Source organism: Citricoccus sp. CH26A, assembly GCF_000224415.1.
Taxonomy (GTDB): domain Bacteria; phylum Actinomycetota; class Actinomycetes; order Actinomycetales; family Micrococcaceae; genus Citricoccus.
Genome location: NZ_AFXQ01000013.1, coordinates 1 through 57,671, shown reverse-complemented (window position 1 = coordinate 57,671; position 57,671 = coordinate 1). Strand labels below are relative to the sequence as shown.

The window sequence follows — 57,671 nt, the reverse complement described above, 5'->3', positions numbered from 1 at the left end:
CCGCCCGGCCGTAGAGGGGCACCGCCACCCGTTCGGCGGCCAGGGACAGCTCCGCCGGTGACAATCCCTGGGCCTCGTTCCCGAACAGCCAGGCGGTGGGCCGCGCCAGCAGGCCCGGCGGAGGCCGGTCCAGGCCCACGGCGCCGTACCCGTCCGCGGCCAGCAGCTGGAGCCCGCGGCCGGACAGCAGCGCACCGGCCGCAGGCAGGTCCGCCCCGGTCACGACGGGCAGGTGGAACAGCGATCCGGCGGTAGAACGCACCACCTTGGGGTTGAACAGGTCCACCGAGCCGGCCGTCAACACCACGACGTCGGCGCCGGCGGCATCCGCCGCGCGCAGGATGGTCCCCGCATTGCCCGGATCCTGGACCCGGCACAGGACGGCCGCCAGGCGCGGCTGGCCGGGAAGACCGGCGAGCACCGACTCCGCCGACGACTCGGGGACCCGGCACACGGCCAGGACGTCCTGCCCGGTGACCGCGTCGGTCATGGCCGTCAGCACCTCGTCACTGGCCTGCCGCACCGGGACCCCCGCCCGGGCGGCCTCCGCTGCCAGGGCGGCCAGGTCCGGATGCCGATCGGCCAGCCTCGTCGAGACGTACACCGCCTCCACGACGTCACCCGGTGTCCATTGGGGGGATCCGAGCTGGCCCAGGTGTGCGCGCAGCGCCTCGCGGGCCGGCTGGGGCCCCTCGGCGAGGAACAGCCCCTCCCGCTGACGCGACGAGCGCCCCGCCAGCCGTGCGACCCTGCGCACCCGGTCAGCCCGGGGGTTGGTCATCACGTCCTGGTCAGGGCGCTCGTTCATGGTGTCCTGTCGCGACGGCGCGGGCGATGCCTCGCCCGGTGGACGGAGTCCGGAATGCCTACTTGGCGGCAACCGGGGCGTTGACGTCCGCGGGCAGTGCCGCACGGGCCGCGGTCACCAGGGTGGCGAAGGCGGCGGCGTCGGACACGGCCAGCTCGGCGAGCATGCGGCGGTCCACCTCGATGCCGGCCAGCTTCAGGCCCTGCATGAAGCGGTTGTAGGTCATGCCGTTGGCGCGGGAGGCGGCGTTGATGCGGGTGATCCACAGCCGGCGGAAGTCGCCCTTGCGCTTCTTGCGGTGCTGGTAGTTGTAGACATACGAGTGCAGCAGCTGTTCCTTGGCCTTGCGGTAAAGGCGGGAACGCTGACCGCGGTAACCGGAGGCGCGGTCAAGGACCACCCGGCGCTTCTTGTGGGCATTGACTGCCCGCTTCACACGTGCCACGTGCGTACTCCTTCGAAATCGATGCCGTCCGCGGGACGCTCCGCGCGGCGGCTGGCTGGATTGCGGCCCTCAGGCCACGGGGATTCTCAGATGCCGAGCATCCGCTTGATGGTCTTGACGCTGGACTTGGAGACCAGCTGGTCGCTGGCCAGACGGCGCGTCAGCGTGGAGGGCTTGTGCTCCAGGTAGTGGCGGCGGTTGGCCTGCTGACGCATCAGCTTGCCGGAACCGGTCACGCGGAAGCGCTTCTTGGCTCCGCTGTGGGTCTTCATCTTCGGCATGGCTGCCGTTCTCCTTCGTGTTGGCTGCCCGCCGGGGCGGGACAGTGCTGCATGGGCCCCGCCGTACACGGGGCCGATCTGGACGGTCCGGGGATGCCGGACCGAAGGTGTGATGCCGGCCTTACTTCCTGCCGCCCGGCTTGGGACCGGGCTTCGGGGCCGCACCGGGCTTGGGGGCCGGCTTCGGCATCGACGGCTTGGGTGCCGGCTTGGCCGCAGCCGGAGTCGCCGCCGGCTTGGTTGCCGGAGCCGCTGCTGGCTTGGCCGCCGCCGGCTTGGTCTCTGCCGGAGCCGTCGCGGGCTTGGCCGCAGCCGGCTTGGTCTCCGCCGGAGCCGTCGCGGGCTTGGCCGCAGCCGGCTTGGTCTCCGCCGGAGCAGAGGCGGGCTTGGCCTCCTCCGTCACAGCAGGAGCTGACACCGGAGCGTCCTCCGCCGGCGCGGCCGCCGGTGCCGCAGCAGCCGAGCCGGCCTGGGCCAACTTCTTCAGCTGCTCGGGCATCGCGTCCGACATCGAGCTGGACAGCGGGGCGGACGAGGTGTCCTCCGCGACCTTGGACTTGGCCTCCCGGGCCGCGACGTCACGGCGCGAACCGACACGCTCGGGCTTGGGGATGTCCTGCTGGCTCTTCCGGGCCTCGGCGCGGGCCTCGGCCTTGTTCTTCACCGGCCCGACCACCATGACCATGTTGCGGCCGTCCTGACGGGGGGTCGACTCGACGCTGCCGACATCGGCGACGTCGGACGCGAACTTCTCGAGCAGGCGGATGCCCAGCTCCGGACGCTGCTGCTCGCGTCCGCGGAACTGGATCATGGCCTTGACCTTGTCCCCCGCGGTGAGGAACTTCCGGGCGTGGCCGACCTTGGTCTCGTAGTCGTGGGTGTCGATCTTCAGGCGGAAGCGGACTTCCTTCAACACCGTGTTCGTCTGGTTCTTCCGCGCCTCACGGGCCTTGACGGCGGCCTCGTACTTCCACTTGCCGAAGTCCATGAGCTTGCAGACCGGCGGCTTCGCCGTCGGGGCCACCTCAACGAGGTCCAGATCGGCCTCAGTGGCAAGTCGCAGCGCATCCTCGATGCGCACAATTCCGACCTGCTCGCCCTGGGGGCCGACCAGGCGCACCTCGGGCACGCGGATCCGTTCGTTGATTCTCGGCTCGCTAATCTTGCAACTCCTGTGGTCTGGGTTCTTCGGGTTCGGGGCCGCCGTCCCGGGTGCGGTCCCCTGCGCCGGGCCCGGAGACGACTAAGGCCTCCGTGCTCAACGCAGACGGAGGCCGAGGTCGGCGAAGCATTCCGCCGACCGAACGGTGCGACACCCCTCGCGGGACTGCCGGACCGGTAACCCGGCAACTCGGCCCGGAATCCGGACTTCCTGCTGACGCGGGTGGGAGATGGCCTCCACTTTCGATGGCTGGTGACCGTGGGCCATTCCATGGGGGAATGGCCAGCGGACCAGCTGGTCTGTGACAAGCTTACCAGCATGAACGATGCACAGCAGAATCCCTCCCCGTCCGGCGAGCCGGTGGCCGACCGGGTCCGGGAGATCCACGAGGTCCCGGCGGTGGAGATCATCAACACCACGGCCGTCCACTTCATGACCGCGGCGGCCGTGAAGGTCGGCCTGGCCGACCGTGAGGACGCCCAGGAGCTCATCGACCTGGACGAGGCCCGCAAGCTCATCACCGCCCTGGCCGGCCTCGTCACCGCCGCCGCCCCGGAGATCGGCAGCCAGCACGCCGGCCCGTTGCGCGACGGCCTGCGCTCCCTGCAGCTGGCCTTCCGCGAGGCCTCGCCGTTCCCGGACGCGCCGGGCAAGGGCCCGGGCGAGAAGTACACCGGCGCGGTGAACTGACCGCCGGTCCGTCCACGCCCTCCAGCCCCCCGTCACACCACCGGGCCCGGCGCCTCCAGATGAGGACGCCGGGCCCGCCCCGTTCCGGTCCCGAGGCCCCGGCGGGGCCCAGGGCACCCCGGGCACGACCGGACGGTCAGGAGGGCAGTCCGGCCAGGTAGGAGGCCACCTGCCGGGAGAACATGAGCACCAGGGCCACCGCGGCCGGCAGCAGGAACAGGGCGCCCATGAGCACGTTCCCGGCCGAGAAGAAGCTGATGGACAGGATGACGGCGAACATCTCGATGACCACGGTGGCCGCACGGACCCACGGCCTGCCGCGCCACAGGCCCAGGCCCACGGCTCCGATCCAGAACCCGGCGGCGACCATGAGGACGACGAGGAACACCTGGGCGCCCAGGTTCAGGGACCCCGTCCCGACCTGCACCCCGAACCCGGCAGCCGCCACCAGCACTCCGAGGGCCTGCAGCAGCAGCACCAGGGCCACCGCCACCACGGCCGGGGGCCTGGGACCCTGCCGACTCTGCGTACTCACGTGCTCGTGCCGTCCTTCCGACGTTGTCCTGTCCTCGACCTGGTTCGCCCGCTGCCCCTCCCCGCTCCGGCGGCGCTGGGCGCTGCCGTGGAGGGAAGGCCGACCCCGCCCCCACCGGACCGGATCCCGTCACCCTTGACAGTGCCGCGCCGGGGCCGGAATAGTCGGCCCCGTCGGGACCCGGCTTGTGATCAACACCTCAGGATATCCGCAGTCCAATCCGCCGTACCCCTTGTTTACGTGCAATGTACATGAAAAGATATTTCACGAGTTCAGCGGGGGTCGTTGCTACGGCCCTTTTTTCTTTGCCGTCGTACCGATGGCGACGACCAGCCCCGCCGACGGACGATCGTCCGTTTCGACAGACGTAGGACGCGCCGGGTCGCAGTGTGCCCGGCAGAAGAGGAGTATCGATCAGCATGGATTGGCGTAGCCGGGCAGCGTGCCTGGACAAGGACCCGGAACTGTTCTTCCCCGTGGGGAACACTGGACCGGCACTGCTCCAGATCGAGGAAGCCAAGGCGGTCTGCCGTACCTGCGAAGTAGTCGACACCTGCCTGCAGTGGGCCATCGAGTCCGGCCAGGACTCCGGGGTCTGGGGCGGCATGAGCGAGGACGAGCGCCGGGCGCTGAAGCGTCGCGCCGCCCGCGCCCGTCGGGCCTCCTGAGACCCCGACCCCCCGTGTGGGGCCTCCGGCCCCGCCCCAACGCCTGGAACCCCGGCCTGCCCAGCAGGCCGGGGTTTCAGCGTTCCGGGACCGGGGCCAGGATCACGACCTCCATGCCCCCGTCCGGACGCCGGCGCCAGTCGATCGTCCCCCGGAGGTCCCCGGCCACCAGCGTCCGCACGATCTGCAGCCCCAGGCCGGCATCCCGTCCCGGTTCCGGCACGACGCCGGCCCCGGCCGGGGCCGGGGCCGGGTGAGGCTCCGGGCCGGCGTCGGGCCCGGTTGGCGGATCCGACGCGCCACTGTCCCACAGCCGGACCTCCAGCCGCTCCCCCGCGGGTACGTGCGAGCGCCGAGCGGACAGGCCCACGTGCCCGCCCTCTGGACGGGTGCCGTGCTCCACGGCGTTCGTGGCCAGCTCGTTGATGACCAGGGCCAGGGGCGTGGCCAGGTCACTGGGCAGGTGGCCGAACCCGCCGGAGTACTCGGTGGTGACGGGCCGGCCGTCGCCGGCGACCTCCACGGCCAGGCGGAACTGGCGGCCCAGCAGGGCATCCATGTCCACCTGCCCGTCCAGGCCGTGGGAAAGGGTCTCATGCACCAGCGCGATCGTGTCCACCCGGCGCATCGCCTGTTCCAGCCCGCGCTTGGCCTCGGGCGAGGTCATCCTGCGGGACTGCATGCGCAATAGTGAGCCGACGGTCTGCAGGTTGTTCTTCACCCGGTGGTGGATCTCCCGGATCGTGGCGTCCTTGCCCACCAGCTGCTGCTCCCGGCGGCGCAGTTCCGTGACATCGCGCAGCAGGACCAGCGCCCCGATACGCTCGTCCTGTTCCCTCAGCGGCACCGTCCTCAGGGTCAGGCTCACCGCCCGGACCTGCAACTCCGCGCGGGCGGTCGCCTTGCCCGTGAGGACCAGGGGCAGGGACTCGTCCACGGGGCGGCGCTCGTCCTGCAGGTCGGTGACGACCCGGGCCAGGGACCTACCCTCCAGGGGGTCGGTCTCCCCCAGCCGCCGGAAGGCCGAGACGGCGTTGGGCGTGGCGAAGTCCACCCGGCCGTCCGCGGTCAGCAGCAGGAGGCCGTCGCCCACGCGCGGCGAGCCGCGGTGCGGCCCGCCGACCGGGTCGTCCGGATCCGGCCACTGGCCCCGGGACACCATCTCCAACAGTCGGTGGGCGCTCTCGCGGTAGACGAGCTCGAGCCGGGAGGGGGTGCGCTGCCCGGTCAGGTTCTGGTGCACGGTCAGCACGCCGATGGTCCTCCCCTCACGCACCACGGGCCACACCGTGACCCGCATCGAACTGTCCGGGGCGTAGACCGAGGGCGCCGTGACCGTGGGCTCCCCGGTCCGCCACGCGTGGTCCACGAGGGACCTCAGGTCCGCGCGCACCCTGCTGCCCACGATGTCCCGGTGCAGCGCGGTCTGCGAGGTGAAGGGCCGGGCCTGGGCCAGGGCGACGAAACCGCGGTCGGGCTCCTCCGGCCCGGTGACCGGGTACCAGAGCACCAGGTCGCCGAAGGACAGGTCCGCCAGCAACTGCCAGTCGGCGACCACGGCCTGCAGCCAGTCGACGTCGCCGTCCCGGAGGTCCGGATCGTCCTCGAGCGGTGCGGTCAGCAGGGGCATCGGAACCCTACTGGGCCGTCACCGCGCGCAACTGGCGCAGCGCCACGGACAGCGAGGCCAGGTCATCGGTCCCGGCCTCGCGGATCTCGTCCAGGAACCCCTCCGCCCGCGTGAGGCTGGTCGAGCGGTCCTCGGCCCACTGGGCCACGAGTTCGTCGACGGTGTCTCCCCTGCCGTCCAGGATGTCGGAGCAGAAGCTGACCAGCAGGCCGTACAGGTCATCGCGCAGCGCGGCCCGAGCCAGCGCGCGCCACCGCCCGTCACGCGGCAGGCCGGTGATGCGGTTGAGCACCGGATCCACGTCGAACCAGTCGTAGAGGCGGTAGTAGACCTCGGCCACGGAGCGCGGGTCGCGCCCCGTCTTCCGCGCCAGGCGCACCACGTCCAGCAGCCCGTAGGACTCGAACTGGTAGGCCCGTCGGCTGGACAGGTCCTCCGGGAGGCCCATCTCCAGGGCCTCGTCACGCCACTGCTCGTAGCGCTCGGCGTCCTGGCCCTGGAGGATCTGCGGCAGGTCCTCCGCCAGCGTCTGGACGTCGTCCCGGAAGTACTCCACCCCCGAGCTGATGCTGGCGCCGGTGCGCGTGCGGTGGTTGACGAACCAGCGCACGGCGCGGTCCAGCACGCGTCGGGCGTCGAGGTAGACGCGGCCCTTGGCCTCCCCGGACACGGACGCCGGCAGCGCCGAGATCGCATCGAGGAACGGGCCGAAGCCGTAGATCTCCTTGATCGCGACGTAGGCGTGCACCACCGCGGGGGCGTCCGCCCCGGTCTCCTCCATGGCGCGGAAGACGAACGTGGTGCCACCGGTATTGACGACGTCGTTGGCGACCACGGTGGCGATGATCTCCCGGCGCAGCGGGTGCTGCTGGATCTGGTCGGCGAACCGCTCCCGGAGCTGCGCCGGGAAGTAGGCGTCCAGCGTGCGGTCGAACCAGGGGTCGTCCGGCAGTGCCGAGTCCAGCAGGACGGCCGAGAGGTTCGTCTTGGCGTAGGCGGCGAGCACGGCCAGTTCCGGGGTCGTCAGGGACGCCCCGTCCTGCTGGCGACGCTCGAGCTCCGCGTCGTCGGGCAGGAACTCCAGCGCCCGGTCCAGGTCCCCGTGCGCTTCCAGCCAGTGGATGTGCCGCTCGAAGCTGGGCAGCCATTCGGAGACCTTCTGGGAGTCGTTGCGCAACAGCCTGTTCTGGTCGACGTTGGTCTGCAGCACCAGGCGGGCGACCTCGTCCGTCATCGACTCGAGCAGCGCGGCACGCTCCTGCGCCTCCAGCGCTCCGGCGGAGACCAGCTGGTCCACGAGGATCTTGATGTTCACCTCGTGGTCGGAGCAGTCCACGCCGGCGGAGTTGTCGATCGCGTCGGTGTTGATCTGCACCCCCGCCAGGGCCGCCTCGATCCGGCCCCGTTGGGTGAAGCCCAGGTTCCCGCCCTCACCCACCACGCGGACCCGGAGGTCCGCGCCGTTGATGCGGATCGCGTTGTTGGCCCGGTCCCCGACCTCCGCGTGGTCCTCGTCCGCGGCCTTGACGTACGTGCCGATGCCGCCGTTGTACAACAGGTCCACCGGTGCCTTCAGGATGGCCTGGATCAGTTCCGCCGGCGTCAACTCGGTGGTGTCCGCGGGAAGGCCCAGCCGGGCCCGCACCTGCTCGGAGACGGGGATGGACTTGGCGGAGCGGTCGAAGACGCCGCCCCCCTCACTGATCAAGGATCGGTCGTAGTCGGACCAGGAGGAGCGGGGCAGCTCGAAGAGCCGGCGGCGTTCGGCGAAGGAGGCCGCCGCGTCCGGGTCCGGGTCGAGGAAGACGTGCAGGTGGTTGAACGCGGCCACGAGCCGGATGTGCTCGGACAGCAGCATGCCGTTGCCGAACACGTCACCGGACATGTCCCCGATGCCGATCACCGTGAAGTCCTGGGCCTGGGTGTCATGGCCGATCGAGGCGAAGTGGCTCTTGACCGACTCCCAGGCACCGCGGGCCGTGATGCCCATGGCCTTGTGGTCGTAGCCCACGGATCCGCCCGAGGCGAAGGCGTCACCGAGCCAGTGCCCGTAGTCGGCGGAGATCTCGTTGGCGGTGTCGGAGAAGGACGCCGTGCCCTTGTCCGCGGCCACCACCAGGTAGGCGTCGTCACCGTCGTAGCGGACGATGTCCCCGCGCACCGAGAACACCGTGCCCTCGCCGGAGCGCTCCTGCTGGTCGGTGATGTCGAGCAGGGCGCGGATGAAGGTGCGGTAGGCGTCCTTCCCGGCCTCCATCCAGGCGCCGCGGTCGGCGGCGGGATCGGGCAGCCTCTTGGCGTAGAACCCTCCCTTGGCACCGGTGGGGACGATCACGGCGTTCTTGACCTGCTGGGCCTTCACGAGTCCGAGCACCTCGGTGCGGAAGTCCTCCCGGCGATCGGACCAGCGCAGCCCGCCACGCGCGATCGGTCCGAAGCGCAGGTGGACGCCCTCGACGTCGGGTGCGTACACCCAGATCTCCCGGGCCGGCCGCGGCTGGGGCGCGAACGGGATCTGCTCGGTGGCGATCTTGAAGCTCAACCGGCGATGCCCCTGGAAGAAACTGGTCCGCTGGGTCGCCTGCATGACGGTGAGGAAGCCCTGCAGGACGCGTTCGGCGTCGAGCGTCGAGACCGCATCCAGGGCGTTCTCGGCGCGTTCGCGGACGTCCTCCATGGCCTGGCGCCGGGCCGGACCGGCGGTGGCGCCGTCGTCGTCCGTGGCCGCGGGCAGCGAGGGATCGAAGCGGGTGTAGAAGTACTCCACCAGCAGGGACGTCATCTCGGGGTGGGTCAGGAGGGAGTCGGCCATGAAGGTCAGGGAGTACTGGACGCCGAGCTGGCGCAGGTACTTGGCGTACGCCCGGAGCATGGTGACGGTGCGGCTGGGCAGCTCCTGGAACAGGACCAGCCGGTCCAGCGCATCGGACTCGGCGGATCCCGTCGCCGTGGCCACCACCGCGTCCTCGAGCAGTCGGGCGGAGACCTCGTTCTCCGTGCCCTCGGGGTAGCCCAGTCCGAAGTCGTAGAGGTAGAACTTGCGCCCGTCGGCCGGCTCGACCTCGAAGGGGCGCTCATCGATCACGGACAGACCGAGGTTCTGCAGCACCGGCAGCACCTCCGTGAGCGTCCGGGGCCGGTCGGAGTAGAGCTTCATCCGGCCCACGGTGATGCCCTCGACCTCCTCCTCCGCCTTGCGTGACCTCTCGTCGCGGTCCTCCGGCACCACGTGCACCACCGGTTCACCGTCCCCCGGCAGGGCCGAGAACCGGCCGATGTCCTCCAGGGCGTCGTCGATCTCGTAGGCCACCCGGTAGGCGGGCGGGAACGCCTCGTCCCAGAGCCGGGCGGTGTCCACGCCGCTGTCCTCGCCGAAGGCCTCGATCGCCTTCTCGTCCACTCCCTCCTTCCAGGAGCGCACCGCGTCGACCAGGAGCTGCTCCAGTTCCTTGGCATCCACCGGTTCACTGCGCTCGCGCTCGCGCGGCAGCCGGACGCGGAAGTAGAGCCGGGCCAGCACGGACTCGGTCAGCCGCACCTGGAAGTCGAGGGACTCCCCTCCGAGCGCCTCCAGCAGCACGTCCTGGATCCGGCCGCGCACGGCGGTGTTGTACCGGTCACGGGGCAGGAACACGAGGGCGTTCATGAACCGCCCGTAGGTGTCCGGGCGCAGGAACAACCGGGTCCGGCGCCGTTCCTGCAGCTGCAGGATCTGCCGGCAGGTCTCCCACAGTTCCTCCACGTCCACCTGGAACAGCTCGTCGCGCGGGTGGGTCTCCAGGATCTGCTGGAGCTCGGCACCCGAGTGGGAGTCCCGGGGGAACCCGGACAGGGCCAGCACCGCGGCCACCTTGTCCCGGATGAGCGGGATGTCCTCCACCGAGGTCGTGTACGCCTTGGGGTCCCAGAGGCCGATGAAGCGCCGCTCGCCGGTGACCCGGCCGTCCGCGCCGTACGTCTTCACGGCCACGTAGTCCATGTAGGCGGCCCGCTGCACGCGGGATCGGGAGTTGGCCTTGGTGATGATCAGCGGGTTGGGGCGCTCGATCTGGTTGCGGCCGGCGATGGACAGCGGTGCCGGGGGCGCGCTGGGCCGGTGGCGCAGGATCCCCAGGCCGGTGTCCTCCAGCGCGACCAGCACCTGCCCGTTGTCCCCGCTCTGCAGCAGGTACTCGCGGTAGCCGGTGAAGGTGAAGTGGCCGTCCTCCATCCAGTTCAGCAGCTCGGTGCTCTGGCGCACGCCCTGGACGCTCGGCGGGGCGTCATGGGCCAGGGCCCGGGCCGCCGTGAAGGCCGCCGAGCGCATGCGGTCGGTGTCGGCGATGGCCGCCCGGACGTCCGCGAGCACCTCCTCGAGACCGTGCTCGAGGTCCGCCGCCTGGTCCTCCGTCAGCGGTCCCACGGTCTGGATCCCGATCCAGGACTCGACGACGGCCCGGGCGCCCTCACCGGCCATGAGCGGGCCGAGGTCGGCGAGCGCCGCCGTCGTGTCACCGCTGGCGGTGCCGGACTGGGTGGGGACGCGGTGCACCGCGAGCAGTCGTCCGCTCTCCTGGTCCCGGTGGGTGATGACCGTGGGATGGGCCACGATGCGGATGGCGTGCCCCTGCCGGGTCAGCTCCGAGGTGACGGAATCGACCAGGTAGGACATGTCATCGTGGACGATCTGCACGAGCGCGTACTGACGCATGGGCGTCACCTTCACGACCGCGTCCTGCAGTCCCTTGCCGGCAGCCAGGTCCACGTGCGTGGTCACCAGCGCCTGGCGGGTCCTCGGGTCCAGTTCGGCCTGGTCCGCCTCGGAGACGTGTTCGAAGTAGGCATCGAACAGCGGGGCGGGGTCGATCTGGCGCTCCGGGGTGGTGGAGTCGTGCTGATCGGTCCACAGGGGAGTCGACGATGACATGTGGTGGTGTCCTCTTCCATCGCTTCAACGGCTCCGGGCACCGGGGCGTCCGGAGGCAGTGGAACGTCCTTGGTCCACTGGCTCCGAGCCTAGTGGCCCACGTCTCAAAGCGTTAACGGGCCGCGCCCAGCAGTCGCCGGGGAACCGGCAGGCGCCGTGCACGGTCATCGGCCGGTTCCTGCGGCGTTCCCGCGAGCGCGGACAGGGCCCGCCGCAGCGCCGACTTCGGCGCGGCCTCCGCGAGCACCTGTCCGCCCAGCAGTGCCCGGTCCAGGGCCTTGCGGTCCCACGGGAGGAAGGCGGACACCGTCCTGTCCCCGGCGAAGTGCTCGAGGACGCTGCGGACCTGGGACCTCGGCGCCACGCCGGAGGCCTCGGCCCGCACCTGGTTGACCACGATCTCCACCACGGCGCCGGACGCCGTCTCGGCCTGGTCGAGCTCGTCGAGGGCCCGGACCAGGCGCGGCAGTCCCACCGGGTCACCGGCGCCCACGGCCAGGATCCGGTCAGCGGCGGCGAGGCCCGCGAGGGTGGCGGCATTGCGCTGCGGCGCGGGGATGTCGAAGCTGAGCTCCTCGTCCTGTTCCAGGCTGAAGCCACAGTCGATCACGACCTCCTCCCACCCCTCGGCTGCCGCGGCCAGGACGGCGTCGAGGGCGGACCGGCGCAGTTCGGGCCATCGGTCGGAGCGGGTCAGTCCCGTCAGGACCTGGAGCGTGGCCCCGGCCACGCGCGCACGGAGGGCGCAGCGGGCGACCCCCTCGGCGGTGATATCGCCCTGGTCCGCCAGTCGGCAGGCCTGGGCGATGCCGGCCGATTCGTCCAGCAGGCCCAGATGCACGCCGGCGGACGCGGCGTAGGTGTCCAGGTCGACCAGCAGGGTGCGGCGTCCGGCCAGCGCCAGTTCGACGGCGAGGTTCACGGCCACCGTCGTCCGGCCCGGGCTGCCCGCAGGTCCCCAGACGGCCGTCGTCCGGGTGGGGCGGGCCCCGGCCTCGGCATCCGCCAGGACATCCACCGGCGGGGCCGAGACCGCGACCGGTGCGGCCGGTCGGGCCCCGGACCGGTCGCCGTCGTCATCGTCCTGGCCGTCGGCCGGGATCCACTCCCCCGGTGACACCGGGGCCGCAGCACTGCCCTGGCCAGCGCCGGGGTCGACGGCCCCGCCGCCGGCCTCCGCGGGCCGGGCACCCGGTGTGGCGGACCCGGACGCACCGGTCCGCACGATGGCCCCACCCGCCCGGTGGCCGGGTCGCTCCATCGGACCGGGCGGTGGGTCGTCAGGCTCGGAGGAACCGACGGGCAGCGGGTGACGCGCCGTCGCCACCGCCTCCTGGAGCAGTGCGGCCAGGTCGGAGGGCGGTGTCTCCGGGGGCACGGCGACGACGCCGAGAGACCCGAGGCGTTCGCGTTCCGCGGCGACGTCGCTGAGTGCCACCACCGCCACACGGCGTCCGCGGGCGTCGGCGGCGAGGGAGTCCAGGAAGGTCAGCGTGAGCTGTCCGGTGTCCCCGGCCACGAGCAGGACGTCCGCGAGTCCGGATCGTGCCACGGAGATCAGTTCCGCCAGGCTCTCGCAGCGCCGGATGACCGTGACCGGCCCGCGCAGCCGTTCCAGCCCGGAGACGTGGTCGTGCCCCGGCATGATGGTGGTGGCGACCGAGACCTTGCGCATCCGGTGCCCCTACCGCCCGCCGAGGGAGGGAACGACGCTGATGCGCGCGCCGTTGCCCTTGGCGTCCAGGACCCGCGGCAGTTCCTCGGGGCCGAGCAGGACCTGCAGCGAGGTCTCACCCGTGGTGCCGAAGGATCCCGAGGCCTCGGAGATCCCGGCGAGTTCGGCGCGCGGGGCCACCAGCTCGGGTTCGCCGAACCCCTGCCGGCCGTCGGCGGCGGCGATCCAGACGTCCACGCGGGCCCCCGGGCCGGTGCCCTCCGGGAGGGGATCCTCCAGCGTGAGGGCGACGGCCTGGCGGGACTCCGGGTCCACGCCCGCCACCGCGCCCACCGGGATCAGCTCCCCCTGACGGACCGTCCCCACCACCGAGGCGTCCGCCGGCAGCGGTCGGTCCGCCGGCAGGTAGTCGTCGGCCGCCTCGCCCAGACGTGCCTGCACCACGGTCAGTTGTTCGGGCTCGACGACCGCTCCGGGCACCAGGTCCTGCCCTGCAGCCCAGTACCCCTCCGACCGGTCCAGCGACTGGACCAGGGCCACGGTCCCCGCCACGGACAGCAGGACCAGCAGGATCCCCACCAGCAGTCGGGGGTCCTTCCATCCCGGTCGCCTAAGGCGCGGGGCCTCCGCGCTGTTCGTCCCCTCCACGAGCGCCCTCCCTGTTCGGCCCGGCGGTCCCGTCCACCACCGGATGCGTCAATCAGCCTAGTCACATCCGGAAAGGACCGCCCAGGCGACGGTCCGTCACTGTGGACACCGGTTCCTGGACACCGGCGCTGGGGACAACCGCGGCCGGGATCCGCGGACGTGGGAGAATGGGCGGCAGTACGCCCGTCCCGACCACCCGGAGGACCGATGCCGCGATTCCTCACCCTGACCGACGTCGCCGAGGAGCTGCAGATCTCGATGGCCCAGGCCCGGGCGATCGTGCGCAGCGGTGAGCTCCCGGCCATCCAGATCGGGGGACGGGGCCAGTGGCGGGTGGAGCAGGTCAAGCTCGACCAGTACATCGAGGACCTGTACGCACAGCAGGCCGCCAAGACCGAGGCCCGTCGCGCCGGCGCGCCTCAGACCGAGGACGCGTGAGCTGACCGGACCACCTGCACCGCGCTGAACGGGATCACCCGCAGTCCGCGGACGTTACGTCCACGGCGGTGCTCGTCCCGCGGATGGACGGCCAGGTCGAAGTGGTCCCTCCCGACCCTGTCGATGGTCCCCTCCCCGAGTGAGCGACCGTCTCGTCCGTAGACCACGACGCCGGCCCGTGTGCGGGAGAGCATGCGGTAGGCCGCGGAGATCCCCAGTCTCCGACGGCCGGGAGAGTCCTCCGGCGTCGCCAGGGCCAGTGGAGCATCCACCGCGAGGACCCCCTCCAGGTGGACGAGCAGGCTCCCACCCCGGTCACTGCCCCCGAGCCACTCCTCACCCACGGTGGACACGGTCATCTGCAGTCGCTCCCCCTCGGCCAGCTGGATCCGGAGGGTCGCACCGAGCGCCCCGCGGATCCTGTCCGCCAGCGTGATGCCCGCATGCTCACCGCGGGTCATCTCCGCGGCCTCGGCCTCGGTGTCCTGCCACTGGCCCTGGGCCAGCTGCGCCTCGAGGTCGGCGAAGAGCCGTTCCCATCTCATGGGCCCAGCCTAGGGGGGGTGGCCCCTCGGCAGGAGCGCCAGCGATCTGTGGGTCCGCGGTCCGAGGAGACGCGATCGCACCACCACGCTTTCTTGATGATCGAATGACATCAAACAGCATCAAAAGGAACGTACATGGGTCTAGAGAGCCTATCGGGCATCTATTGACATCATCAGGCGGCCAGGGTTGGCTGAGGGCATCGAGAAGGTTCACCGGCCGTTGAACGAGTCGGCGCAGGCCACACCACCGAAGGGAAGCCCCGTGGACGCCTCATCACCGCACCATCGAATCGCCCCGCGGGGCGACGACGTCGCCCTGACCGCATTGGCGACGGCGACCGGCCCGTTGTTGTGGTGGTTCGGGTCCACCGGACTCTCTGCCGAGGCCGTCTCCGGACTGCAGGCGGTCGAGGTCCTGGTGGCCTCGGCCTGCGCGGGGACGGGCGCACTGCTGGCCGCCTGGTGGTTCGTGGCGCTGATCGGCACGGCCCTGACGGCACTCGGTCAACGGTCGCGCTCGGTCCGGCTGGTCCGGTACGGACAGGCCCTGTCACCGCGGTTCCTGCGCAGGGTGGCCGCGTCGGTCCTGGGCCTCAACCTGCTGGTCGCCCCCGGCTCCTGGGCGGCGACCGACGACCTCTCCGGGGTCGGCACAGCCCCGGGGCAGCACCTCTCCGTGGCCCGGCAGCAGTCCGCCGCCCTGACCGTACCCGTCCCCCGGCCCGGTTGGATGGCCGCGTCGCGCGAGACACCGTCCGGGACGCCGTCTCCCTCCGCCGGCGTCCCGTCGCCGACCTGGCGACCGTCCGCTCCGGCCCCCTCGGTCCCCGGGGCCGGGCACCAGGGCCGCAGCACGGCGCCCAGGTCGGTCACCGTGCGCGCCGGTGACTGCCTCTGGGACATCGCCGCCGAGGAACTCGGTCCGTACGCCACCGAGCTGGAGATCGACCGCAGGTGGCGGCAGTGGTATCAGCTCAATCGGCCGGTCATCGGAGCCGACGCGGACGTCCTGGCCCCCGGAACGGTCCTCCAGGCACCCCCGGTGTCCTGAACGGGCCGGTTCGGGCACGCGCGCTGGGCACGTCCCGCGCGCCCTGGATCCCCCACACCTGACCCCCAGCACGGTTCGACCGACCCATCGGAGGAACGATGTCCACCACCCACTCGACCGCGACCCACCGCACCCCCGGTCCGCTCACCGTGTCCACGGTGCCACCGGCCCTGCCGCCCCGGTCCGCCCACGGAGGAGCCCACGCCGTCGGGCGCCCCGGCTCCGGTACCTCACGTCCAGCGTGGTCCCCCGGGCCTCAGGCCGCCCCGGTCTCGACGCCCTCCGAACGGGCCCTCGCCGAACGGCGTCGAGAAGAGGACCGGCACATCAGGTCCCTGGCCCGGATCGTCGCCCTGGCCTGCGTCGAGGCCGAGCTCGGTCTCCGGCCGGCGCGCCAGCTCTCGGCATGGCTGGACCTGCCGACCTACGGCAAGATGACCCGACGGGCGGAACTGGCCCGCCGGATCCGGCCTGACCGCGGCGCTGCGGGCGCGCCACAGGCCCTGGGATCCCGCTGCTGTCCCGCAGGAGACGGGGTCTACGAGGCCAGCGCCACCATCCAGTTGCCGGATCGCGTCCGGGCCATGGCCCTGCGGATCGAGCGCCACCGCGACCGGTGGAAGGTCACCGCGCTCGAACTCGGCTGAGCGTGCTCGGACGCCGGGTCGGCCTCGGTTCGGTGCCAGGTCAGCGCCGGCGCTTGCGGCCCTTCTTCGAGGACGCGGCGCCCCGTCCTCCGGCGCCGGCCGTCTCGCCCTCACCGCGCCGGCCATCCGCGTCGGTGGTCCCGGTGCGGCGTACCTCGGTGGTGACCTCGCCGGAGTCGGAGGGAGCAGAGAAGCGCAGGGTTGCCGGCTGCTGCGGCGCCTCGAGGCCCTTGACGTTCAGTACCGGGGTCATCGTGGCACCGCGCGCGTCCTTCACGCCGGGCAGGGAGGTCGGGGCCGGGGCCGTCTGCACCTCGAGGTTGAACAGGTAGCCCACGGACTCCTCGCGGATGGCCTCCATCATGGACTGGAACATGATGTACCCCTCGCGCTGGTACTCGACCAGGGGGTCACGCTGGGCCATCGAGCGCAGCCCGATGCCCTCCTTGAGGTAGTCCATCTCGTACAGGTGGTCCTGCCACTTCCGGCCGATCACGGAGAGCACCACCCGGCGCTCCAGTTCGCGCATGGTCTCCGCGCCGATCGCCTTCTCCCGGTCCTCGTAGGCCAGCTTGGCATCCGAGGTCAGTTCCCGCTTGAGGTCGGCCGCCTTGAGCTTGGTCAGCCCGCCGACCTCCTCGAGGACCTCCTCGATGGTGACCCCCACCGGGTACATCTGCCGCAGGTCGGTCCACAGCTGCTCCAGGTCCCATTCCCCTGCGTGGCCCACGGCGGTGCTCTCGTCCACCATGGTCGAGACCGCGTCCTCGAGGAAGTGCTGGACCTTCTCGTGCAGGTCCTCCCCCTCGAGGATCTGCCGCCGGTCGGTGTAGATGGCCTGGCGCTGGCGGTTCATCACGTCGTCGTACTTCAGCACGTTCTTGCGCTGCTCGGTGTTGCGGGACTCCACCTGCTGCTGCGCGTTGGCGATGGCGGAGGAGACCATCTTCGACTCCAGGGCCATGTCGTCCGGCACCGAGGCGGAGTTCATGATCCGGGAGGCGGCGGCCGGGTTGAACAGGCGCATCAGGTCATCGGTCAGGGACAGGTAGAACCGGGACTCGCCGGGGTCGCCCTGTCGCCCGGAGCGGCCGCGCAGCTGGTTGTCGATGCGCCGCGACTCGTGGCGCTCCGTGCCCAGCACGTAGAGCCCCCCGAGTGCGAGCACCTCCTCGTGCTCCTTCTGCACGCCCTCCTTGGCGGCCGCGAGGACCTCGTCCCAGAGGCGCTCGTACTCCTCCGCGTTCTCCTCCGGGTCCAGCCCTCGCCTCTGCATCTCCGCCACGGCGTTGAACTCGGCGTTGCCACCGAGCATGATGTCCGTTCCGCGCCCGGCCATGTTGGTGGCCACGGTCACCGCGCCCTTACGGCCGGCCTGGGCGACGATCGCGGCCTCACGGGCGTGGTTCTTGGCGTTGAGCACCTCGTGCCGGATACCCGCCTTGGCCAGCAGCTTGGACAGGTACTCGGACTTCTCCACCGAGGTGGTGCCCACCAGTACGGGCTGGCCGGCCTCGTGGCGCTCGGCGATGTCCTGGACCACCGCGTCGAACTTCGCGACCTCGTTCTTGTAGATCAGGTCCGTCTTGTCCTGGCGCTGGATCGGCCGGTTGGACGGGATGGGCACCACGCCCAGCTTGTAGGTGGACATGAACTCGCCGGCCTCGGTCTCGGCCGTGCCGGTCATGCCGGAGAGCTTCTCGTAGAGCCGGAAGTAGTTCTGCAGGGTGACGGTGGCCAGGGTCTGGTTCTCCGCCTTGATCTGCACGCCCTCCTTGGCCTCGATGGCCTGGTGCATGCCCTCGTTGTACCGGCGTCCGGACAGGACACGGCCGGTGTGCTCGTCCACGATATTGACCTCGCCGCCCATGACGACGTAGTCCTTGTCCTTCTTGAACAGTTCCTTGGCCTTGATGGCGTTGTTCAGGTACTGGATCAGCGGGGTGTTCGCGGACTCGTACAGGTTGGTGATCCCCAGCCAGTCCTCGACCTTCTCGATACCGGGCTCGAGCACGCCGACGGTCTTCTTCTTCTCGTCGACCTCGTAGTCCTCGTCCAGGGTCAGCCTCTTCACCAGCTTGGCGAACTCGGTGTACCAGCGGCTGGCGTCCCCCTGGGCCGGGCCGGAGATGATCAGCGGGGTGCGGGCCTCGTCGATGAGGATGGAGTCGACCTCGTCAACGATCGCGAAGTGGTGGCCGCGCTGGACCAGTTCGTCCTTGGACCAGGCCATGTTGTCGCGCAGGTAGTCGAAGCCGAACTCGTTGTTCGTGCCGTAGGTGATGTCCGCGGCGTACTGTGCGCGCCGGGTCGCCGGGTCCTGGTTGGCCACGATGCAGCCGGTCTCCATGCCCAGGAAACGGAACACGCGCCCCATCAGCTCGGACTGATAGGAGGCCAGGTAGTCGTTGACGGTGATGACATGCACGCCCTTGCCGGTCAGCGCGTTCAGGTAGGCCGGCAGCGTGGCGACGAGGGTCTTGCCCTCACCGGTCTTCATCTCGGCGATGTTGCCCAGGTGCAGGGCGGCCCCACCCATCAGCTGCACGTCGTAGTGGCGCTGGCCCAGGGTCCGGCTGGCGGCCTCCCGCACGGCGGCGAAGGCCTCGGGCAGCAGGGAGTCGAGCGTCTCGCCCGCGGCGAGCCGCTCCCGGAACGCCTCGGTCTCGGCGCGCAGGTCGGCGTCGGTCATCTCACGGAACTCGTCCTCGAGGACGTTGATGGCGTCCGCGAATCCCCTCAGGCGCTTGAGGACTTTCTTGTCCCCGGTCTTGAGGATCCGTTCGATGAAAGATGCCACGTGCCTGGACTCCCTGTTCCCCGGTGTCCCGGGTGCGTCGATATGGGTTGCGCTCTGGGTACCCCGGGCGATCCGGCGCACCGGTCCGGGATACCAGCACAGTCTACGATCAAAACCCTTGGAGCTTCCTCAACGCCCACGCCACGTCCCGGGTCAGGTCCCCGTCCGCGTCCGGTTCGACGACCACGTCCCCCAGGGCCAGCCACGCAGCCAGCTCGTTCAGTTCGGCGGCCAGCTCCCCGGCCACGTGCCCGACGTCGGCCGTCCGGTCGCGCGCAACGGTCCCGCCGGGCAGCCCGGCGGGGTCCTCCCACCAGGCCCCGCGCACCAGCAGCACCCCTGACGGGCGATCAGCCTTGAGGTCGACCTGGGCGGCCAGCCGCTCCCCCAGCAGGAACAGCAGGGAGTAGTAACCGCGGGTGCGCCTGGCCGCGGGAGTGTAGATCCCCAGGCGGTACCGGACCCCGAACAGGTCCTCCACCCGCGGACGATGGAACACCAGGGGGTCGAAGGGGCTCACCAGGGCGCGGCCGGTGGCCCACCGGGGCGTGACCGCCGCCACGTGGCGCCAGGCGGGCACGGTCCGCCCGCCGGTGCCCGGCAGTCCGACCGGTTCCAGGACGCCCTCGCGGTGCAGCTCGCGGGCGGCGGCGCGGGCGGCCGTGACGTGGATGCGGTAGTAGTCGGCCAGTGAGGCGTCGGTGGCCACGCCCAGGGCCCGCGAGGCGGCCCGGACGAGCTCGACGGCGGCCGCGTGGGCGTCCGGCTCCCCGACGTCCGGGGTGAGCCGTGAGGCAGGGAAGAACCGGCGCTCGAACTGAGCGTTCCGTCCGGCGCTGGCGACGCGTCCGGAGGCGAAGAGATCCTCGAGGACGCGCTTGACCACGGTCCAGTTCCAGCCCCAGTGCCCCTCATGCCGACCGTGGTCTCCCAGTCGGTCCTGGACCTGCCGGGCCGTCAGGGGCCGGGAGGTCTCCAGCAGCGCCAGGATCCGATCGGACAGGTCCTCCCGCAGTGCGGCGTCCAGCTCCGTGGCGGACATCCACGTGCGGCGCTGGACGGCCATGAGCGCGGGCCGCAACCGGGTCGGCACGAGGGAGGCCTCGTGGGCCCAGTACTCGGTCCAGTCACGCGGGGCCCGGTGCCAGACGCGGTCCAGCCCCGCCGTCTCGTACGGTCCGAGCCTGCTGTAGAGGGGCACGTAGTGCGCCCGGGCCAGCACGTTCACGGAGTCGATCTGCACCACGTTCAGCCGGTCCAGCACCGTCCTGATCCGGCGGCCGGTCACCGGCCCGGGGCGGCGCGGGCGGTCCAGCAGCTGAGCGGCCAGGACGGTGCGCCGGGCCTCGGAGGCGCTCAGGGCGGGTGGGGTGGACGTCATGGGCGGTCGGGCCTCGTGGTCGGACTGGTCCGGACAGGGGCAGTGCCCGCCCCTGCCGGGACGGGCACTGCGCTCAGGGGTTCGCGGGGTCTCAGACGGCGGCCGCCCGGTAGCCGATCTCCTCCTCGCGGGGTTCGGCGTCCGGATGCTCCGCGTCGAGGGCGATGACGCCGTACGACCAGCCCTTGCGCCGGTAGATCGCCGAGGGCCGTCCGGACTCCTCGTCGACGAACAGGTAGAAATCGTGGCCGACCATCTCCATCGCGTCCACGGCGTCATGGACGGTCATGGGCTGGGCGGGGAAGACCTTCTTGCGGATCGTCACCGGCGCCTCGCCGTTCTTCTCGCCCTGGACGCCCTCCTGCGCTGCCTGCTCCGCCTTGACCTGGTCCACGAGCGACCGCTCCGCATCGATCACGGGCAGCGCCGCCGTCGCGTCGGCGACGGACACGCGCTGGTGCTGACGGTCCTTCTGCCGGTCGCGGAGCCTCCGCAGGCGCTCCAGGAGCTTGCCGAACGCCAGGTCGAAGGCCGCGAACTTGTCGTCGGACTGGGCCTCGGCCCGGATGACCTTGCCCTTGCCCTGCACCGTCAGCTCCACGGTCAGGTTCTGGCCCGAATGGCGGTGGTTGGACTGCTTGGTGACCTTGATCTCCAGCCGTTGAGCACGCTGCGCGAGCTGCTCGATCTTGCTGAACTTCTCCTGGGCGTAGTCCCGGAACCGGTCCGGGATCGACACGTTGCGGGCAACGTAGCTGACGTCCATGGTCATGATGTCCTCCTAGGGCCTCGCGGCCATCCGAACAGTGGTGTTGCACCGGGGGCCGGGGTACCGACCGGCCCCTTAATGCACATCGGCGGCGGGAAGAACTCCTCCTTCCTGCCGCCTCTGACGGTTCCCTCCCGGGTTCCGCACACTCAGCCTAGTCGGTTCTTCACCCGGAGTTAAGTCCCTCAGCGGGTCCGGATCCGGGGGCCGTGACAGCCGCGAGGACCACCGCCGCGGCGGGCCTCAAGCCCAGCCCGTCCAGGGCGTGCCAGGCGGCGGCGAGGGTGGACCCGGTGGTCATCACGTCGTCGAACAGCACCACGGGGCGCCCCTGGGCCCGATGGGCCCGGCCGGTCGCGCGGAACCGCCCGGCGTTACGGTGGCGGCGCAGGGTGGAGGCCGTCCCGGCATGACTGGCGGTCCGCCCCGGTCGTCCGCGCGCCCGTGCTCCCGTGCGCCCACGGGCATGGCGCAACAGCCCGGGAGCCAGTTCCCAGCCGGCGGGGAGTGGTCCGGTCAGCAGTTCGGCCACCGGGTCGTATCCCCGCCGCCGGAAACCGACCGCACTCCCCGGGACCGGGACCAGTAGGGCCGGTGCCGTCCAGGTGACCCCGGACCCGCACGGTGCCTGATCACCCAGCAGCGAGGGGACGGCGGCCAGCGCCCGGTGCACCGCCGGGCGCAGGTGCCGGCCGACCGGCGTGCGGCCGTGGTCCTTGAACCCCAGCAACGCCCGCGCCAGGGGGCCGCCGTACCGGCCCGCGGCCACCACCGCCAGCGGAACCATTCCGGCGTCGGGATCCACGGACACCAGCGGTAGCGCGGCGGCGTCCCGTTCGGCCCGGAACGGGTGCAGCACCGAGCCGGCGAGCTGATCGGCGCACGCGGGGCAGACCGCACCGTCCTGGACACCGCACACGGCGCACTCCACCGGCAGCAGCAGTCCGGCCAGTTCCCTCGCGGCGCACCCGACCGTCCGGACGGCCGGCATCCGGACGAGCCGGTCCAGTGCGGGGGCGAGGGAACGGGGCCACGGGTTCATGGCGCCATCCTGTCTTCCCCGTCCACCCGGCCGGCGCGCGCGGACGCCGGTGGTGGACCACGCCCACCGGCCGGGCACGTGTGGAGTGGGGCGGACCGCCCCGGAGGATCAGCCCGGGAAGGCCAGGTCCTCGGCCACTCCCGCCTGGGACCGCCACGTGGACCCCGCGAGGGCGTGGACGGCCTCTGCGGTCTCGGCGTAGATCGGGTTGTCCGCAGGCCCGGTCGAGAGGCCGGTCATGCCGAGCAGGGGCTTGAGGGTCCGCAGGGACCCGTCGAAGCCGACCACCTGTGCCTCCACCGGCTCGTTGGGACTGGTGGAGGCCACCACGAGTTCCTGGTCGGAGAGCCAGGTGACCTCGGTGATCGGGACGGTCGGCTCGAGCCGTACCGGCGCACCCAGTCCGCGCGGCACGCCCTCGGAGTCGCGGATGACCCCGGCGAGGTAGAGGTGGTTGGACTCCCCCTCGCCGGCCACGATGGCCGCACGCGTGCCGTCCCGCGAGATCCTCAGCGCCGAGACCTGCCGGTCTCCGATCCACTCGGCGCTGATCTCACGCGTGGCCTCGTCTCCGGCGCCCCCCGTGCCGGCGTCGATGGCCATCACGCGGGTGCCCTGGGCGTGGTCAACGGTCCAGACCCAGCCGGAGAGGTCGAAGCTGGGCCGGGTGAGGTCGCGCCCCTGCAGGACCAGTCGCTGGGAACCGTCCGTGTCCGCGGTGCGCATCTGGTCGCGGTCGGGGTTGAGGAACGCGAACCGGGTGCCGTCCAGGCTCATGGCCGGCAGCGCGGGCGGCTCGCCGGCGTCGATCCGGAGGCCACCGACCGGGACGGCGGCATCTCCCTCGTAGTAGACCAGCTGCCCGTCGGCCACGGCCACCTGGGTGGAACCCACGCTCGGGTTGACGCGCGCGGTGACGAAACCGTCCGGGGCCGGACCGAGGTCGATGGGGTCGAGGTCGACGGACAGCTCCACCGTGGAGACGTTGTTGAGACCGCCGAGGGTGAGCTCGAGCTGCTGCTGCATCCGGTGACGGGTCAGTCCGTCGGTGCCCTCGAGGGTCTGCTGGGTGAAGTCGACCTTGGCCGCACCGCCGCTGATCGGCACGGAGGGCCGGGCGAGCTCGGACCCGGACTGGAATGCGGTGCGCACCGCTCCCTCCAGGTACGGCGCCGGCCCGTCGAGCAGGGCATCGACGATGTCCGCGGCCGTGCCGGGACGGTTCAGGAACCAGCGCACGTCCGGCACGGCGAACTGGTACGACTGGTCATAGAAGTAGAGCTCGTGGGAGCCGAACAGGGCCCGGAACTGGGTGGTCTCCAGGACGACGCCGGCCGGCGCCCGGGTGATCCGCCACTGCCCGTCCACCTCGGTCACCTCGAACTCCGCCGCCTCGGTGGTGTTCGCGGGCATGCGGCTCATGATGCCGCGGTCGTCCACCACCGACTCGACCTCCATCTGCACGGTGTACACGTTGTCCGTGGCCGAGGGGACGAGCGTCGGTTCGGAGGTGTAGACCAGCGTCCGGGCATTCGGCTGCCACGCGGCGGCCGCGTCCTCGGTGAGGAACTCGCGGGCCGTGGCGTAGTCGTCCTGGACCCCGGTGCCGGCGGTGAGGAAGCCGCGGATGATCTCCTCCGGGCTGTCCCCCTCGGACGGCCCCGCGGGAGTGAAGGTGTAGTTGACCTGGTTGTCGTTCCCGGCCAGGGGCTCCGAGGTGCCCACGGGACCGCCCTGCGGCAACCGGGCGCAGCCGCTGAGGACGAGCAGCCCGGCCACGAGCAGGACCAGCCACCGCCACCGCACCGGGTGGCCGGGGTTCCGTGCTGCCGTTCGTCGGGTCGTCCGCGTCGTGTTCACCGCACCTCCTCGGTCGGCGTCTCGGGTGGCCGCCGGACCAGTGCCTGTTCGTGGACACGGTCCGGCAGGACCAGGCCGGCCGTCCCCGCCGGTTCCGTGCTCTCGATGTCCGTGGGCCGGCGCCGCTGGTCCTCGGTGTACACCGGCGGCAGCTCCAGGGGCGAGCCCTCGCCCACCGCATCACCGCTGCGCCGCGGGATGGTCAGCCGGAAGGCGGATCCCTCGCCCGGTTCTCCCCAGGCGTCGAGCCGGCCGCGGTGCAACCGGGTGTCCTCGGTGGCGATGGACAGTCCCAGCCCGGATCCACCGGTGGTCCGGGCCCGGGCCGGGTCCGCCCGCCAGAACCGGTCGAAGACGCGGGAGGCCTGTTCGGCGGACATCCCGATGCCGTGGTCCCGCACGATGATGGCCACCGAGTCCTCGTCCGATCCGAGGAGCACGTCCACCGGGCGTCCCTCCCCGTGCTCGATCGCGTTGTTGATGAGGTTCCGCACGATCCGTTCGATGCGCCGGGGGTCCACCTCGGCGGTGACGTCGGTGCCGCTGGGCACCAGGAACACCTCGGTGTCCGCCTTGCTGGCCAGCGGCTGGGCCGTCAGGACGACGTCCGCGGCGAGGTGCAGCAGGTCGGTCCTCTCGGCGGCCACGGTGGCCGCACCGGCATCGAAGCGGGTGATCTCCAGCAGGTCCGCCAGCAGCGCCTGGAAGCGCTCCACCTGGTGGTAGAGCAGTTCCGTGGAGCGCCGGTTGACGGGGTCGAAGTCCTCGCGCGAGTCGTACAGGACCTCGGCGGCCATCCGCACCGTGGTCAGCGGGGTGCGCAGCTCGTGCGAGACGTCCGAGACGAAGCGCTGCTGGATCTGGGACAGTTCCGCCAGTTGCGTGATCTGGTCCTGGATGTTGTCCGCCATCCGGTTGAAGGACGTCCCCAGCCGGGCCATCTCGTCCTCCCCGTGGACCGGCATCCGGACGCTCAGGTCCCCGGAGGACAGCGACTCGGCGGTCAGCGCCGCCTGGCTCACGGGGCGCACCACGGCCCGGGTGACGTAGACCGCGATCAGCGAGTTCATCATCACCAGCATCGCGCCGGCGACGACCAGCACACGCATCAGGTAGTCCAGCGTCTGCTGCACGCTGGAGAGGTCGTAGACCATGTACAGGGCATAGACGTTCCCGGGAGGAAGGGTCACCCGGGTGCCGAACGCCAGGCCGGGAGTGGTGCCGCCCCCGGAGTCCGGCAACGAGATCGACTGCCAGTACGTCCCCGTCCCGTCCTGGACGGCCTGGGCGAGCGCCTCGGGGATGACGTCGGCGTCCAGGTTGTTCGTGGTCCGGGTCCCCACGTACAGGTTCTGCGACTGCTCGATCGGGATCAGCAGCAGGTCCCGGCCCACCGTGGCGCCGGTCTGTCCGGCGAGGGAGTTCAGGGTGTCCTCGACCAGTTGGACGGTGTCGTCCGGGTCCGAGGAGACGCTGTTGCCGAAGATCGAGCGCGCGGTGCTCAGGCCGCGGTTCGACTCCGCCTCCACCTGGTCGAATCGGGACTGGAACAGGCCCGAGGTGATCTGCTGGGTCAGGAACAGCGCCAGCACGGCGGCCGAGACCATGGTGAGCACCGCGGTGATGACCACCGTGCGCAGCTGCAGCGAGGCGGCCCACCGCCGGTGCACGGCGCGCCGGACCGTGCCGGCCGCGTCTCGGGCCCGAGACCCGAGGCCGGAGCTGTCTGCTTCCGCCTGCTCAGGGGCGGACGCCGGGCCCTCGGTCAACTCAGGCCTGGCCTGCCTTGTATCCGACGCCCCGGACGGTCAGGACGACCTGGGGGTTCTCCGGGTCCTTCTCCACCTTGGACCGCAACCGCTGGACGTGCACGTTCACCAGCCGGGTGTCCGCCTGGTGCCGGTAGCCCCAGACCTCCTCCAGCAGCATCTCGCGGGTGAAGACCTGCCAGGGCTTGCGGGCCAGCGCGACCAGCAGGTCGAACTCCAGCGGGGTCAGCGGGATCGAGGAGTCCCCGCGGGTCACCTGGTGGCCCGCGACGTCGATGCTCAGGTCCGCGATCTTCAGTGTCTCCGGCGCGCGCTGCTCGCCCTCGCGCAACCGCGCCCGGACCCGGGCCACGAGCTCGGCGGGCTTGAAGGGCTTGGGCACGTAGTCGTCCGCACCGGCCTCGAGGCCGCGCACCACGTCCGAGGTGTCGGACTTGGCGGTGAGCATCACGATGGGGGTGTCCGACTCGCCGCGGATCGCCTTGCACACCTCGATCCCGTCCATGCCCGGCAGCATCAGGTCCAGCAGGACCAGGTCCGGCCGGGTGGAGCGGAACATGTCCAGCGCCTGGGCGCCGTCCGCACAGAAGGTCGGTTCGAACCCGTCATTGCGCAGCACGATGCCGATCATCTCCGACAGCGCCTCGTCGTCGTCGACCACCAGGATTCTGGCCTTCACCGGATACTTCCTCCCCTGCCTCACGTCCTCACCCGGACGGGCCGCTCTGCGCGACCGCCGGAGCCTCGCGGTGGCCCACAGGACCGGCCCGGTCGGCCATCTGTCCCACCCTATCCGACCAGGGGGGCGACGGCCGATATAGTCGGTCCTGACCGGGGCGTGCCGTGGTTCTCCGCGCTGCCCCGCCGGCCGTGCCAGGGTACGGCCCAGGACCATTCACGAGGGGACCTTCCGGTGGACCACCAGCACGAGCCACGCGACGACGACCACCGGGACCGGCCCGGCCCGTACGGCCCGGACCAGCCGTCCGGCTGGGGTGCGCCGGCGTCGGGCCCCGGGTACGACCCCTACGGACAGCCCCAGCCGCCCGCCCACGATCCCCACGGCCGGCCCGTGGACCAGTCCCCCTACGGCTACCCCCAGCAGCCGGGCTACGGCGTCCCGTCCCGCCGGCCCGGGACCATCCCGCTGATCCCGCTGGCCCTGGGCGACATCCTCGGCGGCGCCTTCTCCACGATCCGGCGCAACGCCGCGGCCGTCTTCGGGACCGCCCTGATCGTGGCGCTGCTCGAGATCATCCTGTCCGCCCTGGCCGCCATGTCCTTCCTCGACGCCGCCTTCGAGCTGGTCATGCTGGAAGAGTCCGGTCAGGACCCGTTCGCGGGCGATCCCCTCGCCAGTCCGTACCTCGGCCAGTTCGTCGGCTCCCTGGGCGTCCTCCTGCTCGCCGCCCTGGTGACCCTGTTCACGGGGATCATCGCGCAGGGCGTGCTGTCGGTCGTCGTCCTGCGTGCCGCCGCCGGGCTGAGGACCTCCCTGGGCCAGGCCTGGCGCCTGACCGGCCGGCAGGCCTGGTCGCTGGCGGGGCTGGGCGGGCTGTACCTGCTGGCCGGTGCCGTGACCATGGTCGTCTTCCTGGGACTCCTCTTCGTCCTCGTGGCCGGCGCCGCCGCCGGGGACACGACGACGACCGCCGTGATGGGCATCCTGCTGGTCGTCCTCTCGCTCGGGCTGGCGGTCGTCTGGGTGTGGCTCTACGTCAAGGTCCTGCTGGCACCGGCGGCCGTCGCGGTGGAGCAGCACGCCCCGTTCCGCGCCGTCGGCCGCTCCTGGTCCCTGACCCGCGGGCACTGGTGGCGGACCTTCGGCATCGTGCTGCTGGTGTCGGTCATCGTCGGCGTCATCTCCTCCGTGATCACCACGCCGCTGTCCCTGATCGGCGGCCTGGGTGATCCCTTCCTGGAGCCCGGCTCCGTCCAGCAGGCCCTCGAGTCCGCCCGGGTCTGGATGCTGGTGACGCTCGTCGTCACCGCGCTGGTCAACGCCGTCACCCGCGCGTTCCTCTCCTGCGTCACCGCCCTGCTGTACGTGGACTACCGGATCCGGCACGAGAGCTTCGACCTGGACCTGGCCGCGGCGGCCGACCGGGCCGGCGCGGCCGACGACGAGCGGTTCAGCACCGTGCGCGACGTCCAGGCGGCGGCCGGCACCGAGGACCTGGTCCCCGGCCGCCACCGTCCGTCCGGGCCTCCCGGGCCGGCCTGATCCCGCTGGCCCCGGTCACCGTGCCGCCGGTCCCGACGGTGCTGGCCGTGCCCTCCCCCGCCGCCCGGGACGGCTGGCCGCCGGACCGGGACGCGGCCCGACGGCTCCTGCAGGAGGAACTGGCCGGCCGCGAGTACGCCGAGGCCGCGCCCAACCCGGTCCTGGACTGGCTGCGAGAGGTGTCCGCCGGCTTCCTGGAGTGGCTCGACTCCCTCGGCGGTGGCGTCCCGGCGCTGCCCGGCTGGGTGCTGCTGGTGGTCGTCGTGGTGGTCGCCGTCCTCGTGCTGGTGCTGGTGCGGCCCCGTGCCAACGCGTCCACACGGGCCCGGCGGGCCGCCGTGGTGCTGGCGGAGCGTTCCTCGACCCCCGGGGACCACCGGCGTGCCGCCGCCGCCGCCCTGGCCGCCGGGGACCAGGACGCGGCGCTCGTCTCCTGGTTCCGGGCCCTGGTCCGCCAGGCCGAGGTGCGCACCGTGCTGGACACCCGTCCCGGCCGGACGGCCACCGAGGCCGCCCACGCCCTCGGCGCCGCCTTCCCCGCCGAGCACGACGCCCTGCACGGCGCCGCCGCCGTGTTCGACGCCGTGGCCTACGGCGAGCGCTCCGCCACCGCCGCCCAGGCCGAGTCCGTCCGCCGGCTCGACGCACGGCTGGAGTCCGCCCCCACCACCCACACCGCACCGGCCGTCACCGGACCGGGTTCAGCCGCCCCGGGGGCACCGCGATGAGGACTCCCCCCGCCCGTCCGGCCGCCGCACTCCACACCGCTCCCGCCGTCCCGGACACCGGGCAGGCCGTCCGGCGCTGGTGGCGTGCCGCCCGGATCTGGTTCGTCCTGGCCGCCCTGCTCGTGCTCGTCGCGCTGCCCTCGATCCTGCGCCAGGATCCCGGTGCCCGTCCGCTCGGCACGGACTCCGCACGGCCGGAGGGCGGCAGGGCCGTCGCGCGCGTCCTGGACCAGCACGGGATCGCGGTCCATCCGGCCGCCTCACTGCCGGAGGCCCTGGCCCTGGCCGCAGACCACCCCGGTGCCCCCGTGCTGTTCCACGACCCGGCCGGACACCTGCCCGCCGAGGCGCTGGAGCAACTCGCCGAGGCGGTCGGCCCCGAGCGGCGGGTGCTGGTCGAACCGGGGCTGACCGTCCTGCAGGGCCTGGCTCCCGGGGTCAGCCAGGGCGGTGTCGTCCCCGAGGGCGCCCCGCTGCCTGCCGGACAGCAGTGCCGCTGGCCCGCGGCCCTCGAGGCCCGGTCCGTGTCCGCGGGGGGACGGTCCTACCGCACCGGACCGTCCGGCCAGCAGTGCTTCCCGGTCCCCGGCACCGGTGCGGGGCCGTCCGGGGCCGCGTACGCCGTGGTGACCACCGCCGAGGGCACCGTGGTCCTGGGGCACCGGGACATGGTGGCCAACGCCGGCGCCGCGGACGAGGGCCACGCCGTGCTGTCCCTGTGGACCCTGGGCCGGGACACGGACGTCATCTGGTACCTGCCCTCCCTGGCGGACGTCCCGGTGGACGGCGGACCTCCCACCCTGGACCGGTTGCTTCCCGACTGGGTCCGCCCCGCCGGGCTGTGGCTGGTCCTCTGCCTGTTCGTGCTGCTGTTGTGGCGGGGACGGCGGCACGGCCCGCTGGCGGTGGAGCCGCTGCCGGTGATCGTGCCGGCCTCGGAGACGGCCGTGGGCCGGGCCCGCCTGTACGAGCGGTCCGGCCAGTACGCGGCGGCGGCCCGTGCCCTGCGCTCGGCCACGGTCGTGCGGCTGGCCTCGGCCCTGCGCCTCGGTCCCGCGGCCCCGGTCGGGGCGGTGGTGGCGGCGGCGTCCCGGGCGAGCGGCCTGGACGCCGGCCGGGTCGGCTCCGCGCTGGACGTGGACGACGTCGGCTCCGGCCGGGCCCTGGTGGCCGCGGCCGCCGCCCTGCAGGACCTCGAGGACGAGGTCCACCGTGGCCTGCAGGCCACGGGAACCGCGCGGGACGGCACATCCGCCACGACAGACACCGCCGCCGCCGCCGCCGACACACCATCCGACGCCGACCCGAGGACACCATGAGCATCCCCCACCCCGATCCGCAGCCGGCCCCGCCGGCCGACCCGTTCCGCCCGGACCACCGGGACTCGCCGGACCGGCCGGACGACGCCGAGCTGCGCGAGAGCCTCGACCGGGTGCGGTTGGAGGTCTCGCGCGCCGTCGTCGGGCAGCAACCGGCCGTCACCGGGCTGCTGGTCGGGTTGCTCTGCCACGGTCACGTGCTGCTGGAGGGAGTGCCCGGGGTGGCCAAGACCCTGCTGGTGCGGGCGCTGTCCGCCGCCCTGTCCCTGGAGACCCATCGCGTGCAGTTCACCCCTGACCTCATGCCCGGTGACGTGACCGGCTCCCTGGTCTATGACACCCGGTCCGGGGAGTTCGAGTTCCGCCGCGGGCCGGTGTTCACGAACCTGCTGCTGGCGGACGAGATCAACCGCACCCCGCCCAAGACGCAGGCCGCCCTGCTGGAGGCGATGGCGGAGCGGCAGGTCTCCGTGGACGGCGTCTCCCGTGCGCTCCCGGACCCGTTCATGGTGGCCGCGACCCAGAACCCGGTGGAGTACGAGGGCACGTATCCGCTGCCGGAGGCCCAGTTGGACCGGTTCCTGCTCAAGGTGACCATGGAGCTGCCCGGGCGCGAGGACGAGGTGGAGATCCTGCGCCGCCATGCCGAGGGTTTCGACGCCTCCGACCTCGCCGGCGCCGGGATTCGCGCCGTGGCCGGCGCCGGCACCGTCCGGGCAGCCCGCCGCGCCGTGGCCCGGGTCCAGTCCGGCCCCGGGGTGATCGGTTACGTCACGGACCTGGCCCGGGCCACCCGCGTCTCGCCGTCGTTCCAGCTGGGCGTCTCACCGCGCGGGTCCACCGCCCTGCTGCACGCCGCGACGGCGTGGGCGTGGCTGAACGGCCGGGACTTCACCACCCCGGACGACGTCCAGGCCATGACCCTGCCGTGCCTGCGGCACCGCGTCTCCCTGCGCCCCGAGGCGGAGCTGGACGGCGTCTCGGCCGACCAGGTGCTCTCCGGCCTGCTGGCCACCGTCCCCGTGCCCCGCTGAGGCACCGCCGCCATGGTGCTCTCCGGCCGCCTCCTCGCGCTGGCCCTCGCGCTGCTCCTCCCCGTGGTGCTGCGGCCCGGGATGGACACCGTGGGCTGGTGCCTGCTCGCCCTGGTGCTGGTGGCCGGGACGGACCTGGTGCTCGCCGCCTCCCCGCGGGGGGTGCTGATCGCCCGTGACCTGCCCGCCTCCACCCGCCTGGACGCACCGGTACAGAACGCCCTGCTCATCACCCAGACCGGCGGGCGCAGGCTGCGCGGCTCCGTGCGCGATGCCTGGCAGCCCTCCGCGGGCCAGCTCGCGGCGTCCGGCCGCGCAGACGCCGCGGTGGACCTGGACGTGCCCGCGGGGGAACGACGCCGGGTGGTCACCACCCTGGTTCCGCGCCGCCGGGGCACGCTGCGCAGTGCCTCGGTGACGGTCCGGTCCTGGGGGCCGTTGGGCGTGGCGGCCCGTCAGGTCACCCATCCGGTGCCCGGGCAGCTCTCCGTCCTGCCCCCGTTCCGGTCCCGGCGCCACCTGCCCTCCCGGCTGGCCCGCCTGCGCGAGATGGACGGCCGTGCCGCCGTCCAGACGCGGGGCGGCGGCACGGAGTTCGACTCCCTGCGGGACTACGTCCGCGGGGACGACGTCCGCTCGATCGACTGGCGGGCCACAGCCCGCCGGCGGGACGTGGTGGTCCGGACGTGGCGGCCGGAGCGGGACCGGCGGGTGGTGATCGTGCTGGACACCTCGCGCACCTCGGCCGCGCGCGTGGACGACGAGCCCAAGCTGGACACCGGCATCGAGGCCTCCCTGCTGCTGGCGGCCCTGGCCTCGGCCGGCGGTGACCGGGTCGAGCTGGTGGCCGTGGACCGCCGGGTGCGTGCGCGCGTGTCCTCGACCGAGAAGGGCAGCCTGTTGCACCGGATGGTCACCGCCCTGGCCCCGGTGCAGTCCACGCTGCTCGCCGCCGACTGGTCGCGGGTGCCCGTGGAGGTGGCCGCCGTCGCCCGGCAGCGCTCACTCGTGGTGCTGCTGACGGACCTGGACACCGCCGCCCTGCAGGAGGGGCTGCTGCCCGTCCTGCCGGCCCTGACCGCACGCCACCAGGTGGTCGTCGCATCCGTCGCCGATCCGGGACTGTCCGCGCTGGCCCGGGGCCGGCATGACGTCGAGACGGCGTTCCGCGCGGCGGCCGCCGAGCGCGCGGTGCTGGAGCGACGGGCCGCGGCCCGGGAGCTGAACCTGCTCGGCGTCGAGGTGGTGGACGAGCCACCCCACCGGCTCCCTCCCGCCCTGGCCGACGCCTACCTGCGGCTCAAGGCCGCGGGGAGGCTCTGAGCCGTCCGGCCGGTGCCCATCGGTGCCCATCCCGTACGGTGAGTCCATGGCGACTCCCTCCTTCACGATCGGCCCCTGGCGGGTCCTTGAGACCGGCCTGGACCTGGAGGCCCTGGGCGTGGCCGAATCCGTCTTCGCCCTGGGCAACGGCCACATCGGCCTGCGCGGCGCGCTGGAGGAGACGCAGCCGAGCGTCTCCCGCGGTACCTTCCTGTCCGGGGTCCACGAGCACCATCCGCTGGCCTATCCGGAGGGCGGCTATGGGGCCCCCGAGCGTGGGGAGGCCATCATCGGGGTGGCCGACGGTGCCGCGATCCGCGTCCAGGTGGACGGGGCGGCCCTCGACGTGCGCGAGACCCCGCCGGAGGACCACGAGCGGGTCCTGGACCTGCGGGCCGGCACCCTGGAGCGCCGGACGGAGTGGACCACCCCCGGTGGGCGGCGGATGCGGTTGCGCTCCACCCGGCTGGTCTCGCTGGCCCACCGCTGCGTGACGGCCACGCGCTGGCGACTCGAGGCGGTCGACGGCCCCGCCCGGGTGATCGTGACCTCCGACCTGGTGGTCAACGGGATCCCGCCGCAGGTCGACAACCCCGATCCCAGGGTGGGTGAGGTCCTCGGGCGTCCCTTCGAGGCCCTGGCCGACGGCCGGCACCGGACGGGGGGCCACCTCGTGCACCGCACCCGGAGCAGCCGGATCAGGGTCGCCGCGGCCGTGGACCATGCCGTGCGGCTGCCCGGCACGGCTGCCGTGCCGGAGAGCGCGGTGTCCACGGACGGCGACGAGGACCGGGTGACCACCACGATCGTGGCCGAACTAGCGGCCGGGGAGACCCTGGAGCTGGTCAAGGTCACCGCGCACGCCTGGTCCGGCCGCGATCCCGGCGCGGACCAGCTCGACCAGGCCCGGGCCGCGCTCGCCGAGGCGGTGGACCGCGGGTGGTCGGGGCTGGTCTCGGACCAGCGCGAGGTGCTGGACGCGTACTGGGAGGACGCCGACATCGAGGTGGACGGTGATCCCGAGTTGCAGGACGCCCTGCGGTTCGCCCTGTTCCAGGTGCTCCAGGCCGCGGCCGGCGTCCACGACGCGCCGATCGGGGCCAAGGGGCTGACCGGTTCCGGGTACAGCGGGCACACGTTCTGGGACATCGACGGATTCCTGGTGCCGGTCCTGACGCTGCTGCGGCCGCGGGACGCGGCCCGATTGCTGCGGTGGCGCGCGTCCGGACTGGACCGGGCCCGCGAGCGCGCCCGCGTGCTGGACCTTCCCGGTGCCGCGTTCCCCTGGCGCACCATCAGCGGCCGGGAGACCTCGGCCTACTGGCCGGCGTCCACGGCGGCCATGCACCTCAACGCGGACATCTCCCGTTCCTTCCGGTTCTGGGCCGATGCCACCGGCAGGCCCCTGACGGAGATCGGGGGCGTGGACGTGCTGGTCGAGACCGCCCGGTTGTGGACGGGCCTGGCCCACCACGACCACGGCGGTGCGGCCCACCTGCTGGGACTGACCGGTCCGGACGAGTACACCGGCGTGGTGGACGACAACGTGTTCACCGTCCTGATGGCCCGGTGGAACCTGCGCGCCGCGGCCGGTGCCTGCGCCGCGTACCCGCCGGACGCCCGGCGGCTCGGCGTGACCGATGACGAACCGCGACGCTGGCTCGCGCTGGCCGCGGCCCTGCACGTGCCCTACGACGCCGCGCTCGGCGTGCACCCGGCCAACGAGGGGTTCACGACCTACCGGGAGTGGGACTTCGAGGAGGACCCCGGACCGGAACCGCTCCAGGAGCACACCCACTACCTGACCCTCTACCGGCACCAGGTGGTCAAGCAGGCGGACCTCGTCCAGGCCCTGTGGTGGTGCCCCGAGGAGTTCACCGCCGAACAGGCCGCCCGCAACGTGGACTACTACGAGCGGCGGACCGTGCGGGACTCCTCCCTGTCCGCGGCGGTGCAGTCCGTGGCCTGTGCCCGGGTGGGCCACCTGGACCTGGCGGTGGCGTACCTGCGCGAGGCCGCGCTCGTGGACCTGCGGGACCTGCAGGACGACACCCACCAGGGGCTGCACCTGGCCTCCCTGGCCGGGGCGTGGCTGGCGCTGGTGTCCGGGCTCGGGGGCCTGCACGTGGACGGGGAGGAGTTGCGGCTCGCCCCGCGCCTGCCGGCGCGGCTGGGCCGGTTGTGCTTCCGGTTCCGTTTCCGGGGCCGGCGGCTGCGGGTCGAGGTCACCCCGGAGGGCACCACCCTCACCCTGCAGGACGGTGACGACGACGCCACCGCGGCCGGCCCGTTGCCGGTGGTCATCGACGGGGCCGAGGTCACCGTGGCACCGGGCCGCCCGGTCACCGTGCCCCTGACGGTGGACGAGCCCCTGCTTCCCGTGCCGGTCCAGCCGCCGGGCCGGGCACCGAGGGCCTGAGTCAGAGACCGCCGTCCTGGCGGATCCGGTCCAGTTCCTCCGCGGCGGCCACGGTGGCCGCCAGGGCCCGGTTCGCGGCGTGCCGGGTGCCGGCGGACAGGTCGGGGGCGCCGAGCACCACGAGCGACAGGTGCTCCGGGTCCAGCCCCATCCGTGCCCACGTCCGGGCGATGCCCACGGCGGTGTCCCGGTAGGGGCGGTCGGCCCCGGCCGGGCCGGGTGCGGGAGCCGGCGACGGGTCACCCGGCGGTGGCAGCCGGAGCGTCACGGTCCGGCCGGCCTCGACCCAGCCGGCGATGACCTCCCAGCGGGCCGGGTCCGCCCCGGCACCCTCCAGGGGTGCCAGCGGCAGGACCAGGCCCCGGCCGGCGTCGTCCCCGGAGCCCTCACGGTCCTGCGCACCCGATTGTCCGGGCGGGTCCTCCGGCACGTCCGGACCGTCCGGCGGCGGGACCGCGGGCAGCGCCTCGGAGGCCAGCAGGGCGAGGTCGGGCCAGTCCCACTGCTCACCGGCACCCGAGCGGCCCGGCGCGTGCACGATGCCCGTCGCGCCGCCGTCGAGGGCCGCCTCGGCCACCAGCGTCCAGCCCTGCCGGACCTCGGAGCGGGGAATGGAGCGCACGGTCCGGTACCCGCTCGCGGTGGGCAGCGCCCCGGAGAGCACGGCCGCGGCCTGGGGCTCGTCCACGAGCACCGTCAGCCGGGCCGCCCCGGTCGCGGCGCGCACGGAGCGGACCCAGTCCGCCAGGCCCGAGGCCAGCGACTGGGCCACGTCGCGCCGGGCGCCGGAGTCGGACAGGGAGCGCTCGCCCCCGGGCAGCCACAGGCTGGCGGCCAGCGACAGGGGCCCGGTCACGCGGAGCACGAGATCCTCCACCGTGAGCCCGGCATCGCCGGCCACGTCCGTGAAGGCGTTGACGTCGGAGCGGAGCGCGGAGGCGGCCCGCCGGTGGTCCATCCCGGGCTCGGGGACCAGTCGCCAGCCGTGCGGCTGCAGGTCGACCGCCAGGCCGTCCAGCAGGACGGCGGCGCGGCCCACCGGGTCCGAGCCGGGTCCCCGGCCGGGCAGTTCAGGCAGCACGGGCCGGTGCGGGTGGCCCAGGGCGTTGAGGATGTCCCGGGCAGCGGCCACGGGATCTGCTCCGGGCCAGGCGCCGGTCAGGGAGGCACGGGTCATGCGCGGGTTCCCTCAGTCCTGCTGGTCGGCGATGGCCCGGTGATGCTGGATCACCTCGGAGACGATGAAGTTCAGGAACTTCTCCGCGAAGGCGGGGTCCAGGTCCGCGTCCTCGGCCAGCCGGCGCAGGCGGTCGATCTGGGCGGCCTCGCGTCCGGGGTCCGAGGGCGGCAGCCGGTGCTCGGCCTTCAGCCGGCCCACCCGCTGGGTGCACTTGAACCGCTCGGCCAGCAGGTAGACCAGCGTCGCGTCGAAGTTGTCGATGCTGCCGCGGATCTCGAACAGCTCCTGCAGCACCGCCGGATCGGCCGTCCCCTCCAACGAGGTGGCATGGGGGTCGAAGTCGGTGTCCGGGCGGGGTCCGGTGGCGGGCTCGGTGGTCATGGGTTCCAGCCTACGGTGACGGTCCCGTGGCCCCGGGATCGTTGCGTCACGCGGCCCGCGCCGCGTTCACGGCGGTGTCGATCGTCGCCTGGCCCAGCACCCGGGTGCCCTGGTAGAGCACCGCGGTCTGGCCCGGTGCCACGCCCCGCAGCGGCTCGTCGAGCTCCAGGACCCAGCGGACGGCGTCGTGCTGGCGGTGCACGCGCGCCCGGGCCGGGACCGGGTCACCGTGGGCGCGGACCTGCAGGTGACAGCCGAACCAGTCCCCCGTGGCGTCCTCGGGCAGCGGTGCGCCGGCCCAGGACGGGCGGATCCCGGTGACGCGGTCCACGGCCAGCATCTCCTTCGAGCCGACCACCACGGTGTTGTCCTTGGGCCGGACCTCGAGCACGAACCGGGGCCGGCCGTCGGGGGCGGGCCGGCCGATGTTCAGGCCCTTGCGCTGGCCCACGGTGAAGGCGTGCGCGCCGGGGTGGGAGCCCAGGCGGTTGCCCTCGGTGTCCAGGATGTCGCCCTCGGTCATCTCGATCCGCTCGGCCAGCCAGCCGCGGGTGTCCCCGTCCGGGATGAAGCAGATGTCGTGGGAGTCCGGCTTGGCGGCCACGGAGAGACCCCGCTCGGCCGCCTCGGCCCGGACGAGGTCCTTGGAGGGGGTGTCGGCCAGCGGGAACATCGAGTGCTCCAGCTGCTCGGCGGTCAGCACGCCCAGCACGTAGGACTGGTCCTTGGCCCAGTCCGCGGCGCGGTGCAGTTCCAGGGTGCCGGTCTCCGTCCGGACGACCTTGGCGTAGTGCCCGGTGCACACCGCGTCGAAGCCCAGGGCGAGGGCCTTCTCCAGCAGGGCGGCGAACTTGATCCGCTCGTTGCAGCGCATGCAGGGGTTGGGCGTGCGGCCGGCGGCGTACTCGGCCACGAAGTCGTCCACCACGTCCTCCTTGAACCTCTCGGAGAAGTCCCAGGTGTAGAACGGGATGCCCAGCCTCTCGCAGGCGCGCCAGGCGTCCCGGGAGTCCTCGATCGTGCAGCAGCCCCGGGAACCGGTGCGCAGGGTCCCGGGCATCCGGGACAGTGCCAGGTGCACCCCGACGACCTCGTGCCCGGCGTCCACGGCGCGGGCGGCGGCGACGGCGGAGTCGACTCCCCCGCTCATGGCGGCGAGGACCTTCATACGGTGGGTTCCCTTCGGTACGTGGCGGCGGGGGCGAGACCCCCGGCTCTCAGCGGTGGCTGTTGGCGGTGCGGATGCCGGAACCGTGCCCGGCCATCCCGGCCTTGAGCGCGGCGGCGTGGACGCCCGGCAGGACGTCCAGCACCCTCTCAACGTCCCCGGCGGTCGATGTATGCCCGAGGCTGAACCGCTGGACGGCCCGTGCCAGGTCCTCGTCCACGCCGAGGGCGATCAGCACGTGGGAGGGCCGGGGCACCCCGGCGGAGCAGGCCGAACCGGTGGAGGCCTCGACGCCGGCCATGTCCAGGCCGAACAGGATCGAGTCCCCCTCGCAGCCCGGGAAGGTGAAGTGCGCGTTGCCCGGCAGCCGGCGGGTGCCGGCCGGCAGCCGCTCCCCCGTGGCCGGATCCCGGTCCTCGGCACCGGTGAGCCGGGCCTCGGGAAGACGCTCGCGGACGCCGTCGATCAGCCGGTCCCGCAGCGCACCGACGCGCCCGCGTTCGACCGGCAGGTTCTGGGTGGCCTCGGTGGCGGCGGCGGCGAAGGCCTCGATGAGGGCCACGGGGATGGTGCCGGAACGGATGTCCCGTTCCTGGCCGCCGCCGTGCTGGACGGGGGTGAGCGTGGCGTCCCGGCGCACCAGCAGGGCACCGATGCCCACCGGGGCGCCGATCTTGTGCCCCGTGACGGCCAGGGTCGTGGCCCCCGAGGACGGGAAGTCGAGCGGGACGGCCCCGAAGGCCTGCACCGCGTCCGTGTGGAAGGGCACGCCGTGTTCCGCGGCGCAGGCGGCGGCCTCGGCGATCGGCTGGATGGTGCCGATCTCGTTGTTGGCCCACATCAGGGTGGCCACCGCGATGGTCTCCGGGTCCCGGGCGATCGTGGCCCGCCAGGCGTCCATCTCGACCGTCCCCTCCGGGCCGACCGGGACGACGTCCAGCTGCGCCCCCTCATGGGACTGGAGCCACTCGGCCGTGTCCAGGATGGCGGAGTGCTCGATGCCGGTCAGCACGATGCGGTGGCAGGCCGGCCGCCCGGCCCGGCGGGCGGCGTCCCGCCGGGCCCAGTACAGGCCCTTGAGGGCGAGGTTGTCCGACTCGGTGCCCCCGGACGTGAAGACGACCTCGCTGGGGTGGGCACCCAGCGCGCTCGCGAGCGCGTCCCGGGCGGTCTCGACCCGCAGCTTGGCCCCGCGGCCGGAGGAATGCAGGGAGGACTGGTTGCCCAGGAACAGCGAACTGGCCGTGAACGCCTCCAGGGCGACGGGACGGACCGCCGTGGTGGCGGCATGGTCCAGGTACGTCCGGCCGGTGGTGGGGGTCATCCCTCCAGTGTACGAGCGGCCGGGGACGGTGCTCAGGGGGCCGCCGCGGCCCGCGGCCGGACCAGCCGGCCGGCCTCGTCCGGACCGGCTGACGGGACCACGTCCCCCCGCGGCCCGCGCGCGGTCCGGTCACGACGCCGCGCTCCCCCGATCCCCCCGGCGACCTGCCAGAATGGGCGGAGGCCATCCCGTCCCACCGCCCCGATCCCCCGAGGAGCCCGCCGCCATGTCCCAGGTCGAGCCACAGTCCCGGCGCGGGGTCGGCGGATGAGGCCGGAGGACCTCTCCGGCAGGTCGGCCTACGAGGTCCTGGGCGTGGCCTTCGACGCGGACACGGCCACCCTCAAGGCGGCCTGGCGCCGCGCCGCCCGCCGCACCCATCCCGACTACGGCGGGGACGCCGCCGAGTTCCGCCGGGTCAGCCTGGCCTGGCAGCTCATCGGCGACCCGGACTCCCGGCGTGACTACGACCGCGCCTTCAGTGCTCCCGGCCGGGCGGGCACGGCCGGGACCGCCGGGCCGGGGTCGACGAGCGGGCGCCGGACGACACCGGGCCCCTCCTTCACCGCCTCCGCGGGCCGTGCCCGTGGCGGCCGGGCCCACGCCGGCGACGGTCCCGGCAGCGCCCGCGGCACCGTGGACTACGACCCACCGCTGGGCGAGGACACCGTGCTGGACATGATCCGCAGCTCCCAGCAGGTGCACGGCGCGCCCCGCAAGCGCGGCATCCTGCCCGCCGGGAACCGGCTGGTGCGCGAGGCCCGCACCATCCGCACCCTGCAGGCCCAGGTGCTCGGCTCGCTGCCGGCGGCCCGGCTCGTCACCGGGCTGAACCTGAAGTTCGGCCGGATCAGTTCCGGCGCCATCGACCACGTCGTGCTGTGCGGGGACCGGTTGGCCGTGATCGGGTCCCTCCAGGTCCCGGACGGTGTGTACCGGTGGGACGGGGCCGAGTTGCTGCTCGGCGACCGCCGGGTCTCCCCGCCCTCGCTGGCCCCGGCCATGGTGGCCCTGCAGCGGGCCTTCCCGGACTGCACCGTGGGCGGCTTCATCCTGGTGCTCGGGCCGGAGGACAACCCGCACGCCCCCATCATCCAGCTGGACCGCACCCGGTCCCTGGACACCGACGCCGGCTTCCTCACCGATCCGCCCGCCAACGCGCTGCAGTTCGGCCGCGACCTGAAGATGTTCCTCGGCACCGGCCCGGCGGCGCGCCGCGTGGACCGCCGGGTCCTGGCCCGGCTGCTCGGCGCGATGTACTGAGACGCACTGACTAGCATGGTGCGGTGCCCACTGACTCCGCTCCCGGCCCCGACTCCGATCACGCCCCCGCGCCCGCCGGCGTCCCGGTCGCCTTCCCTGACAACCCGCACCTGGGCGCCCCGCGGAGCCCCGCCCCCGGCACGCCGGGATTCCGGATCCTGTTCCACGCCCCGGAGATCCCCGGCAACACGGGCAACGCGATCCGCCTCGCGGCGATCACCGGCGCCGAGCTGCACCTGGTGGAGCCGGTCGGTTTCGACTTCTCCGACGCCAAGCTGCGCCGGGCCGGACTGGACTACCACGACCTGGCGGTGCTCACGGTGCATCCGGACCTCCAGTCGGCATGGGATGCCCTGCTCCCGGCCCGCGTCTTCGCCTTCACCTCCGGCGGGGACACCCTGTTCACGGACGTGTCCTACCGCGCCGGGGACGTCCTGCTGTTCGGGCGGGAGTCCACCGGACTGCCGGACGAGGTACTGGCGGACCCCCACGTCACGGCCCGGGTCAGGCTGCCGATGCAGCCGGCCCGCCGCTCCCTGAACCTGGCCAACTCGGCGTCCATCGCGGTCTACGAGGCCTGGCGACAGCACGGCTTCGCCGGGGCCGGCTGAACCGCGCACCCGTCATGTTGCGCCACGGTCACGATCCGCGTGGCAGTATCGGCGTCCCGACCCGACTTCCTATGCTGGGATGACCATGGATAAGCGCGCCCCCGGACTGCCCGACCGACCGTCGACGATCGACGACGAGACCTCCCCGTCCACCCCGTCACCCTCCGAGGCCTCCGCCCGTCCCGCCCCGACCGCGACGGACCTGGGCCTGCCCGGGCTCGATCACCTCCTCCGTCTCGCCGGTGAGGGCGACCAGGCCTCCTTCTCCGCGTTCTACGACGCCACCGCCCCCTGGGTGTTCGGCCTGGCCTGCTCGATCTTCGCCTCCCGGAACGACGCCGCCGAGGCCACCGTCCTGACCTACGTCCGGGTCTGGGACGCCGCCCCGGACGAGCGCTTCGAGGACGACTCGGCCAAGGCCCGCCACCGTTCGGTGCTGTGCTGGCTGGAATCCCAGGCGCACGAGACGATGACACGCCTGCTGCGCACCGATGCACTGCCCGACTACGGCACCGGCCTGCTGCCGGACAACGCCGGAGCGGCCCGGGGCGGGCAGCGCGAACCCACCACCGTGCTCTCGGCGCTGACGCAGGCCCAGTTCGAGGCCCTCGACCTCGCCTGGGCCGGGGGTCGCACCTACCGGCAGGTGGCCGAGGAACTGGGCGTGGCCGTGCCGACGGTCAAGTCACGGCTGCGCGACGGCGTCCAGCGGATCACCAAGCGCTACCAGGAGAAGTTCCTCGGCCGGGTCGGCGAGGAGGACCCGGTCATGCTGCGCGCCGTGACGCCGGAGATCGCCGCCCGGACCGGGACCACCCGCAACTTCACCCTGAACCTCAGCCAGGACCTGGAGAACGGCCTGGCCAGGGAATGGGCGGACCTGGTGGCCCTGGACGCGCTGGACGATCCGGAGCGCGAGGAACTGGACCGGTACGTCACCCGCCAGGGACCGGAGTTCACCACGCTCTGGCGCGCCCGCGTGGAGAGCGCCCGCAGGACGGTGACCTGGGCCTTCCGCGGCCTGGCCCACGAGCCGCCGTCGTTCCTGCTCGACGAGCTCCTGCACCGGCTGCCGGCCCAGGACGTCGGCATGGGGCTGGTGGACGGGCTCGGCCCCTCGAACGGGACCGCCGCGAGGATGGTGTCCCTGAGCCGGCCGGTGAAGAAGTGGATGCTCGTGGTGGCCGGACTGCTCGTGGTGGCCCTGGGCCTGTGGCTGGTGGTGCGCCTGGTCATGGGCCCCAACGTCGTGGCCGCCGTGGACGGCGCCGAGGACTCCTTCACCACCCAGCAGGTCTCGCTCACCGAGGGCGGGTCCATGCAGGGCCACATCTCCCGGGACCGGGACATGGCCTACGTGACCTTCGCCGGACTGCCGGACCCGGGCGAGGGCAACGTCTACCAGTTGTGGTTGTTCCCCCGCGACGGTGCGGCGCCCAGCACCCTGGGGACCTACGACCTGGACGACCTCCAGGACCCGGTCACGTTCCGCGGTATCCAGCGCTACGCCGACCTGGCGCTCACGGTGGAGCCGGAGGGCGGTTCCGAGACCCCGACGTCGGCCCGGCTGGGCGCGGTCGACCTGGTCCACCAGGTCACCCAGGGCCCGATCTACGGAGGCCACCCCAACAACACCCCGGCCCCGCCCGAACAGCAGGACGAGGCCGGGGGCGAGTGACCGAACCGCTCAGAACCCGCTGATGGTGCTCTCGTCGTTGACGGCCACCAGGTGGAACGCCTCGGCGTAGCGCACGCCGCCGGCCGGTCCCCCGTCCTCCGTGTCCGGGCTCCAGGTCCGGTGCAGCCCCGCCATGGCGTCCAGCACGAACGCCTCCATCCGGGGCACGTCCGGGTGCTGGGAGACGTGGTGACGCAGGGCCTGCAGCTTCAGCTGCTCGGTCCCGGTCACGTCCACGACCAGGTTGGTCAGCGAGGCCGGTCCACCGAAGAGCACCAGCCAGCGCAGCTTGAACGCCTCCAGGCCCTGTTCGGCCAGGTCGGGGTACGCGAAGGGGTTCTCGACCGCCGGATACGCGGCGCGCACCACGGCCTCGCCCGCGGCCAGGTGATCCGGGTGCGACCGCTGGAGCCGGCTCCAGTCCCGCTCCGGGTGCATGGCGATCACGGCGTCCGGCCGGTGCCGGCGCATCAGGGCCACCACCTGCTTGACCACCTCGTGGCTGGGCTCGAGGTATCCGTCCCGCTCCCCCATGAACTCCACGTCGCGCACGCCCAGCAGGGCGGCCGCGTCGCGCTGTTCCTGCTGCCGGCGTCCGTCGATGGCGTGACGGTGCTGGGGGTCGAAGCCGCCGGCGTCGCCGTCGGTCATCACGCAGTAGATGACCTCCACGCCGGCCCGCGTCAGCCCGGCCACGGTGGCGGCCGCCCCGAAGTCCAGGTCATCCGGGTGGGCGCCGAACGCCAGCACGCGGTGCCAGCCGTGCGCGGCGGCGGCCTCGGCCGGGGTGGGCAGCGTCGACCGGCTCACGACCGACGGGCTCACTGCTGCTCCGCCCCGGACACGAAGGTGACCTCGGCCGACTGCTCCTGGCCGTCCCGCATGAAGTGCACGGTGGCGGTGCCGCCCTCGGGGTACTCGCGCACCACCGCGGTCAGGGACTGGCTGTCCGTCACGGGACGGTCGCCGACGCCCGTGATGACGTCGTCCTTCGTCAGCCCGGCCTCCTCGGCCGGGGAACCCGAGACGACATCGACGACGCGGGCGCCGGCGCTGAAGCCACCGGAGGCCAGCGCGGCCCGGTCCGCGTCGGACATGCCACTGGCCTGGGCGCCGTCGGCCCCGGCCGGGGTCGCAGGCTGCGGGGTCACAGAGACGCCCAGGAACCCGTGCGTGGCCTCGCCGTTCCGGATCAGGTCCTGTGCGATCCGCTGCGCGTAGTCCACGGGGATGGAGAAGCCCACGCCGATGTTCCCGGCCCCCTCGCCGGCACCCCCGGCCGCGGAGGCGATCGCCACGTTGATCCCGATCAGCCGGCCCTCGGCGTCGATGAGCGCTCCACCCGAGTTGCCCGGGTTGATGGCCGCGTCCGTCTGGATGACGTTGATGAAGATGGAACCCTTGGACTGCTGCTGGTCCGGGAGACCGGGGATGCGGAACTCCGGGGCCCCCTCGGTTCCGCCCTCACCGCCGTCCTGGGGGGCGGAGGAGGACACGGAGATGGTCCGGTTCAGCGTGGAGACGATGCCGTCGGTCACGGTGCCGGACAACCCGAGCGGCGCCCCGATGGCGATCGCGGCGTCCCCCACGTTCAGGGTCGAGGACTCCCCGAGCTCCATCGGGGTCAGGCCCTCGGCGTCGATCTTCACCACGGCCAGGTCCGACTCCGGGTCCGTGCCCACGACCTCGGCGGTGTGGACGGTGCCGTCCGCGGTCTGTACCGTGATGTCGGCGTCACCGGAGGCGCCGCCCATGGTCACCACGTGGGTGTTGGTCAGGATGTGGCCCTGGTCGTCGAGGATCACCCCGGACCCCGATCCGGCGGACTGCCCGTCCGTGACCGATAGCGTGACGACGGACGGTGCGGCCTTGGCCGCGGCCGCCGTGACCGGCGTGGCGTCCTCGGTCCGGTTGATGTCCAGGCCGTGGCCCTGCTCCCGCACCGTGCCGCCGTCCTGCAGCTGCGTGGTGCCGGCGTCAGTGTCCGAGGCCGCGTTGACCCCCGCGGCCACTCCGCCGCCGGCCAGGCCGGCCAACAGCATCCCGGCGACGAGCGTGCCGACGCCGACCGTCCGGCGGGCACCGCCCAGCCTGTCGGGCCGGTCGTCGCGGGCACCCTGGTCTCCGAAACCGCCCTGCGGGTCCTGCCCGTACGCGGCCGGGCCGCGTTCCGCAGGGTGTCCGGATCCCGGGTCGGCACCGTAGGCGGGCATTGACTGGGTCTCTTCCCAGCGGGGGTAGGGATCGCGGCTGGCGGACACCTCGTGCACGTCCTCGCCACGAGGACCCGACGGCGGGGACTCCGGGCGGGGCGGGACGGATCCCCCCGCCTCCCGTCCTGCGCCGGACTGGGGTCCGTGGTGGTCCGCGTCGTTCATGGTCGTCGTCCTTCCTGCCGGTCTCCCGGGTGAGGCGGTCCTGCTCCTGGTCTGGGCCGGGCCTGGTCCGCAGTCCATCCTGCCCGGTGCACCTGTTCGATTGGAGCATGTTCTCTGGATGATTGCTGGAAGCCGGCTCCATAGTTCGCCGTTGGCGCAGTCGCGCTCGTGGCGATCCGCGCAGCGTGGCCCATAGACTTCAGAAGGAAGCCACAGTCCGCGCGGCGCGACCCTGCCGCCGCCGCCACCGGCCGGCCGACCGTGCCCCCGGTTCAGGGTGTCCCGGCCGGTCAGGGCCATGAAGGGTGATCGATGAAGTCCCACGCCGTCCCGCTCGCACCGCCCCGCCTCTCCCCCGCCGTCCTGGCCCTGGGAGTCACCGGGGCCTCCGCACTGTCCGCCGTGGCCGGACTGGCGCTCGCGGACGCCGCGCGGGCCGCCGTCGACATCCCGCCGGGCGTGTTCGTGGTGGACGAGGCCCAGGTCCTGACCCCCGCCCAGGAGAACGAGATCAGCCAGGCGATCGATGACCTGCGCCGTTCGGAGGGCCAGGGCCTCTACGTCCTCTACGTGGACGACTTCGGAGACGCCGCGAGCAGCGGTGAGTTCATCGCCGAGGTGGCCCAGGACAAGGGCATCGGGGACCAGGAGTCCGTCCTCGCCATCGCCGTCGAGTCCCGCCAGGTCGGCTTCGACGCGCACCAGGCCAACAGCATCGCGCCGCTGCAGCAGGAGATCTCGGCCGAGTACATCCTGCCGGCCATGCCGGCGCCGGGTGACGACGACTGGGTCACTCCCGCCCTGTCCACCGTCGAGGGCATCGCCGATGCGACCGACGGCTCCCTGTCCGGTTCCGCCGAGTCCGGTGAGAGCGGGGGCGGGGCCGGTGGCTGGCTGGCCGGCGGCCTCGTGGCAGCGGCGCTGGCCGGCGGCGGCATCGCCCTGGCCAGCCGCACCCGGAAGAAGAAGGCCACCGCGGCGCAGCCAGCCCAGGGCCCCAGGGACCCGCTGGACGAGATGAGCGTGGAGGCGCTGCGCACCAAGGCGGGCTCCCTGCTGGTCGCCGCGGACGACGCGATCCGGTCCTCGGAGCAGGAGGTCGGCTTCGCGCTGGCCTCCTACGGCGAGGAGTCGGTGGAGACCTTCCGCAAGGACATCGAGATCGCGAAGGACCACATGCGGGAGTCGTTCCAGCTGCAGAACCAGCTGGACGACCACATCCCGGACACCGAGGAGCAGCAGCGGGCCTGGCTCAAGGACATCATCGCCCGGTGCGAGGCCGTCGGTGCGTCCCTGTCCGCCCACCAGAAGGAGTTCAACGACCTGCGCCACCTCGAGGACAGCGCCGACTCCGCGCTGGAGGACCTCAGGGCACGCGCCGACCAGGTCGCCGACACCGTCTCCGGTGCCGAGCAGCAGCTCGTCGACCTGCACGGCCAGTACGCGGACTCGGCCCTCGTGGAGGTCACCGACAACGCCACCCAGGCCCGCGAGCGGCTCCAGTTCGTCCAGGCGGCCGTGGCCAAGGCCGAGCAGTCCCTGGCCGCCTCGGACCGCTCCACCGCCGTACTGGCCATCCGCGCCGGCGAGGAGGCCGTGGCCCAGACCGTCACGCTGGTGGAGGCCGTGGCCAAGGCCCGCCAGCACCTGGACCAGTCGATGGAGAACCTGCGGGCCGGTGTCAGCCAGACGACCCAGGACCTCGCGCAGGCACGGGCGCTCGTGGACGCCGGCCAGCACCGCGAGCTCGCCGGCCCCATCGCCGGCGTGGAGCAGACCCTGGGCCGCGTCAAGGCCGGGTTCAGCTCGGGCCGTCCCGATCCCGTGGACCTGCTGAAGCAGCTGGAGAAGGCCCATCGTCAGCTCGACGCGCCGCTCGCGGGCATCCGGGACCGGCAGGAACAGGAGCGGCGGGCCGCCTCGGCGCTCCAGTCGGCGATCATGCAGGCTCAGGCCCAGATCGACGGGACCCAGGACTTCATCGCGGCCCGTCGTGGCGCCGTCGGCTCCCAGGCCCGCACCAAGGTCGCCGAGGCCGAGCGCACCCTGCAGCAGGCCGTGCGGATCTCCGGCCAGGACCCGGTGACCGCGCTGAACCTCGCGAACCAGGCCAGCTCCCTGGCCGACCGCGCCAGCCAGCTCGCCCAGCAGGACCTCAGCAGCTGGGGCGGTGGCTACGCCGGGGCGGGGTACGGCCACGGCGGCCATCGGGGCGGTTACGGTCACGGCGGTGGGGCCGGAGGGAGCTTCGCCGGTGGCCTCGGCGGGGCCATCCTCGGGGGCATCCTCATGGGCGGCCTGCTCGGCGGTGACCATGACGGCGGTGGTGACTGGGGCGGCGGCGGCTTCGGCGGCTTCGGCGGCGGCGGGCTGGGTGGCGGAGACTTCGGCGGCGGTGGATTCGGTGACGCCAGCGGCGGTAGTTTCTAGGCAGGATGACCCGAGACCAACGCAGGATGAGAGATGTCCGGCGCCCTCCGGCGTCGGAACCCAACGCCCGGTAGCGGGGCACGGGAGCAGGGGCACCGGAGACGCCGGGGTTCCAGAGAAGCAGAACGGAAGGCGACATCGTGGTTAAGCAGTCCATTTTCGGCCGTATCGCAACCCTGGCGAAGGCCAACATCAACGCCATGCTGGACAAGGCGGAGGATCCGCAGAAGATGCTGGACCAGATGGTCCGCGACTACACCAACAGCATCTCCGAGGCCGAGGCCGCCGTGGCGCAGACCATCGGTAACCTGCGCATGATCCAGGACGACTACAACGAGGACATGGACGCCGCCAAGAGCTGGGGGCAGAAGGCCCTGGCCGCCTCCCAGAAGGCCGACCAGTTCCGCACCTCGGGTGACACCGCCTCCGCGGACAAGTTCGACAACCTGGCCAAGGTGGCGATCGAGCGGCAGATGGACGCCGAGCGCCAGGCGAAGGCCGCCGAGCCGACCATCGCCTCCCAGTCCGAGATCGTGGACAAGCTCAAGACCGGGCTGGACCAGATGAAGACCAAGCGCCAGCAGCTGGTGTCCAAGCGCGACGAGCTGGTGGCCCGCGCCAAGTCGGTCCAGGCACAGTCCGCCGTGCATGACGCCGTGAAGTCGATCGACATCCTGGATCCCTCCTCGGAGGTCAACCGGTTCGAGGAGAAGGTCCGCCGCGAGGAGGCCCGGGTCCGCGGCCAGAACGAGCTGGCCGCCTCGTCCCTGGACGCCCAGTTCGAGTCCCTGGAGGACCTGGGCGAGCAGACCGAGGTCGAGGCCCGCCTGGCGGCGCTGAAGGCCGGTGGCACCCAGTCCCTCACCGCCGGCAACGGCTCCGCGGCGGGCGAGGTCGAGCTGGACTACACCCAGGGCTCCACCACGAACTGAGCCCCGTCCCCGCGAAGGCTCCGGCCCGGCAGCACGTGCTGCCGGGCCGGAGCCGTTCTGCGGGAGGGACCGTCGGCGTGCGGGTCCACGCGGACCGGATGTCTCCAGGTTAACGAGCAAGGCCCCCTGACCGGGACGAATCCGGGTCAGGGGGCCTTCGTGGTTGCGGGGGCAAGATTTGAACTTGCGACCTCCGGGTTATGAGCCCGGCGAGCTACCGAACTGCTCCACCCCGCGTCGACTTCATCGACTATACAGACCATGCGGCGCGAACTCAAATCGGCGGCGCTGGGCCCCGGGGACCACTTCGGGGGCAGGTCTCCCTGCCCCCGAAGCCGGAGCGTGCACTGGAGACCGCGGTCAGCCCTCGGTGCCGGCACCCTCCGTGGCGCCGTCCGTGGGCTGCTCGGCACCCTCGGCGGGCGCCTCGCCTCCCTGGGCGTCGTCCGGGGCCGCACCGCGGATCTCGTCATCCGCCTGCGTCGCCCGCGTCAGCGCGTCGTTGAGACGCTCCTGCGCCTCGCCGTACGCTGTCCAGTCGCCCGAGGCCAGGGCCTCCTCGGAGGCCTGGATCGCCTCGTTGGCGTCCGTCAGGGCCTGGCTGAGCTTCTCCTGCGCGCTCTGGTTCTCCGGAGCCTGCGGCTGGGAGCCGGGCTCCCCCTCCCCGGGTTCCGTGGAGGGGTCCTGTCCGTCGGCCGTCGAGGCCCCGGAGTCACCCTCGAACACCTGGTCCAGGGCCTCCTCCAGGGTGTTGGCGAAGCCCACCTCCTCGCCGAAGGCGACCAGCACCTTGCGCAGCGTGGGATAGGAGGTCGGGCCGGTCGACTGGATGTAGACCGGCTGGACGTAGAGGATGCCCTCGGCCACCGGCAGGGTGATTAGGTTGCCGTTGATGACCTCGGAGGCACCCTGGCGCAGCAGGTTCAGCTCCTGGGAGACCTGGGCGTTGGAGTCGAAGTTCGCCTGGGCCTGGCCCGGTCCCGGGATGGCCGTCTGGCGCGGCAGCTCGAGCAGTTGCAGGTGCCCGTAGCCCTCGGCCTTCTCGCCGTCCTTGCCGGTGCCGGCGTCACCGTTGGCGGACAGGAACCCGTACAGCACGTTGCGCTGCTGGGCGCCCTGGGTGATCTGCGGGATGAAGTTGCTGGTCAGGGAGAACGCCGGATCGTCCTTGCCCGGCATCCGCAGGGTCATGTAGTAGGGCGGCTGCTTGACCGTCGGGTCGTCCTGGGTCGGATCGGCCGGGACGGACCAGGCGTCGTTGTTCTGGTAGAAGTCCACCGGGTTGGTCACGTGGTAGCGGCCCAGGAGCTCTCGCTGGACCTTGAACATGTCCTCCGGGTAGCGGACGTGGTCCATGAGGTTCGCGCTCATCTCCGAGTACGGCTGCAGGGAGGTCGGGTAGACCTTCTGCCAGGCCTGCAGCAGCGGGTCCTCCTCGTCCCAGGCGTACAGGGTGACGGAGCCGTCATAGGCGTCCACGGTGGCCTTCACCGAGTTGCGGATGTAGTTCACCCGGCCGGTGAGGTTGGTCGCGGCGTCCGTGTTGAGGGCGTCCCGGGTCGCGGAGTCCAGCTGCTGCGCGGTGGAGTACGGGAAGGAGTCCGAGGTGGTGTATCCCTCCACGATCCACTGCACGCGCCCGTCCACGATCGCCGGGTAGGCGTTGGAGTCGACGGTCAGGTACGGGGCCACCTTCTCGATCCGCTCGACCGGGTCACGGTCGTAGAGGATCTGCGACTCGGAGTTCACGTCCGAGGACAGCAGGATCTCCGTGGAGCCGAACTTGATGGCGTAGACCAGCTGGTTGAAGAACCCGCCCACGGACGGTCCGCCCTCACCGGTGAAGCTGTAGCTGGTGTCCTGCTCGCTGCTGGCGTCCTGCGGCCGGTCACGCTCACGCGCCGGGGCGTCCTCGGGGGCCCCGACGATCGAGTAGCTCGGCGAGTTCGTGCCGAAGTAGATGCGCGGCTCGTAGCTCGTGTCGTCGCCCAGCACGCCCTTGGTGGGGATGCCGGAGAGCAGGAAGGAGGGACGGCCACCCGCGGCGACCTCGGAGGCATCCGCGGCGACCACGCCGTACCCGTGGGTATAGATGATGTGCTGGTTCACCCACGAGGACGTCGGGTCCACGTTGACGTCGCGCACCGAGATGATGGTGTCCTGCTTCTCGCCCTCGACGTCGTAGCGATCCACGTGCAGGGTGTCCGGGAAGTAGTAGTACGGCCGGAACTGCTGGAGCTGGCCGAACGTGCGCGAGAGCAGGTTCGGGTCCATCAGGCGGACGTTCTCCGTGTTCTCGGCCTCGCCCTCGAGGCTGCCCGCCTGGGCGTCGGTGGAGCCGGCATACTGCGTGGCCTCCACCGCCGAGAGCCCGTAGGCCTCACGCGTGTGCTCGATGTTCCGGGCGATGTAGTCCTGCTCGAGGGTCTCCTCGGAGGGCTTGACCTGGTACTCCTGGATGAGGAACGGGTAGGCGGCGCCGGCCACGATGGCCGCGACCACCAGGACCGCGGTGCCGACCAGGGAGATCCGCCACCGGCCGGAGAAGGCGGTGACGACGAACAGGACGGCCACCAGCAGGGCGGCCACGGCCAGGATCGTGGAGGTGGGGATCACGGCGTTGACGTCCGTGTACATGGCCCCGGCCCAGGTGCCGTCCTGCGACTGCAGGGTCCGGTAGCGGTTGAGCCAGTAGTTGGCCGCCTGCAGCAGCAGGAACAGCGCGGCGAAGACGGCGATGTGCACGCGGGCCGGGCGCTCGATGACGACCCCGCCCTGCTCCTTCACCCGGACGCTGCCGTAGAGGTAGTGCACCAGCAGCCCGGCGATGCCCGCGATCAGCACCACCGAGATCAGGTAGCCGACCACGAGGCCCAGGAAGGGCAGCGTGGCCATGTAGAAGGTGTAGTTCAGCCCGAACTCGGGATCCGTGACCGCCTCCCCGGGTGCCCCGGCATAGGGCACCTGGTTGAAGAACAGCAGCACGTCCTGCCAGGCGTTCATCGCGGCGGACCCGGCGAAGAAGCCGATCACCACGGGGATGCCGATGAAGACCAGGCGCCGCATCGGCTCCAGCTGCCGCTGGTACTGGGCCAGGCTGTCCCGGGTCTGGGTGTGCAGGTTCTGCGGCCGCCTGCGCCAGGCCAGCCACATGGACAGCCACACGGCGGCGCCCATGATGGCACCGCCGATCAGGAACAGGGCCGCCCGCGTCCAGATCTCCGTCCAGAAGACCTCGGAGTACCCGATCTGGTTGTACCAGAGGACATCCGCGTAGATGCCGGCGAAGAACATGAACAGCACCGCGAGCGCGGCGACCACCACGATCGTGAGCACCAGCGCCGAGGGGCGCCGTGGCCCGGTGGGCCGCCCGCCGGGACCGGAGGCACCGGCCTCATTGCCGCCGCCGGGCTCACCGGGACGGCCGGGGCCACCCGGCCTGCCCGGGCCGGACGCCCCGCCGCCGAACAGTCCACCCGGACCGCCCGGGCCGCGGTCGCCACCGCGTCCATCGTCAGGTCCCCCGAAGAGACCGCCAAACCCTTGTCCGAAACTCACGTGCCCTTACCCCTCTGCGCCGACCGGCGCACTTCGTCTCCAGTTGTCCAAGTCCTCACCCGCACCTCAGCCACAGGCCGGGGCACGCGGTGCCTGCCCCTTGCCGAGGGCCTCCACGGCGGACCTGGCCTCGTCCAGGGTGCCCACCGCGTACACGTCGATGCCCTCCGGGACCCGTCCTGCCAGCACCTCGCAGTTGCCGGCCGGGGCGAGGAAGTGCTCGGCGCCGGCCTCGCGGGCCCCGGCCACCTTCTGCACGATGCCGCCGATCTCCCCCACGGTGCCGTCGGGGTCGATGGTGCCGGTGCCGGCGACGTGCCGGCCCCCGGTCATCGCGCCCGGGGTCATCTCGTCGATGATCCCCAGGGCGAACATCATCCCGGCGCTGGGGCCGCCCACGTCCTCCAGGGAGATCGTCACGTCCACCGGGAACTCGAAGTCGGAGTCCAGGTAGACGCCCAGCAGCCAGCTGCCGTCCGGTCCGGGGTACACCGGGACCTGGACGGTGCTCCCGGTCCCGTCGCGGACGATCCCCAGGTCGACGGTGTGCCCGTCGGACCGGTTGAGCTGGTCCTTCAGTCCCTCGAGCCCGGTCACCTCGACGCCACCGGCGGAGACGAGCTGGTCCCCGGCTCGCAGCACCCCGGTCGCCTGGGACTCCGGGGCGAAGTCCGCCACGAACAGTTGCTGCCGGTAGTCGATCCCCAGGTTCTCGAGCGCGGCGGCCACGGCCCAGTTCTGCGAGGTGGTCATCGCCAGGTCGTTCTCCTCGGTGACCTCCTCGGACGTGGTGCCGGAGGGGTAGACGAGTTCGCTGGGGATCAGCGTCTGGGTGGGGTCGGCCCAGCTGGCGACCACGTCCAGGAAGGTGGTCCATCCGGTCGGCGGCCCGGACACGTAGACGGTGGTCAGGTCCAGGGCGCCGTCGGTGGGATAGGTCCGGGCGCCGTCCACGGTGATCACGGGCGAGCCGTCATGCTCTCCGATGGTATTGAAGGTGGGGCCGGGCGACTCGACGATGTAGGGGGTGGGCAGTGCCAGCGCCGTGAGGGTCAGGATCCCGGCCAGGCCCCCGGAGACGATCGTCAGCCGGCGACGACGGCGCGAGGCCCGGGAGCGTCGCGCGGCCTGGGCGAAGGAGACCGGGGCGTCGGATCCGGGCGCGGCCGACGGCGTCGTCGGCGGGTGTCCGTTCTCTCGCACGGCGGGGCACCTGTCTTCATGGGCTACTGCACCGGATGGCGGCGTGCACCGTCCGGGTGGCAGGGGCGGGCCTCCCGGACGGGTCCGGGAGGCTCTGGTCTGCACTTCATTCTAGGGGGTGCGGCACGCCGGCTGTGCGCCCACAGTGAACCGGTGCGTGCGCTGCGGACACGGGCCTTTGGCGCGGATACTCTGGTGGCCATGACGAATCCCCCCAACGGCCCCGGTTCCTCCGACGGAGACGACCCGCTGTCCGAGATGCTCCGCCGGATGTTCGGCGGCGACGGTCCGGACCCCGAGGAGCTGCGCCGCGCCCTCGGCGGGATGGGTGGCGGACCGGGCGCCGGCCCGGGCGGCATGCCCGGCGGGCTGCCGTTCGACCCCTCGCAGCTCGACCCGGCCATGATGGGCCAGATGATGCAGCAGTTCCAGGCCATGATGCAGTCCTCCCCCGAGGACGGCCCGGTGAACTGGACCCTCGCCCGCCAGTCGGCCCGCCAGGCCGTCGCCGGCCAGGACCCCACCGTCGGCACGTTCGCGCGGCGGGAGATCGACGAGGCGTTGCGGCTGGCCGAACTCTGGCTGGACGGCACCACCGAGATCGAGTCGACGGGCCTGCTGGGCAAGGCCTGGTCCCGTGCCGAGTGGGTGGAGGCCTCCATGGACACCTGGCGCCGGCTGACCGAGCCCGTGGCCGTGTCCATGTCCGAGGCGATGACCCGGGTGATGAACGAACAACTCCCGGGCCAGGTGCCGGAGGAGATGCAGGGCATGCTGGGCGGCCTGCAGCCGATGCTCAAGAACCTCGGCGGCACCATGTTCGGCCTCCAGCTCGGCCAGGCGGTCGGGGCGCTGGCCCAGGAGGTCCTCTCCGGCACCGATTCCGGCTTCCCCGTGGCGGGCCACCAGCTGGCCATGGTGCCGGTGAACATCGAGGAGTTCGGCGACGGCCTGCAGGTCCCGGACGACCAGATCCGGATCTACCTCGCCCTGCGTGAGGTCGCCCGCATGCGCCTGTTCGTCCACTCCCCGTGGCTGGAGCGGGACCTGTACGCGGCCATCGAGCAGTACGCGGCCGGGATCCACATCGACATGTCCCGGATCGAGGAGGCCGCGCGGTCGATCGACCCGACGGACCCGGAGTCCATGCAGGCGGCGTTCTCAGGGGCGTCCTTCATCCCCGAGCCCACCGGCCCCCAGAAGGCGGCCCTGGACCGGCTGGAGACGACCCTGGCGCTCATCGAGGGCTGGGTGGACGTGGTGGTCACCGAGGCGGCCGCCCCGCTGGACGCGGCGAACGCGCTGCGGGAGACGATCAACCGCCGCAGGGCCACCGGCGGACCCGCCGAGCACGCCTTCGGGGCACTGGTCGGTCTCGACCTGCGCCCCCGCCGCCTGCGGGAGGCGGCCACCCTGTGGGAGACCATCGGGGCCGAGAAGGGCCGGGCGTACCGGGACGACATCTGGCGACACCCCGAACTGCAGCCCACCGGCGAGGACCTCGACGACCCGGCCGGGTACGTTGCCCGGCGCGAGAAGCGCGAACAGGCGGCGGCCGGTTTCGACGACGACCTGCGCAAGCTGCTCGAGGGCGGATACGACGACCATGACGGCCGGGGCGACCAGGACCGCGGCGAGGACACCGGCGGCCCGGACGATTCCGGCCAGCCCGGGAACCGCCCCTCGGCGGGTTAGCCTCCGGCCTCGTCCCCGTCCGGGCCGTCCGGCTCCCCGTCCGGGGCGGACAGGCCCCGGCCGGTCGCGAAACTGACCCCGGACAGGAAGGCCATGGCCTCGCGCTGCCTCGGGTAACGATCCGCCAGGGCGTGGAACGCCGCCGTGTGGTTGGCGTGCTCCAGGTGTGCCAGTTCATGGATGATCACCCCGTCCAGGACCCAGCCGGGCATGTCCGCCAGTTCCGTGGACAACCGGATGCGGCCGGTGCTGGGCGTGCACGACCCCCAGCGCCGCTGCTGCCGGGCGGACCAGACGACCTCGCGCGGGTCCACCCGTCCCTCCAGGTACCGGCCGGCCAGCGCCCGGGCGCGGGCCAGCAGCTCTCCGTCCGAGGCCGGGCCCTGCGGCCGGCGTGCCTCCACCTTGCGGATCATCCTGCGCGCCCACTCGTGTTCCTCCGCGGAGGCCAGCCCCATGGGCACGGACACCTGCAGCCGCCCGTCCCGCCAGGACGCCGAGATGGTCCGGGTGCGCCGGGCCGAGCGCACCAGGCGCACCGGGGTGCCGTCCACCTCCAGGTCCAGGGTCTGGCGGGTGGGCCGGGCGGGGCCGGCGGGGCGTCGTCCGCGCGTCGAGGTCATGGGTCCATTCTGCCGTCGCGCGCCGGCCGACCCGGCGACCCGCGGGGAGGGTTGTGGACAACCCCGCCGCGGTCGGCCGCTGTGGTGTCACGATGGGCTGACGCCCCCAGCCCCGCCTGGTCACCCGAGGAGTCCCATGCGCCTGAACCCCGGCCTGTCCCTGGTCCGCCTGACACCGGACGCCGTCCAGATCGGATCCGGCACGGGGTCCACCCAGCTGTCCGGCTGTTCGCCCGAGGTCCTCGCGTTCCTGGACCGGCTGCAGTCCGGGATCGAGGACGGCCGGGAACCGGACGTGGTGCGCAGCTGCGGGCTGGACCCCGCGGAGGCCCGGGCGCTGGTCTCGTCGCTGGAGGGCTTCCTGCACCGGCACCCCTCCCCGGCCGGTACCGGCCCCGGTCATGCCGCAGACGTCCTCGCCCAGGACGTCGCCACCGCCCTGGCCGTCGACCACGGTCCGGTGGACTCCCGGGAGCGGGCCGCCCAGATCGTGGCCCGGCGGCGCCGGGCCGGTGCACAGGTCCTCGGACTGGGCCGGACCGGCGCGGCCGTCGCGCGCAGCCTGGCCGCCGCCGGTGTCGGCCGGCTGGTCCTGTGGGACTGCACCGAGGTGGTCACCGGGGACCTGGGCACCGGGTACCTGCCCGCCGACCTGGGGCGGATCCGTCCGATGGCCCTGGCCCGGCGCATCGACGACGTCGGCCTCGACCCCGTCGTCCTGCCACTCACGTCCCCGGCCAGGCCGGGACCGGGCGGCGACGTCACCGTGCTGGTCACCCTCGGCGCGGTCGACCTCGAGGCCGTGGCCCTGGCCCGCGCGGCCGACCACCCGCTGCTGCCGGTCGTGGTCCGGGACGACGACGTGCTGGTCGGACCGTGGTGCGCGCCCGGGGCGACCGGCTGCCCGCTGTGCTGGGACCTGGCAGCGGCGGCCACGGATCCCCTGCGCTCCACGCGGACCGACGCGCTGCTGGCGGCACGAGCCGGCCGGGAGGACCTCGCCCTGGCCGCGGCCGCCGGCGCCCTGGCGGCACGGCAGCTGTTGCAGTGGATCGACACCGGAGCGGTCATGGACGGCACGATGCTGCACCTGCAGGCCGCCTCGGGCCGGGTGGACACCCTGACGGTGCCCCCGCACCGGGACTGCGGGTGCGTCACCGGGGCGGCCGTCCCCGGGTGATCAGGCCGGCGTGGCCCCGTTGACCAGTTCCAGTACGTCCTGGCCGTACTTCTCCAGCTTGGACCGGCCGACCCCGGGGATCCGCAGCAGCTCGGCCGGGGTCTTCGGGGCGGCCTCGGCGATCGCCACGAGGGTGGCGTCCGTGAACACCACGAAGGCCGGCAGGGAGGCCGCCTGGGAGGTGGACAACCGCCAGGCCTTGAGCTCCTCGAACATGGCCTCGTCGTAGGTGGCCGGGCAGTCCAGGCAGCGGCCGGTCTTCCGCTCTGCGCCGGTCTCCAACAGGGCCCCGCACGTGCGGCAGAGTGCCGGTTGCGAGCGCTTGCGGCCGTTGCCCCGGGGGCCGGTGCCGTTCCCGCCCGCACCGGAGGGCCGGCGTCGGGACTGGGCCCCGTGCCGGGATCCGGCCTCCGGGTCCAGCGCCTCGAGGAACCGGGACGGCTTGCGGGTGGAGCGCCCTCCGGTGCCGCGGGCCAGGGTCCAGGTCAGGAACAACCGCAGCCGGGCCCGGGTGATGCCCACGTACAACAGCCGCCGTTCCTCGTCGATGTCCTCCTGGGTCTGGGCGAAGCTGATGGGCATCAGGCCCTCGGACAGTCCGACCAGGAACACGGCGTCCCACTCCAGGCCCTTGGCGGAGTGCAGGGACGCGAGGGTGACACCCTGGACGGTGGGGGCGTGCTGGCTGGCGGCCCGCTCGTCCAGTTCGGCGACCAGGTCCGTCAGCGTGAACTGGTCTCCGCGCGCGGCGGCCAGCTCCTCGGACAGGGCGACCAGGGCGTTGAGGGACTCCCACTTCTCCCGCACCGCGCCGGAGGCCTGCGGGGCGGTCTCCGTGAAGCCCAGCGAGGCCAGCACGTCCCTCACCCTGCCGGGCACCTGGTCCCCCGCCACGTCCTGGGCGGAACGGGCCGCCGCGCGGAGCTGCAGGATGCCGTCGCGCACCTCGCGGCGAGAGAAGAACCGCTCCCCGCCGCGCAACTGGTAGCCGATGCCGGCGGCGGCGAGGGCCTGCTCGAGGGCCTGGGACTGCCCGTTGGTGCGGAACAGCACGGCGATCTCCGCGGCGGTGATCCCCTCGTCCAGCAGCGTCCTCACCTGGGCCGCGACCCAGCCGGCCTCGGCCTCGTCGTCGGTGCACTCGGCGAACACCGGGGCCGGGCCGTGCGGGCGCTGGGAGACCAGCTCCAGCGGCTCGGCCCAGCGGGGCATCGGCCCGCGGGTGCCGTCCGGACCGGGGATCGGCACCTGCTGCCGGGTCCGCTCGTCC

The 57,671-nt window shown here is 72.6% G+C and carries 45 protein-coding genes and 1 tRNA gene (1 of these 46 running past the window's edge); 18 read left to right on the top strand and 28 right to left on the bottom strand.

Annotated elements, in window-relative coordinates:
- The 4 genes from CITRI_RS0109460 to infC all read right to left on the bottom strand — a co-directional run.
- On the bottom strand, nucleotides 1-808 hold the 5' portion of the coding sequence (locus CITRI_RS0109460; RefSeq protein WP_010144527.1) for an RNA methyltransferase. Its footprint begins 77 nt before the window's first position; the window shows 808 of its 885 coding nt (coding positions 1-808); its start codon is at nucleotides 806-808; the stop codon falls past the left edge of the window.
- A 58-nt stretch (nucleotides 809-866) separates the two neighbouring features.
- A complete protein-coding gene (gene rplT, locus CITRI_RS0109455; protein WP_029139186.1) occupies nucleotides 867-1,253 on the bottom strand; it encodes a 50S ribosomal protein L20 in 387 nt (128 codons plus the stop codon).
- 86 nt (nucleotides 1,254-1,339) lie between these two features.
- A complete protein-coding gene (rpmI, locus tag CITRI_RS0109450) occupies nucleotides 1,340-1,534 on the bottom strand; it encodes a 50S ribosomal protein L35 (RefSeq protein WP_010144525.1) in 195 nt (64 codons plus the stop codon).
- 121 nt (nucleotides 1,535-1,655) lie between these two features.
- A complete protein-coding gene (infC, locus tag CITRI_RS0109445; RefSeq protein WP_010144523.1) occupies nucleotides 1,656-2,663 on the bottom strand; it encodes a translation initiation factor IF-3 in 1,008 nt (335 codons plus the stop codon).
- A gap of 351 nt (nucleotides 2,664-3,014) precedes the next feature.
- Here infC and CITRI_RS0109440 point away from each other — a divergent pair, with 351 nt between their 5' ends.
- Nucleotides 3,015-3,386: a DUF1844 domain-containing protein gene (locus CITRI_RS0109440; RefSeq protein ID WP_010144521.1), complete on the top strand. Its 372-nt coding sequence runs from the start codon at nucleotides 3,015-3,017 to the stop codon at nucleotides 3,384-3,386.
- 136 nt (nucleotides 3,387-3,522) lie between these two features.
- On the opposite strand, the gene CITRI_RS0109435 is transcribed toward CITRI_RS0109440, so the two are convergent.
- Entirely contained in the window at nucleotides 3,523-3,921 is a 399-nt protein-coding gene (locus tag CITRI_RS0109435) for a hypothetical protein (RefSeq protein WP_141566045.1), read from the bottom strand.
- A gap of 419 nt (nucleotides 3,922-4,340) precedes the next feature.
- Between CITRI_RS0109435 and CITRI_RS0109430 the strand changes: the two genes are divergently transcribed.
- Nucleotides 4,341-4,589, top strand: coding sequence for a WhiB family transcriptional regulator (locus tag CITRI_RS0109430; protein WP_010144519.1), 249 nt, complete (start codon nucleotides 4,341-4,343; stop codon nucleotides 4,587-4,589).
- A gap of 76 nt (nucleotides 4,590-4,665) precedes the next feature.
- On the opposite strand, the gene CITRI_RS0109425 is transcribed toward CITRI_RS0109430, so the two are convergent.
- The 4 genes from CITRI_RS0109425 to CITRI_RS0109410 form a co-directional block, all read right to left on the bottom strand.
- Nucleotides 4,666-6,219 (bottom strand): sensor histidine kinase, encoded by a 1,554-nt coding sequence (locus tag CITRI_RS0109425; RefSeq protein WP_010144518.1) that lies wholly within the window; start codon nucleotides 6,217-6,219, stop codon nucleotides 4,666-4,668.
- A 7-nt stretch (nucleotides 6,220-6,226) separates the two neighbouring features.
- Nucleotides 6,227-11,125, bottom strand: a complete 4,899-nt coding sequence (locus CITRI_RS0109420) for an NAD-glutamate dehydrogenase (protein ID WP_010144517.1) — start codon at nucleotides 11,123-11,125, stop codon at nucleotides 6,227-6,229.
- A gap of 112 nt (nucleotides 11,126-11,237) precedes the next feature.
- On the bottom strand, nucleotides 11,238-12,800 hold the full coding sequence (locus tag CITRI_RS17190) for a hypothetical protein (protein WP_010144516.1): 1,563 nt from the start codon (nucleotides 12,798-12,800) through the stop codon (nucleotides 11,238-11,240).
- A gap of 9 nt (nucleotides 12,801-12,809) precedes the next feature.
- Nucleotides 12,810-13,448: a hypothetical protein gene (locus tag CITRI_RS0109410; RefSeq protein ID WP_029139183.1), complete on the bottom strand. Its 639-nt coding sequence runs from the start codon at nucleotides 13,446-13,448 to the stop codon at nucleotides 12,810-12,812.
- A gap of 207 nt (nucleotides 13,449-13,655) precedes the next feature.
- Here CITRI_RS0109410 and CITRI_RS0109405 point away from each other — a divergent pair, with 207 nt between their 5' ends.
- The gene (locus tag CITRI_RS0109405) at nucleotides 13,656-13,886 is read left to right on the top strand and encodes a helix-turn-helix domain-containing protein (protein ID WP_010144513.1); all 231 of its coding nucleotides are present in this window, start codon (nucleotides 13,656-13,658) and stop codon (nucleotides 13,884-13,886) included.
- Here CITRI_RS0109405 and CITRI_RS0109400 read toward each other — a convergent pair.
- Complete coding sequence (locus CITRI_RS0109400) at nucleotides 13,868-14,431, bottom strand: hypothetical protein (RefSeq protein WP_010144512.1); 564 nt, start codon at nucleotides 14,429-14,431, stop codon at nucleotides 13,868-13,870. The genes CITRI_RS0109405 and CITRI_RS0109400 overlap by 19 nt on opposite strands.
- A gap of 262 nt (nucleotides 14,432-14,693) precedes the next feature.
- Here CITRI_RS0109400 and CITRI_RS17185 point away from each other — a divergent pair, with 262 nt between their 5' ends.
- Entirely contained in the window at nucleotides 14,694-15,482 is a 789-nt protein-coding gene (locus CITRI_RS17185) for a LysM peptidoglycan-binding domain-containing protein (RefSeq protein WP_010144511.1), read from the top strand.
- 98 nt (nucleotides 15,483-15,580) lie between these two features.
- Nucleotides 15,581-16,129 carry an Rv3235 family protein gene (locus tag CITRI_RS17180; protein WP_010144510.1) on the top strand — a complete coding sequence of 183 codons (549 nt, stop codon included), beginning with the start codon at nucleotides 15,581-15,583 and terminating at the stop codon, nucleotides 16,127-16,129.
- A gap of 40 nt (nucleotides 16,130-16,169) precedes the next feature.
- Here CITRI_RS17180 and secA read toward each other — a convergent pair whose 3' ends face one another.
- From secA to mtrA, 7 genes are all read right to left on the bottom strand, one after another.
- Entirely contained in the window at nucleotides 16,170-18,929 is a 2,760-nt protein-coding gene (secA, locus tag CITRI_RS0109385) for a preprotein translocase subunit SecA (protein ID WP_010144509.1), read from the bottom strand.
- A gap of 109 nt (nucleotides 18,930-19,038) precedes the next feature.
- Nucleotides 19,039-20,310 (bottom strand): winged helix-turn-helix domain-containing protein, encoded by a 1,272-nt coding sequence (locus CITRI_RS0109380; RefSeq protein WP_010144507.1) that lies wholly within the window; start codon nucleotides 20,308-20,310, stop codon nucleotides 19,039-19,041.
- Between the two features lie 91 nt (nucleotides 20,311-20,401).
- Nucleotides 20,402-21,082, bottom strand: coding sequence for a ribosome hibernation-promoting factor, HPF/YfiA family (gene hpf, locus CITRI_RS0109375; protein ID WP_010144506.1), 681 nt, complete (start codon nucleotides 21,080-21,082; stop codon nucleotides 20,402-20,404).
- A gap of 163 nt (nucleotides 21,083-21,245) precedes the next feature.
- Nucleotides 21,246-22,121 (bottom strand): ComF family protein, encoded by an 876-nt coding sequence (locus tag CITRI_RS17175; RefSeq protein ID WP_010144505.1) that lies wholly within the window; start codon nucleotides 22,119-22,121, stop codon nucleotides 21,246-21,248.
- 108 nt (nucleotides 22,122-22,229) lie between these two features.
- Entirely contained in the window at nucleotides 22,230-23,981 is a 1,752-nt protein-coding gene (locus tag CITRI_RS17170; protein WP_141566044.1) for an LpqB family beta-propeller domain-containing protein, read from the bottom strand.
- Nucleotides 23,978-25,750 (bottom strand): MtrAB system histidine kinase MtrB, encoded by a 1,773-nt coding sequence (gene mtrB, locus CITRI_RS17165; protein WP_237709031.1) that lies wholly within the window; start codon nucleotides 25,748-25,750, stop codon nucleotides 23,978-23,980. Before mtrB ends, CITRI_RS17170 begins: the two co-directional genes overlap by 4 nt.
- A gap of 1 nt (nucleotide 25,751) precedes the next feature.
- Nucleotides 25,752-26,429 (bottom strand): MtrAB system response regulator MtrA, encoded by a 678-nt coding sequence (mtrA, locus tag CITRI_RS0109355; RefSeq protein WP_010144502.1) that lies wholly within the window; start codon nucleotides 26,427-26,429, stop codon nucleotides 25,752-25,754.
- 234 nt (nucleotides 26,430-26,663) lie between these two features.
- Here mtrA and CITRI_RS19395 point away from each other — a divergent pair, with 234 nt between their 5' ends.
- Genes CITRI_RS19395 through CITRI_RS0109325 form a run of 6 tightly spaced genes read left to right on the top strand, consistent with a single transcriptional unit; the run spans nucleotide 26,664 to nucleotide 34,797 of the window.
- Nucleotides 26,664-27,974 (top strand): hypothetical protein, encoded by a 1,311-nt coding sequence (locus tag CITRI_RS19395; protein ID WP_010144501.1) that lies wholly within the window; start codon nucleotides 26,664-26,666, stop codon nucleotides 27,972-27,974.
- A 47-nt stretch (nucleotides 27,975-28,021) separates the two neighbouring features.
- Complete coding sequence (locus CITRI_RS17160; RefSeq protein ID WP_157998921.1) at nucleotides 28,022-28,702, top strand: DUF4129 domain-containing protein; 681 nt, start codon at nucleotides 28,022-28,024, stop codon at nucleotides 28,700-28,702.
- Nucleotides 28,699-30,021 carry a DUF4350 domain-containing protein gene (locus CITRI_RS18445; RefSeq protein ID WP_010144499.1) on the top strand — a complete coding sequence of 441 codons (1,323 nt, stop codon included), beginning with the start codon at nucleotides 28,699-28,701 and terminating at the stop codon, nucleotides 30,019-30,021. The genes CITRI_RS17160 and CITRI_RS18445 overlap by 4 nt, the downstream gene beginning before the upstream one ends.
- A complete protein-coding gene (locus CITRI_RS0109335; RefSeq protein WP_010144498.1) occupies nucleotides 30,018-31,055 on the top strand; it encodes a MoxR family ATPase in 1,038 nt (345 codons plus the stop codon). Before CITRI_RS18445 ends, CITRI_RS0109335 begins: the two co-directional genes overlap by 4 nt.
- Before the next feature lie 12 nt (nucleotides 31,056-31,067).
- Entirely contained in the window at nucleotides 31,068-32,378 is a 1,311-nt protein-coding gene (locus CITRI_RS0109330; RefSeq protein WP_010144496.1) for a DUF58 domain-containing protein, read from the top strand.
- Nucleotides 32,379-32,424: 46 nt separating this feature from the next.
- Nucleotides 32,425-34,797, top strand: coding sequence for a glycoside hydrolase family 65 protein (locus CITRI_RS0109325; protein ID WP_029139182.1), 2,373 nt, complete (start codon nucleotides 32,425-32,427; stop codon nucleotides 34,795-34,797).
- A 1-nt stretch (nucleotide 34,798) separates the two neighbouring features.
- Here CITRI_RS0109325 and CITRI_RS17150 read toward each other — a convergent pair whose 3' ends face one another.
- From CITRI_RS17150 to CITRI_RS0109305, 4 genes are read right to left on the bottom strand one after another with little or no spacing between them, the layout of a single operon-like run.
- Complete coding sequence (locus tag CITRI_RS17150) at nucleotides 34,799-35,974, bottom strand: hypothetical protein (RefSeq protein ID WP_010144494.1); 1,176 nt, start codon at nucleotides 35,972-35,974, stop codon at nucleotides 34,799-34,801.
- Between the two features lie 12 nt (nucleotides 35,975-35,986).
- Nucleotides 35,987-36,358, bottom strand: a complete 372-nt coding sequence (locus CITRI_RS0109315; RefSeq protein ID WP_010144493.1) for a chorismate mutase — start codon at nucleotides 36,356-36,358, stop codon at nucleotides 35,987-35,989.
- 46 nt (nucleotides 36,359-36,404) lie between these two features.
- On the bottom strand, nucleotides 36,405-37,526 hold the full coding sequence (mnmA, locus tag CITRI_RS0109310) for a tRNA 2-thiouridine(34) synthase MnmA (protein ID WP_010144492.1): 1,122 nt from the start codon (nucleotides 37,524-37,526) through the stop codon (nucleotides 36,405-36,407).
- Between the two features lie 49 nt (nucleotides 37,527-37,575).
- Entirely contained in the window at nucleotides 37,576-38,850 is a 1,275-nt protein-coding gene (locus CITRI_RS0109305) for a cysteine desulfurase family protein (RefSeq protein ID WP_010144491.1), read from the bottom strand.
- A 267-nt stretch (nucleotides 38,851-39,117) separates the two neighbouring features.
- Here CITRI_RS0109305 and CITRI_RS0109300 point away from each other — a divergent pair, with 267 nt between their 5' ends.
- The 3 genes from CITRI_RS0109300 to CITRI_RS17145 all read left to right on the top strand — a co-directional run bounded on the left by CITRI_RS0109300 (nucleotide 39,118) and on the right by CITRI_RS17145 (nucleotide 42,402).
- On the top strand, nucleotides 39,118-40,113 hold the full coding sequence (locus CITRI_RS0109300) for a DnaJ domain-containing protein (RefSeq protein WP_010144490.1): 996 nt from the start codon (nucleotides 39,118-39,120) through the stop codon (nucleotides 40,111-40,113).
- Nucleotides 40,114-40,223: 110 nt separating this feature from the next.
- The gene (locus tag CITRI_RS0109295) at nucleotides 40,224-40,724 is read left to right on the top strand and encodes a tRNA (cytidine(34)-2'-O)-methyltransferase (protein ID WP_050813650.1); all 501 of its coding nucleotides are present in this window, start codon (nucleotides 40,224-40,226) and stop codon (nucleotides 40,722-40,724) included.
- Between the two features lie 79 nt (nucleotides 40,725-40,803).
- On the top strand, nucleotides 40,804-42,402 hold the full coding sequence (locus tag CITRI_RS17145) for an anti-sigma factor domain-containing protein (protein WP_141566042.1): 1,599 nt from the start codon (nucleotides 40,804-40,806) through the stop codon (nucleotides 42,400-42,402).
- 9 nt (nucleotides 42,403-42,411) lie between these two features.
- Here the strand turns inward: CITRI_RS17145 and CITRI_RS0109285 are convergent, their stop codons facing one another.
- Together CITRI_RS0109285 and CITRI_RS0109280 are read right to left on the bottom strand one after the other, a co-directional pair.
- Entirely contained in the window at nucleotides 42,412-43,212 is an 801-nt protein-coding gene (locus CITRI_RS0109285; protein WP_040386232.1) for a PIG-L deacetylase family protein, read from the bottom strand.
- 11 nt (nucleotides 43,213-43,223) lie between these two features.
- The gene (locus tag CITRI_RS0109280; RefSeq protein ID WP_010144486.1) at nucleotides 43,224-44,780 is read right to left on the bottom strand and encodes a S1C family serine protease; all 1,557 of its coding nucleotides are present in this window, start codon (nucleotides 44,778-44,780) and stop codon (nucleotides 43,224-43,226) included.
- A gap of 312 nt (nucleotides 44,781-45,092) precedes the next feature.
- Between CITRI_RS0109280 and CITRI_RS0109275 the strand changes: the two genes are divergently transcribed.
- Both CITRI_RS0109275 and CITRI_RS0109270 read left to right on the top strand, forming a co-directional pair.
- Nucleotides 45,093-47,210, top strand: a complete 2,118-nt coding sequence (locus CITRI_RS0109275) for a TPM domain-containing protein (RefSeq protein ID WP_010144485.1) — start codon at nucleotides 45,093-45,095, stop codon at nucleotides 47,208-47,210.
- Between the two features lie 140 nt (nucleotides 47,211-47,350).
- The gene (locus CITRI_RS0109270) at nucleotides 47,351-48,142 is read left to right on the top strand and encodes a PspA/IM30 family protein (protein ID WP_010144484.1); all 792 of its coding nucleotides are present in this window, start codon (nucleotides 47,351-47,353) and stop codon (nucleotides 48,140-48,142) included.
- Nucleotides 48,143-48,302: 160 nt separating this feature from the next.
- Here CITRI_RS0109270 and CITRI_RS0109265 read toward each other — a convergent pair.
- The 3 genes from CITRI_RS0109265 to CITRI_RS0109255 all read right to left on the bottom strand — a co-directional run bounded on the left by CITRI_RS0109265 (nucleotide 48,303) and on the right by CITRI_RS0109255 (nucleotide 52,903).
- A tRNA-Met gene (locus tag CITRI_RS0109265) sits at nucleotides 48,303-48,379 on the bottom strand.
- 123 nt (nucleotides 48,380-48,502) lie between these two features.
- Nucleotides 48,503-51,478, bottom strand: a complete 2,976-nt coding sequence (locus CITRI_RS17140; RefSeq protein WP_010144483.1) for a UPF0182 family protein — start codon at nucleotides 51,476-51,478, stop codon at nucleotides 48,503-48,505.
- 288 nt (nucleotides 51,479-51,766) lie between these two features.
- Nucleotides 51,767-52,903: a PDZ domain-containing protein gene (locus CITRI_RS0109255; RefSeq protein WP_010144482.1), complete on the bottom strand. Its 1,137-nt coding sequence runs from the start codon at nucleotides 52,901-52,903 to the stop codon at nucleotides 51,767-51,769.
- 201 nt (nucleotides 52,904-53,104) lie between these two features.
- Here CITRI_RS0109255 and CITRI_RS0109250 point away from each other — a divergent pair, with 201 nt between their 5' ends.
- Nucleotides 53,105-54,598, top strand: a complete 1,494-nt coding sequence (locus CITRI_RS0109250) for a zinc-dependent metalloprotease (protein WP_029139180.1) — start codon at nucleotides 53,105-53,107, stop codon at nucleotides 54,596-54,598.
- Here CITRI_RS0109250 and CITRI_RS17135 read toward each other — a convergent pair.
- A complete protein-coding gene (locus CITRI_RS17135; protein ID WP_010144479.1) occupies nucleotides 54,595-55,221 on the bottom strand; it encodes a M48 family metallopeptidase in 627 nt (208 codons plus the stop codon). The genes CITRI_RS0109250 and CITRI_RS17135 overlap by 4 nt on opposite strands.
- A gap of 136 nt (nucleotides 55,222-55,357) precedes the next feature.
- Here CITRI_RS17135 and CITRI_RS18440 point away from each other — a divergent pair, with 136 nt between their 5' ends.
- Nucleotides 55,358-56,401: a hypothetical protein gene (locus tag CITRI_RS18440; RefSeq protein WP_010144478.1), complete on the top strand. Its 1,044-nt coding sequence runs from the start codon at nucleotides 55,358-55,360 to the stop codon at nucleotides 56,399-56,401.
- On the opposite strand, the gene CITRI_RS17125 is transcribed toward CITRI_RS18440, so the two are convergent.
- Nucleotides 56,402-57,671 (bottom strand): ATP-dependent DNA helicase UvrD2 (locus CITRI_RS17125; protein ID WP_010144477.1); only part of this gene is annotated, 1,270 nt, incomplete at its 5' end. It abuts the gene before it with no gap.

Bases quoted from the DNA above. Each gene is read 5' to 3' on its own strand.
- rpmI (WP_010144525.1), bottom strand. From the start codon at position 1,534: ATGCCGAAGATGAAGACCCACAGCGGAGCCAAGAAGCGCTTCCGCGTG.
- CITRI_RS0109440 (WP_010144521.1), top strand. From the start codon at position 3,015: ATGAACGATGCACAGCAGAATCCCTCCCCGTCCGGCGAGCCGGTGGCC.
- CITRI_RS0109430 (WP_010144519.1), top strand. From the start codon at position 4,341: ATGGATTGGCGTAGCCGGGCAGCGTGCCTGGACAAGGACCCGGAACTG.
- CITRI_RS0109305 (WP_010144491.1), bottom strand. From the start codon at position 38,850: ATGACCCCCACCACCGGCCGGACGTACCTGGACCATGCCGCCACCACG.
- CITRI_RS17150 (WP_010144494.1), bottom strand. From the start codon at position 35,974: ATGACCCGTGCCTCCCTGACCGGCGCCTGGCCCGGAGCAGATCCCGTG.
- CITRI_RS0109330 (WP_010144496.1), top strand. From the start codon at position 31,068: ATGGTGCTCTCCGGCCGCCTCCTCGCGCTGGCCCTCGCGCTGCTCCTC.
- CITRI_RS17175 (WP_010144505.1), bottom strand. From the start codon at position 22,121: ATGAACCCGTGGCCCCGTTCCCTCGCCCCCGCACTGGACCGGCTCGTC.
- CITRI_RS0109275 (WP_010144485.1), top strand. From the start codon at position 45,093: ATGAAGTCCCACGCCGTCCCGCTCGCACCGCCCCGCCTCTCCCCCGCC.
- CITRI_RS0109400 (WP_010144512.1), bottom strand. From the start codon at position 14,431: ATGAGATGGGAACGGCTCTTCGCCGACCTCGAGGCGCAGCTGGCCCAG.
- CITRI_RS0109300 (WP_010144490.1), top strand. From the start codon at position 39,118: ATGAGGCCGGAGGACCTCTCCGGCAGGTCGGCCTACGAGGTCCTGGGC.
- hpf (WP_010144506.1), bottom strand. From the start codon at position 21,082: ATGACCATGGACGTCAGCTACGTTGCCCGCAACGTGTCGATCCCGGAC.
- CITRI_RS0109280 (WP_010144486.1), bottom strand. From the start codon at position 44,780: ATGAACGACGCGGACCACCACGGACCCCAGTCCGGCGCAGGACGGGAG.
- CITRI_RS17135 (WP_010144479.1), bottom strand. From the start codon at position 55,221: ATGACCTCGACGCGCGGACGACGCCCCGCCGGCCCCGCCCGGCCCACC.
- CITRI_RS0109335 (WP_010144498.1), top strand. From the start codon at position 30,018: ATGAGCATCCCCCACCCCGATCCGCAGCCGGCCCCGCCGGCCGACCCG.
- CITRI_RS17190 (WP_010144516.1), bottom strand. From the start codon at position 12,800: ATGCGCAAGGTCTCGGTCGCCACCACCATCATGCCGGGGCACGACCAC.
- CITRI_RS18445 (WP_010144499.1), top strand. From the start codon at position 28,699: ATGAGGACTCCCCCCGCCCGTCCGGCCGCCGCACTCCACACCGCTCCC.
- CITRI_RS0109405 (WP_010144513.1), top strand. From the start codon at position 13,656: ATGCCGCGATTCCTCACCCTGACCGACGTCGCCGAGGAGCTGCAGATC.
- CITRI_RS0109325 (WP_029139182.1), top strand. From the start codon at position 32,425: ATGGCGACTCCCTCCTTCACGATCGGCCCCTGGCGGGTCCTTGAGACC.
- CITRI_RS0109420 (WP_010144517.1), bottom strand. From the start codon at position 11,125: ATGTCATCGTCGACTCCCCTGTGGACCGATCAGCACGACTCCACCACC.
- CITRI_RS17145 (WP_141566042.1), top strand. From the start codon at position 40,804: ATGACCATGGATAAGCGCGCCCCCGGACTGCCCGACCGACCGTCGACG.
- CITRI_RS0109250 (WP_029139180.1), top strand. From the start codon at position 53,105: ATGACGAATCCCCCCAACGGCCCCGGTTCCTCCGACGGAGACGACCCG.
- CITRI_RS0109315 (WP_010144493.1), bottom strand. From the start codon at position 36,358: ATGACCACCGAGCCCGCCACCGGACCCCGCCCGGACACCGACTTCGAC.
- CITRI_RS0109425 (WP_010144518.1), bottom strand. From the start codon at position 6,219: ATGCCCCTGCTGACCGCACCGCTCGAGGACGATCCGGACCTCCGGGAC.
- CITRI_RS17180 (WP_010144510.1), top strand. From the start codon at position 15,581: ATGTCCACCACCCACTCGACCGCGACCCACCGCACCCCCGGTCCGCTC.
- CITRI_RS0109380 (WP_010144507.1), bottom strand. From the start codon at position 20,310: ATGACGTCCACCCCACCCGCCCTGAGCGCCTCCGAGGCCCGGCGCACC.
- mnmA (WP_010144492.1), bottom strand. From the start codon at position 37,526: ATGAAGGTCCTCGCCGCCATGAGCGGGGGAGTCGACTCCGCCGTCGCC.
- CITRI_RS18440 (WP_010144478.1), top strand. From the start codon at position 55,358: ATGCGCCTGAACCCCGGCCTGTCCCTGGTCCGCCTGACACCGGACGCC.